Source organism: Conexibacter arvalis (assembly GCF_014199525.1).
Classification (GTDB): domain Bacteria; phylum Actinomycetota; class Thermoleophilia; order Solirubrobacterales; family Solirubrobacteraceae; genus Conexibacter; species Conexibacter arvalis.
The window spans coordinates 89350-145183 of record NZ_JACHNU010000009.1; the positions used below are offsets into that span (position 1 = coordinate 89350).

The 55834-nt window shown below is 75.4% G+C and carries 49 protein-coding genes and 1 tRNA gene (1 of these 50 cut by a window edge); 24 read left to right on the top strand and 26 right to left on the bottom strand.

From position 1 onward, the window contains the following. A partial coding sequence (locus BDZ31_RS22320) for an FAD-linked oxidase C-terminal domain-containing protein (RefSeq protein WP_221243268.1) occupies positions 1-370 on the top strand: 370 nt, incomplete at its 5' end. Beyond that, positions 370-1914: a (Fe-S)-binding protein gene (locus BDZ31_RS22325; protein ID WP_183345301.1), complete on the top strand. Its 1545-nt coding sequence runs from the start codon at positions 370-372 to the stop codon at positions 1912-1914. The genes BDZ31_RS22320 and BDZ31_RS22325, both read left to right, overlap by 1 nt. An 84-nt stretch (positions 1915-1998) precedes the next feature. On the opposite strand, the gene BDZ31_RS22330 is transcribed toward BDZ31_RS22325, so the two are convergent. From BDZ31_RS22330 to BDZ31_RS22340, 3 genes are all read right to left on the bottom strand, one after another. Next, positions 1999-3606 carry a purine-cytosine permease family protein gene (locus BDZ31_RS22330; RefSeq protein ID WP_183345303.1) on the bottom strand — a complete coding sequence of 536 codons (1608 nt, stop codon included), beginning with the start codon at positions 3604-3606 and terminating at the stop codon, positions 1999-2001. A 123-nt stretch (positions 3607-3729) separates the two neighbouring features. Then, positions 3730-5715, bottom strand: coding sequence for a hydantoinase B/oxoprolinase family protein (locus BDZ31_RS22335; protein WP_183345305.1), 1986 nt, complete (start codon positions 5713-5715; stop codon positions 3730-3732). Between the two features lie 2 nt (positions 5716-5717). Then, the gene (locus BDZ31_RS22340; protein ID WP_183345307.1) at positions 5718-7766 is read right to left on the bottom strand and encodes a hydantoinase/oxoprolinase family protein; all 2049 of its coding nucleotides are present in this window, start codon (positions 7764-7766) and stop codon (positions 5718-5720) included. 184 nt (positions 7767-7950) lie between these two features. Between BDZ31_RS22340 and BDZ31_RS22345 the strand changes: the two genes are divergently transcribed. Both BDZ31_RS22345 and BDZ31_RS22350 read left to right on the top strand, forming a co-directional pair. Beyond that, the gene (locus BDZ31_RS22345) at positions 7951-9012 is read left to right on the top strand and encodes a PucR family transcriptional regulator ligand-binding domain-containing protein (RefSeq protein WP_183345309.1); all 1062 of its coding nucleotides are present in this window, start codon (positions 7951-7953) and stop codon (positions 9010-9012) included. After that, positions 9009-9629 (top strand): PucR family transcriptional regulator, encoded by a 621-nt coding sequence (locus BDZ31_RS22350; protein ID WP_183345311.1) that lies wholly within the window; start codon positions 9009-9011, stop codon positions 9627-9629. The genes BDZ31_RS22345 and BDZ31_RS22350 overlap by 4 nt, the downstream gene beginning before the upstream one ends. On the opposite strand, the gene mnmA is transcribed toward BDZ31_RS22350, so the two are convergent. The 9 genes from mnmA to BDZ31_RS22395 form a co-directional block, all read right to left on the bottom strand. Continuing rightward, positions 9575-11098: a tRNA 2-thiouridine(34) synthase MnmA gene (gene mnmA, locus BDZ31_RS22355; RefSeq protein WP_183345313.1), complete on the bottom strand. Its 1524-nt coding sequence runs from the start codon at positions 11096-11098 to the stop codon at positions 9575-9577. The genes BDZ31_RS22350 and mnmA overlap by 55 nt on opposite strands. 105 nt (positions 11099-11203) lie before the next feature. Next, entirely contained in the window at positions 11204-12268 is a 1065-nt protein-coding gene (locus BDZ31_RS22360; RefSeq protein WP_221243270.1) for a hypothetical protein, read from the bottom strand. Between the two features lie 112 nt (positions 12269-12380). Further along, positions 12381-14198, bottom strand: a complete 1818-nt coding sequence (gene aspS, locus BDZ31_RS22365; protein ID WP_183345317.1) for an aspartate--tRNA ligase — start codon at positions 14196-14198, stop codon at positions 12381-12383. Beyond that, positions 14195-15448, bottom strand: coding sequence for a histidine--tRNA ligase (gene hisS / locus BDZ31_RS22370; protein ID WP_183345319.1), 1254 nt, complete (start codon positions 15446-15448; stop codon positions 14195-14197). Before hisS ends, aspS begins: the two co-directional genes overlap by 4 nt. A gap of 6 nt (positions 15449-15454) precedes the next feature. Next, complete coding sequence (locus BDZ31_RS22375; RefSeq protein ID WP_183345321.1) at positions 15455-16096, bottom strand: MBL fold metallo-hydrolase; 642 nt, start codon at positions 16094-16096, stop codon at positions 15455-15457. Next, complete coding sequence (locus tag BDZ31_RS22380) at positions 16093-16488, bottom strand: hypothetical protein (protein WP_183345323.1); 396 nt, start codon at positions 16486-16488, stop codon at positions 16093-16095. Before BDZ31_RS22380 ends, BDZ31_RS22375 begins: the two co-directional genes overlap by 4 nt. Before the next feature lie 53 nt (positions 16489-16541). Next, positions 16542-17054, bottom strand: coding sequence for a hypothetical protein (locus tag BDZ31_RS22385; RefSeq protein ID WP_183345325.1), 513 nt, complete (start codon positions 17052-17054; stop codon positions 16542-16544). 114 nt (positions 17055-17168) lie between these two features. After that, positions 17169-18125 (bottom strand): hypothetical protein, encoded by a 957-nt coding sequence (locus BDZ31_RS22390; RefSeq protein WP_183345326.1) that lies wholly within the window; start codon positions 18123-18125, stop codon positions 17169-17171. Then, positions 18113-19057, bottom strand: a complete 945-nt coding sequence (locus BDZ31_RS22395; protein WP_183345328.1) for an aminopeptidase — start codon at positions 19055-19057, stop codon at positions 18113-18115. The genes BDZ31_RS22390 and BDZ31_RS22395 overlap by 13 nt, the downstream gene beginning before the upstream one ends. 109 nt (positions 19058-19166) lie before the next feature. On the opposite strand from BDZ31_RS22395, the gene BDZ31_RS22400 reads away from it, so the two are divergent. Both BDZ31_RS22400 and BDZ31_RS22405 read left to right on the top strand, forming a co-directional pair. Beyond that, complete coding sequence (locus tag BDZ31_RS22400) at positions 19167-20024, top strand: aldo/keto reductase (protein WP_183345330.1); 858 nt, start codon at positions 19167-19169, stop codon at positions 20022-20024. 10 nt (positions 20025-20034) lie between these two features. After that, positions 20035-21321 carry a saccharopine dehydrogenase family protein gene (locus BDZ31_RS22405; protein ID WP_183345332.1) on the top strand — a complete coding sequence of 429 codons (1287 nt, stop codon included), beginning with the start codon at positions 20035-20037 and terminating at the stop codon, positions 21319-21321. 77 nt (positions 21322-21398) lie between these two features. Here BDZ31_RS22405 and BDZ31_RS22410 read toward each other — a convergent pair whose 3' ends face one another. Next, positions 21399-21992: a DNA-3-methyladenine glycosylase I gene (locus BDZ31_RS22410; RefSeq protein WP_183345334.1), complete on the bottom strand. Its 594-nt coding sequence runs from the start codon at positions 21990-21992 to the stop codon at positions 21399-21401. A gap of 68 nt (positions 21993-22060) precedes the next feature. Further along, positions 22061-22134, bottom strand: a tRNA-Met gene (locus BDZ31_RS22415). 221 nt (positions 22135-22355) lie between these two features. On the opposite strand from BDZ31_RS22415, the gene BDZ31_RS22420 reads away from it, so the two are divergent. Both BDZ31_RS22420 and BDZ31_RS22425 read left to right on the top strand, forming a co-directional pair. Continuing rightward, positions 22356-22727, top strand: a complete 372-nt coding sequence (locus tag BDZ31_RS22420; protein ID WP_183345336.1) for a VOC family protein — start codon at positions 22356-22358, stop codon at positions 22725-22727. 126 nt (positions 22728-22853) lie between these two features. After that, positions 22854-23225 carry a VOC family protein gene (locus BDZ31_RS22425; RefSeq protein WP_183345338.1) on the top strand — a complete coding sequence of 124 codons (372 nt, stop codon included), beginning with the start codon at positions 22854-22856 and terminating at the stop codon, positions 23223-23225. On the opposite strand, the gene BDZ31_RS22430 is transcribed toward BDZ31_RS22425, so the two are convergent. The 3 genes from BDZ31_RS22430 to BDZ31_RS22440 all read right to left on the bottom strand — a co-directional run bounded on the left by BDZ31_RS22430 (position 23222) and on the right by BDZ31_RS22440 (position 26431). Continuing rightward, the gene (locus BDZ31_RS22430; RefSeq protein ID WP_183345340.1) at positions 23222-23536 is read right to left on the bottom strand and encodes a hypothetical protein; all 315 of its coding nucleotides are present in this window, start codon (positions 23534-23536) and stop codon (positions 23222-23224) included. The two genes, BDZ31_RS22425 and BDZ31_RS22430, sit on opposite strands and share 4 nt — an antisense overlap. Continuing rightward, positions 23533-24414: a universal stress protein gene (locus tag BDZ31_RS22435; protein ID WP_183345342.1), complete on the bottom strand. Its 882-nt coding sequence runs from the start codon at positions 24412-24414 to the stop codon at positions 23533-23535. Before BDZ31_RS22435 ends, BDZ31_RS22430 begins: the two co-directional genes overlap by 4 nt. 64 nt (positions 24415-24478) lie before the next feature. Then, on the bottom strand, positions 24479-26431 hold the full coding sequence (locus BDZ31_RS22440) for a heavy metal translocating P-type ATPase (protein ID WP_183345344.1): 1953 nt from the start codon (positions 26429-26431) through the stop codon (positions 24479-24481). Between the two features lie 64 nt (positions 26432-26495). On the opposite strand from BDZ31_RS22440, the gene BDZ31_RS22445 reads away from it, so the two are divergent. Together BDZ31_RS22445 and BDZ31_RS22450 are read left to right on the top strand one after the other, a co-directional pair. Next, positions 26496-27683 (top strand): cation:proton antiporter, encoded by a 1188-nt coding sequence (locus tag BDZ31_RS22445; RefSeq protein ID WP_183345347.1) that lies wholly within the window; start codon positions 26496-26498, stop codon positions 27681-27683. Between the two features lie 46 nt (positions 27684-27729). Beyond that, positions 27730-29079: a cytochrome P450 gene (locus BDZ31_RS22450; protein WP_183345349.1), complete on the top strand. Its 1350-nt coding sequence runs from the start codon at positions 27730-27732 to the stop codon at positions 29077-29079. Positions 29080-29116: 37 nt separating this feature from the next. On the opposite strand, the gene BDZ31_RS22455 is transcribed toward BDZ31_RS22450, so the two are convergent. Together BDZ31_RS22455 and BDZ31_RS22460 are read right to left on the bottom strand one after the other, a co-directional pair. Then, complete coding sequence (locus BDZ31_RS22455; protein ID WP_183345351.1) at positions 29117-30058, bottom strand: alpha/beta fold hydrolase; 942 nt, start codon at positions 30056-30058, stop codon at positions 29117-29119. Between the two features lie 77 nt (positions 30059-30135). Continuing rightward, a complete protein-coding gene (locus tag BDZ31_RS22460) occupies positions 30136-31617 on the bottom strand; it encodes an amidase (RefSeq protein ID WP_183345353.1) in 1482 nt (493 codons plus the stop codon). 231 nt (positions 31618-31848) lie between these two features. Between BDZ31_RS22460 and rpsR the strand changes: the two genes are divergently transcribed. Both rpsR and BDZ31_RS22470 read left to right on the top strand, forming a co-directional pair. Beyond that, positions 31849-32139 (top strand): 30S ribosomal protein S18, encoded by a 291-nt coding sequence (gene rpsR, locus BDZ31_RS22465; RefSeq protein WP_183345354.1) that lies wholly within the window; start codon positions 31849-31851, stop codon positions 32137-32139. Positions 32140-32173: 34 nt separating this feature from the next. Continuing rightward, positions 32174-33064 (top strand): TrmH family RNA methyltransferase, encoded by an 891-nt coding sequence (locus tag BDZ31_RS22470; RefSeq protein WP_183345356.1) that lies wholly within the window; start codon positions 32174-32176, stop codon positions 33062-33064. Positions 33065-33130: 66 nt separating this feature from the next. On the opposite strand, the gene tmk is transcribed toward BDZ31_RS22470, so the two are convergent. Together tmk and BDZ31_RS22480 are read right to left on the bottom strand one after the other, a co-directional pair. Continuing rightward, the gene (tmk, locus tag BDZ31_RS22475; RefSeq protein ID WP_221243271.1) at positions 33131-33901 is read right to left on the bottom strand and encodes a dTMP kinase; all 771 of its coding nucleotides are present in this window, start codon (positions 33899-33901) and stop codon (positions 33131-33133) included. Then, complete coding sequence (locus BDZ31_RS22480; protein ID WP_183345358.1) at positions 33898-34548, bottom strand: DUF1707 SHOCT-like domain-containing protein; 651 nt, start codon at positions 34546-34548, stop codon at positions 33898-33900. The genes tmk and BDZ31_RS22480 overlap by 4 nt, the downstream gene beginning before the upstream one ends. A gap of 177 nt (positions 34549-34725) precedes the next feature. On the opposite strand from BDZ31_RS22480, the gene BDZ31_RS22485 reads away from it, so the two are divergent. Continuing rightward, on the top strand, positions 34726-35448 hold the full coding sequence (locus tag BDZ31_RS22485; RefSeq protein ID WP_183345360.1) for an acetoacetate decarboxylase family protein: 723 nt from the start codon (positions 34726-34728) through the stop codon (positions 35446-35448). A 14-nt stretch (positions 35449-35462) separates the two neighbouring features. Further along, on the top strand, positions 35463-36380 hold the full coding sequence (locus BDZ31_RS22490; protein ID WP_183345362.1) for an MBL fold metallo-hydrolase: 918 nt from the start codon (positions 35463-35465) through the stop codon (positions 36378-36380). Here BDZ31_RS22490 and BDZ31_RS22495 read toward each other — a convergent pair. Then, positions 36292-37554 carry an MFS transporter gene (locus BDZ31_RS22495; RefSeq protein WP_343075674.1) on the bottom strand — a complete coding sequence of 421 codons (1263 nt, stop codon included), beginning with the start codon at positions 37552-37554 and terminating at the stop codon, positions 36292-36294. The genes BDZ31_RS22490 and BDZ31_RS22495 overlap by 89 nt on opposite strands. Positions 37555-37843: 289 nt before the next feature. Between BDZ31_RS22495 and BDZ31_RS22500 the strand changes: the two genes are divergently transcribed. Beyond that, a complete protein-coding gene (locus tag BDZ31_RS22500) occupies positions 37844-40189 on the top strand; it encodes a hypothetical protein (protein ID WP_183345364.1) in 2346 nt (781 codons plus the stop codon). Between the two features lie 182 nt (positions 40190-40371). On the opposite strand, the gene BDZ31_RS22505 is transcribed toward BDZ31_RS22500, so the two are convergent. Further along, a complete protein-coding gene (locus BDZ31_RS22505; RefSeq protein WP_183345366.1) occupies positions 40372-40797 on the bottom strand; it encodes a cupin domain-containing protein in 426 nt (141 codons plus the stop codon). 167 nt (positions 40798-40964) lie between these two features. On the opposite strand from BDZ31_RS22505, the gene BDZ31_RS22510 reads away from it, so the two are divergent. The 4 genes from BDZ31_RS22510 (at position 40965) to BDZ31_RS22525 (ending at position 43880) form a co-directional block, all read left to right on the top strand. Then, on the top strand, positions 40965-41429 hold the full coding sequence (locus BDZ31_RS22510) for a metal-dependent transcriptional regulator (protein WP_183345368.1): 465 nt from the start codon (positions 40965-40967) through the stop codon (positions 41427-41429). Between the two features lie 79 nt (positions 41430-41508). Beyond that, positions 41509-42033, top strand: coding sequence for an RNase H family protein (locus tag BDZ31_RS22515; protein ID WP_183345370.1), 525 nt, complete (start codon positions 41509-41511; stop codon positions 42031-42033). A 42-nt stretch (positions 42034-42075) separates the two neighbouring features. Next, positions 42076-43182 (top strand): spermidine synthase, encoded by a 1107-nt coding sequence (locus tag BDZ31_RS22520; protein ID WP_183345372.1) that lies wholly within the window; start codon positions 42076-42078, stop codon positions 43180-43182. Continuing rightward, positions 43143-43880, top strand: coding sequence for an MBL fold metallo-hydrolase (locus BDZ31_RS22525; protein ID WP_183345374.1), 738 nt, complete (start codon positions 43143-43145; stop codon positions 43878-43880). The genes BDZ31_RS22520 and BDZ31_RS22525 overlap by 40 nt, the downstream gene beginning before the upstream one ends. 46 nt (positions 43881-43926) lie before the next feature. On the opposite strand, the gene BDZ31_RS22530 is transcribed toward BDZ31_RS22525, so the two are convergent. From BDZ31_RS22530 to BDZ31_RS22540, 3 genes are all read right to left on the bottom strand, one after another. Beyond that, positions 43927-46059: a phage holin family protein gene (locus tag BDZ31_RS22530; RefSeq protein WP_183345377.1), complete on the bottom strand. Its 2133-nt coding sequence runs from the start codon at positions 46057-46059 to the stop codon at positions 43927-43929. 91 nt (positions 46060-46150) lie between these two features. Then, positions 46151-46813, bottom strand: coding sequence for a response regulator (locus BDZ31_RS22535; RefSeq protein WP_183345379.1), 663 nt, complete (start codon positions 46811-46813; stop codon positions 46151-46153). Continuing rightward, the gene (locus tag BDZ31_RS22540; RefSeq protein ID WP_183345382.1) at positions 46810-47955 is read right to left on the bottom strand and encodes a histidine kinase; all 1146 of its coding nucleotides are present in this window, start codon (positions 47953-47955) and stop codon (positions 46810-46812) included. Before BDZ31_RS22540 ends, BDZ31_RS22535 begins: the two co-directional genes overlap by 4 nt. Positions 47956-48100: 145 nt before the next feature. Here BDZ31_RS22540 and BDZ31_RS22545 point away from each other — a divergent pair, with 145 nt between their 5' ends. The 5 genes from BDZ31_RS22545 to BDZ31_RS22565 all read left to right on the top strand — a co-directional run. Then, a complete protein-coding gene (locus BDZ31_RS22545; RefSeq protein WP_183345384.1) occupies positions 48101-50236 on the top strand; it encodes an MMPL family transporter in 2136 nt (711 codons plus the stop codon). 83 nt (positions 50237-50319) lie between these two features. Continuing rightward, positions 50320-50535 carry a hypothetical protein gene (locus BDZ31_RS22550; protein WP_221243273.1) on the top strand — a complete coding sequence of 72 codons (216 nt, stop codon included), beginning with the start codon at positions 50320-50322 and terminating at the stop codon, positions 50533-50535. A 157-nt stretch (positions 50536-50692) separates the two neighbouring features. Beyond that, positions 50693-52738 carry an outer membrane protein assembly factor BamB family protein gene (locus BDZ31_RS22555; RefSeq protein ID WP_183345388.1) on the top strand — a complete coding sequence of 682 codons (2046 nt, stop codon included), beginning with the start codon at positions 50693-50695 and terminating at the stop codon, positions 52736-52738. 106 nt (positions 52739-52844) lie between these two features. After that, positions 52845-53987: an exonuclease SbcCD subunit D gene (locus BDZ31_RS22560; protein WP_183345390.1), complete on the top strand. Its 1143-nt coding sequence runs from the start codon at positions 52845-52847 to the stop codon at positions 53985-53987. Positions 53988-54001: 14 nt separating this feature from the next. Further along, positions 54002-55834: the 5' portion of an AAA family ATPase gene (locus BDZ31_RS22565; protein WP_183345391.1), read on the top strand. 1788 nt of this gene lie beyond the right edge of the window; 1833 of the gene's 3621 nt are visible here — the first part of the coding sequence; the start codon lies at positions 54002-54004; its stop codon lies beyond the right edge, outside the window.

Genomic DNA, 55834 nt, shown 5'->3' on the forward strand with positions numbered 1-55834 from the left:
TAACGCGGGCGGCGCGAACGCGGGCGGCGCGAACGCGGGCGGCGCGAACGCGGGCGGCGCGAACGCGGGCGGCGCGAACGCGGGCGGCGCGAACGCGGGCGGCGCGAACGCGGGCGGCGCGAACGCCGACCGCACGAGCGCGGCGGGCGCGAACGTGGACGAGGCCGCGCTCGCGGCGCGCGTCGAGCGGGTGCGCGCGGCGCTCGCGCCCTCCCCCTGCGTGCTGGTCTCCGGGCCGGCGTCGCTGCGGGCGGCGGTCGATCCGTGGGGGACGGTCGCGGCGCCGCAGCTGGAGCTGATGCGGCGGGTGAAGGAGCGGTTCGACCCCGAGCGGCGCTGCAACCCCGGCCTCTTCGTCGGCGGTCTGTGATGGCCGGCTTCGATCTCGTCCGCCGCCCCGAGCCCGAGCTGATCGAGGCGTGCGTCCACTGCGGCTTCTGTCTCCCGACCTGCCCGACGTACGTCCTGTGGGGCGAGGAGGTCGACTCGCCGCGCGGCCGGATCCTGCTGATGCGCGCGGCCGAGGAGGAGGGCGGCGAGCTGACCGTCGCGCAGGTCGACGCCTGGGACAACTGCCTCGGCTGCATGGCCTGCGTGACTGCCTGCCCCTCGGGCGTCCAGTACGACAACCTGATCGAGGACGCGCGCGCCCAGGTCGAGCGCAACTGGGAGCGCTCCCGCGCCGACCGCCTGTGGCGACAGGCGCTGTTCGCCCTCTTCCCCCACCCCGGCCGCCTCCGCGCGCTCGCGCCGTTCGCGGCCGTCGCCCGACTCCGCCCGCCCGCGGCAGTCGTCGCCCGTCTGCGCGCCCTGCGGCCGCGCGCGGCCGCGGCCCGACTCCGCCAGCCGCCGCGGGTCGTCGCCCGTCTGCGCGCCCTGCGGCCGCCCGCCGCCGCCCGACTCCGCCCGCCGCCACAGCTCGTCGCCCGCCTGCGCGCCTTCCCGCCGCTCGCCGCCGCTGCCAGCGCCCGGCCGGTCGAGCGGTTCGCCGCCCGCCTCACGGCACCAGTCAAGCGGCTCGCCGCCCGCCTCACGGCGCCGCTCGAGCGGCTCGCCGCCTGCCTCGCGGCGTCGCTCGCCCGACCGCGTGCGCTGTTGCGGCTGGCGCCGCGCACGCCGCTGCGCGCGACCATTCGCCGCCTGCCCGAGCGGACGGCGCCGCGCACTCCCCGCCGCGGCCGCGTCGGCTTCGTGCAGGGCTGCGTCCAGCGCGTCTTCTTCGGCGAGGTCAACGCCGCGACCGTCGCCGTCCTCGCCGCCGAGGGGTACGAGGTCTTCGCCCCGCGGCTGCCCCGCTGCTGCGGCGCGCTCCAGCTCCACAGCGGCGACGCCGACCCGGCCCGCCGGCTCGCGCGCGAGACGATCGCGACCTTCGAGGGCTGCGACGCGGTCGTCGCCAACGCCGCCGGCTGCGGCTCGGCGATGAAGGAGTACGGCCACCTGCTGCGCGACGACCCGGCGTGGGCCGAGCGGGCGCGCGCCTTCTCGGCGAAGGTCCGCGACGCGACCGAGCTGCTCGCCGAGCAGGAGCCGCGCGCCGTCCGGCATCCGCTGGAGCTGACCGTCGCCTACCACGACGCCTGCCACCTCGCCCACGCTCAGGGCGTGCGCGAGGCGCCGCGCGCGCTGCTGCGCCAGATCCCGGGCCTCGAGCTGCGCGAGCCGGCCGGCTGGGAGATCTGCTGCGGCTCGGCCGGCCTCTACAACCTGCTCGAACCGGAGCCGGCCGCGGAGCTCGGCCGCCGCAAGGCCGAGCTGCTGCTGGCGACCGGCGCCGACGTCGTCGCCGCCGCCAACCCCGGCTGCGCGCTCCAGCTCGCCGCCCACGCGCGGTCGCTCGGCCGCGACCTGGAGGTCCGCCACCCGATCGAGCTGATCGCGGCCTCCATCTCCGGCACCCCGCTCCGCCCCTGAGCGGACCAGTGGCGCTTTGGGGGCGATATGCACCCCCAAGACGCCACTCCTCCCCGGACCCGGACCCGGACCCGAACCCGGGCGTCAGGCGACCGCGGTCCGCGCCTCGCCCCGCGCCGCGCGCTCGAAGGCGAGGTCGGTCGAGGCGCAGGCGGCGCAGATCGCTGCGTGGCCGGCCGCCGGGTCGCGGTCGATCTCGCGGGCGAGGTAGGAGCGCTCGCAGGCGTGGCAGGCGATCCGCTCCTCCCACGGGTCGTCGACCTCCTCGACCGGATCGAACGGCCGCTGCATGGCCAGCCAGCCGCTGCGGGCGAAGGTCGCGAACGCCGTGTAGGAGCCGAGCGCGATCGCGAAGGTCAGCGGCAGGCCCCACGCCTCCCAGAACTGCGACCCGGCCGAGTCGGTCAGCTTCAGGACCAGCCCGACCGCAGTCGCCAGCACCCACGCCGAGATGCCGCCGGGGTTGAACGCCGGCACGCGGCCGGGGCGGAACTCGACCGCGTCGAGCGCGCGGCGGGAGCGCGCCAGGTACCAGACGTGGGCGAGCGCGACGCCGACCCAGGCGACGATCGCGATCCCCTGGTAGGCGAGCGCGTCGACGACGTAGGAGAAGACGTTCGTCAGCATCAGCGCGTAGGCGATCGCGCAGCCGCCCAGCACCCAGAAGGTGCGCGGCAGCGACAGCCGCAGCACGCGCGCCGCGAACGACTGCAGGTTGGTCGAGGCGAGGTAGAGGTTGACCGTGTTGATCCGCATCTGCGTGATCACGATCAGCAGGAAGCCGAGCAGGCCGGTCAGCTGGACGATTCTCACCGGCAGCGCCGACTCCTGGCCGGCGAGCTGCTCGAAGGTGATGCCGAAGGTCGAGACGAGCAGGATCCCGAGCAGGCCGTTGAAGCCGAACGTCAGCGCGTAGAAGGCCCAGCCGAACGTGACCTTGCGGTGGTAGCCCTCGTCCTCGGGCTTGGCCAGCCGCGCGAAGTCCATCGTGAACAGCATCAGCACCCAGACGCCCATGTAGGCGGTGAAGGCCTGCAGCCACGGCAGCGTCGTGCCGGGCGCCGCTCTCGCCTCCGGCAGGAAGCCGTGGTAGCCCTCACTGGCGAGCGCCCACACGACGACCGCGACCAGCGCGACGACGTAGAACGGCAGCAGCGCGCCGTTGACGCGGTCCAGCAGCGCCCGCACGCCCTTCCACACCAGCGGCACCGTCGCGAAGACGACGATCGCGTACCACAGCTTGATCGGCCCGCCGATGTAGGTCTGGGCGGCGACGGCGACGACCGAGCCCTCGAAGACGACGTAGTAGATCGCCGTCGCGGCGAAGATCGCGGTCGCGACCGCCGCGCCGACGTTGCCGAACATCGAGCGCGAGAAGAGCGCGACCGTCAGGCCGCTGCGCGACGCCGCGCGCAGGATCACCGCGTTGATCGCCGTGTAGGCGACGATCGACAGGCCGATGCCGATCAGCGCGTTGACCGTCCCGTACGCGAGCGCGATGAACGCGGCCAGATACGGATAGAAGAACGCCGTCATCACGCCGTACCAGGCGAGCGTCAGCTTGCCGCGCTGCATCCGCCACGAGCGCGGTACGACGTGAAGGGAGTAGTCCTCCGTCGCGGCCTCCTCGACCACGCGCGGGTCGTCCCGCCGAGAGGTCGCGAGCTTCGGCAGCTCGATCGTCGACGCCATCTCTGTCTCCTTGTCGTCAGTGGTCGCCGGCCCCGGGCAGGGGCCGGCGCGCGCCGCCCCACACGAGCGGCGCCCGGCACTGCGAGCGGCCGGCCGCGCGCTCCTCCACGCGCGGCGGCCGGTTCAGGCCGCGTCGGCCCAGTGCGCGGCGCTGCGGCGGCGCAGCAGCGCGCGGTACTGCTCGGTCGTGCGCGGCAGCAGCTCGCCCGTCCCCCAGTCGAGGATCACGCCGTGGTGGCGGACGAGGTCGAGCACGTCCAGCTCGCCGTTGCGGTAGCGGGCGGCAACCTGCTCGGGGTCCTCGTCGAGCCAGCCGGGCCGCTCGGCCCGCTGGCGCTCGCGCAGCGCCGCGGTCGCCTGCTCGTCGACGCGGAAGTCGCAGATCTCCGCGTCGACCTCCTCGACGACGACGCCGTAGTCGCGCGCCGCGCGCGCGACCGTGACGTAGCCGTCGATCACGTCCTCCAGCACCTCGGCCGGGTCGCGCTCCAGCGGGTCGCCGTAGCCGCCGCCGCCCGCGGAGGGACGCTCGAAGCGATCGCCGGGGCCGACGGCGACGCCGGAGAAGTTCGCGCCGAGGAAGCGCTCTCTCGCCGTCCCCCGGTTGAGCCAGACGCCGTGCGGCAGCGACGGCAGGCCGCCGGCGATCCCCCACGCGACCGAGCGCGAGCGGTCGCAGCAGTACGACATCACGCTGCTCTCGACGGCCGTCAGCTCGCCGCCCTTGCGGACGCCGCAGCCGCCGCGGTGGAGGCCGGGGCCGCCGGAGTCGGGGATGATCTCGTGGACGGTCGTCAGCACCGGCGTCAGCCGCTCCTGACCCTCCAGCGGCTGGACGGCGAGCCCGACGCCGAAGACCGGCGAGGTCGCGTTCTGGCCGTCCTTGCCGTTGCGGCCGCCCCAGCCGCCGGCCATCCAGTCGTACCACATGAAGTACGGCCGCTCGTCGATCCGCCCGTCGCGGCCGCCGATCAGCAGGTACTCGAGGTTGAAGCAGCAGGCCATCGCCCGCTCGGGCAGCAGCTGCGACCACAGCTCGAAGCCGGCGTTCATGATCTTCTCGTAGGCGCCCGAGACGCAGCCGGTGACGGCGTTGGGCCAGCCGGCGTTGACGACCGTCCCCTCCGGACCGACGTCGACCTTGATCGCGCGGTAGAAGCCCGAGTTGAGCGGGATCTCCGGCAGGAACGTCTTCGCCGAGGCGATCGCGCCCGAGAAGGCGACGCCGGCGCCGGAGTTGAGGAACGAGGCGATCGCCGGGTCGCTGCCCGACAGGTCGTAGCGGATCTCGTCGCCGTCGATCGTCATCTTGACGCGGATCGCGACGAGCCCCTCCCCTCTCGCGGGGTCGGCGTCGACGTGGTCCTCGGTCTCCCAGACGCCGTCGGGCAGCTCGGCGATGCGGGCGCGCGTCAGCCGCTCGACGTAGTCCTGCACCTCCGCGAAGGCGGTCGTGACGGTCGCGGTGCCGTACTTGTCGATCAGGCGGAAGACCTCCTGCTCGGCGATCCGCGTCGCCTCGACCTGGGCGTGGCAGTCGCCGACGATGTCGCCCGGCGCGCGGGTGTTGTGGGCGACGAGCCCGATCACGTCGTGGCGCACGACGCCTCTGTCGACGATCCGCACCGGCGGGATGCGGACGCCCTCGCCGAAGTGGTCGGTCGCGGAGACGTCGAAGGAGCCGGGCGTCCCGCCGCCCATGTCGGCCCAGTGGCCGTTGGCCTGCGCCATCGCGATCAGCTCGCCGTCGACGAAGATCGGGCGGACGATCGAGACGTCGGAGAAGTGGGTGCCGCCGCGGTAGGGGTCGTTGACGGCGAAGACGTCGCCCTCGTGGATGTCGCCGGCGAAGTCCTCCAGCACCGCCTTCGCCTTCAGGTGGAGCGTGCCGACGTGGACGGCGATGTCCTGCGACCCCTGCATGATCGTGTTGCCCTCGGCGTCGCACAGCGCGCACGAGAAGTCGCGGGCGTAGATGACGAACGAGTGACAGGTGCGGAGGATCTGCTCGGCCATCTCGTCGACGAGCGTCACGAACGAGTTCTTCAGCACCTCGAAGGTGACCGGGTCGAGCGTGCCGCCCGCGGGCGTCTGCGTCTGCGAGGCCATCGTCAGCTCCCCTCCGTGATGTGCATGCGGATGTTCAGCCACTCGTCGATCTCGACCAGCACCCCGGGCGGGACGAAGGTCGTCGTGTCGAGCTGGTCGATCACCGCCGGGCCGACGAACTGGACGCCGGCCGGCAGCGCCGCGCGGTCGTAGACCGGCGTCTCCTGCGGCTCCTCCTCGCCGTCGAACCAGACCGGGCGGACGGCGGCCGGCGCCGGCAGCGACGCGCCCGCCGCGGCGTCGTTGCGCGGCAGGCGGACCTCCTCGGTGCGGCCGATCGCCGTCAGCTGGAGGCGGTACAGCTCGACCGGCGCGTCGTCGCGGCGGTAGGAGAACTCGCGCTCGTGCTCGGCGTGGAACCGCTCGACGGCCGCGGCGAGGTCGCCGCCGGACTCGACCGGGACGTCCATCGAGCGCCACTGGCCGAGGTAGCGCATCGCGATCGAGCGCTCCAGCGCGATCCGCTCGTCGCCGACGCCCTCGTCCCTCAGCAGCCTGCGGCCCTCGGTCTCCAGCCGGCCGAACGCCTCCTCGAGCGCGTCGGGATCGGCGGCGTCGGCGGGCGTCAGGAACATCTCGGAGAGGTCGTGGCGGATGTCGACCATCAGGCAGCCGAGCGCCGACCATGCGCCGGGCCGCGGCGGCACGACGACCGTCGGGACCGACAGCTCCCTCGCCAGCGCCGCGCCGTGCAGCGCGCCGGCGCCGCCGAAGACGACGAGCGCGAACTCGCGCGGGTCGTAGCCCCGCTGGAGCGAGATCAGGCGGACGGCGTCGGCCATGTTGGCGTTGGCGACCTCGATGATCGCCTTCGCCGCCTGCTCGACGCCGAGCCCGAGCGGCTCCGCGATCCGGCTGCGGATCGCCTCGCGGGCCTTGTCGGCGTCGAGCGTCATGCCGCCGCCGACCAGCTCCGAGCCAAGGCGGCCGAGCACGAGGTTGGCGTCGGTGTTGGTCGGCTCCTCGCCGCCGGCGCCGTAGCAGGCGGGACCGGGGAGCGAGCCGGCCGACTGGGGGCCGTTGCGGAGCGAGCCGGCGCTGTCGATCGTCGCCAGCGAGCCGCCGCCTGCGCCGATCGTCAGCACCTCGATCGACGGGAAGCAGATCGGGTAGCCGTACTCGACGAACCATTCGTTGGTGGTGCGCAGCTCGCCGTCGTGGACGAGCGAGATGTCGGTGCTCGTCCCGCCCATGTCGAGCCCGATCGCGTTCGGGTAGCCGCACAGCTCGGCGGTGTAGCGGCAGGCGACCGCGCCGGCGGCGATGCCCGACGCCGCGAGGCGGACGGAGAGCTTGTCGACCGCCTCCGGGGTCATCACGCCGCCGCCGGAGTGGAGGATCAGCAGGTCGCCGTCGTAGCCGTCGTCCTGCAGGCGGTCCTCAAGCTCGTTGACGTAGCCGGAGACCAGCGGGGAGAGGACTGCGTTGGCGACGGTCGTCGAGAAGCGCTCGTGCTCGAACAGCTCGGGCAGGACGCCGGAGGAGGTCGAGATCGCCGCGTCGGGCAGCGCCTCGCGCAGGATCTCGGCCATCCGCTCCTCGTGCGCGGGGTTGGCGTAGGCGTTGACGAAGCAGACGGCGACCGCCTGGACGCCGCGGCGGGCGAGGATCCGGGCGACGTCGCGCGCCGCCTCCTCGTCGAGCGGCTCGACGACCCTGCCGGTCTGGTCGACGCGCTCGCCGACCTCGAGCCGGTCGCGCCGCCTGATGTACGGCGCGGCGTTGTCCTTGTAGGCGTCCCACAGGTCGTCGCGCGTGCCGCGGCGGATCTCGATCACGTCGCGGAAGCCCTTCGTCGTGACCATCGCGGCCGGCGGCAGGCGCCGGGTGATGAGCGCGTTGGTCGCGACCGTCGTGCCGTGGCAGAAGAGCGCCACCTCGCTCAGCTCGACGCCCGCCTGCGCGACGCCTCTCAGCACGCCGTCGATCGGGTCGGGGGTCGAGGGCACCTTCGCGACGTCGAGCACCCCGCTGCCCTGGTCGAGCACGCAGACGTCGGTGAACGTCCCTCCGACGTCGACGGCGACGACCGTTCCGGTCACTCTCTCCATGCGCTGCTCACACGTCCTCTCGGTCGTGGGCGGGCGCCACCTCCAGGCGCCCGCTCCGGCGGTGTCCGAGAGCGTGCCCGCAAACGCGGTCGTGCTTCACACGAACCTTTCGTTCACCCTCCAGTCACCGTCAGCGGTGAACTGCGCGCCGGTGCGGCACACTTGTCCCGATGCGGAGCCGGCGGTGATCACGCTCGCGGAGCTGTTGGCGCGGCGGGAGCTGGGGCTGCGCGCGGTCGCGGCGGCCGGCGACGCCGACGGCGTGGTGCTGCGCGGCGCGGAGGTCTGCGAGCTGCCCGACCCGCGCCCGTGGCTCGACTCCGGCGAGCTGCTGCTGACGACCGGCGTCGCGCTCGGCCACGGCGCGCACGGGCAGCGGCTGCTGGTCGAGCGGGCGGTCGAGGCGCGCGCGGCCGGGATCGGCTTCTCGATCGGCCTCGTGCACGCCGAGGTCCCCGACCCGGTGCGCGAGTCGTGCGAGCAGCTCGGGCTGCCGCTGATCGCGATCCCCGCGGCGACGCCGTTCCGGATGGTCGTCGAGGCCGTCAGCGGCCGCGCCGCGCCCGGCGAGCACCAGGCGGCGCAGCGGACGCTCGCGATGCAGACCTACCTGATGGAGGCGCTCTCGGCGCCCGAGCCGGAGGCCGAGCTGCTGCGGCGGCTCGGCTCGCTGCTGAGCGGGACGGCGCTGCTCGCCGACGAGGCCGGCGCGGTCGAGGGAGCGCCGAACGCGGCGCTCCCGCAGGAGCTGTGGGGGCCGCTGCGCGGCGGCAAGGGCGTGCGGCTCCACCACGTGCGCGGTGTCCGCTACGTGAGCGCGCCGGTCGCCGACCGGATGGGCGCCCGCCGCTGGCTGGTCGTCGCCGGCCCGGCCGACGCGCTGCCCGACCGGCTCGCGCGCGGCGCGCTGCAGAGCGCCGAGAAGCTGGCGCGGCTGATCGACCGCGCCCGCCCGCCGCGGCCGGCCGAGGCGCGCGCGGTGCGCGCCGAGCTGGCCGCCGCGCTGCTCGGCTGGCGCGACGCCGGCGACCGCCGCCAGCTCGCCCACCGGGCGGCCGCGCTCGGCCTCGGCGTCGACGAGCCGCTGCACGTCGCGGTGCTGCGGCTGCGGGGGGGGCGGGTGCCGGCGCGCGTGTCGCGGGCGGTTCCACGGGCGGCGACCGACCGCGCGGCGTGCCGGCGCCCTCGGGCGAGGCGCGCTCGCAGCTGCTGGCGCGCGTGCGCGACGAGGTCGAAGGGCGGATGACGACCGCGCCGCTCCCGTTCCTGGCCGCGATCCACGACGGCGACCTCGCCGTCGTGGCGCCGTCGGCGGCCGAGGCGGTGCTGCGCGGGGCGCTGGACGAGCTGGCGGCGGGCGGCGTCGTCGCCGACATGGGCGTCGGCCGCGCCGCGCCGAGCCTCGACGGCCTCCCCCGCTCCTGGCTCGACGCCCGCTTCGCCGTCGTCCAGCTCGCCGCCGTGCCCGACGACGACGCGACGCCGCCCGGCGGCGAAGGCGCCAGACGCGCCCGCCGCGCGGCCGGCCCCGCCCCGCGCACGCTCAGCTACGACGACTTCGACCTCGCGACGACCGTCGTCTGCGACGCCGCCCCGCCCGCGCTCGCCGCACGCCGCGCGACGCTCAGAGACGACCAGCTCGACGGCGCCCTGCGCGAGACGCTCGACGCCTACCTGGCCCACCGCCTCGACGTCCCCCGCACCGCCGCGGCGCTCCACCTCCACCCCAACTCCGTCCGCTACCGCCTCCAGCGGATCGAGCGCGAGCTCGGCCGCTCGCTCGACGACCCCGTCACGATCGCCAACCTCTACCTGGCGACGCTCGTCGACCGCGCGGGCGGGGCGGGCGGCGGGGAGGGCTGAGCCGGCGCCGCCGCCCGGTCGATCGTCGCCCAGCCGATCACGAGGTCGCCGTCCATCAGGCAGGCGGTCTGGCCGGGGGCGGCGCCGTCGACCGGCTCCTCGAGCGCGATCTCCAGGCGGCGGTGACTGCCGGGGGCGGGGTCGCCGAGGAGGCGCGCCGGGAGCGGCTTGGCGCGGTAGCGGAGCTTGACGCGGTCGACGCGGGCGCCGTCGCGGTGGAGGCGGGCGCCGCGGACGGGGACGGTGCGGGTCTGCAGCTCGGCGCGGGTGCCGGCGACGACGCGGTTGGCCGCCGCGTCGGTCCGCAGCACGTACAGCGGCTCGGCGGCGGCGACGCCGAGGCCTCTGCGCTGGCCGACCGTGTACGCCTGGTGGCCGGCGTGGCGGCCGATCACCGTGCCGTCGCTGTCGACGATCTCGCCGGGCATCTGCTCGATCCCGGCGTGGCGGGCGAGGAACGCCTGACGGCTCGTGCCGGCGAGGAAGCAGAGGTCCTGCGAGTCGGCCTTGCTCGCGACCGGCAGCTCGGCCTCCCGCGCCAACGCGCGCACCTGCGGCTTCGTCAGCTCGCCGAGCGGGAAGCGCATCCGCGCCAGCGACGCCGGCGCCAGCGCGGAGAGCATGTAGGTCTGGTCCTTCCACGCGTCGACGGCGGCGCGCAGCAGCGGGCCGCGCTCGGCATCGTGCTCGACCCGCGCGTAGTGGCCGGTCGCGAGCGTCGCGGCGCCGACCCGGTCGGCCAGCTCCAGCATCGCGTCGAGCCGCACGTGGCCGTTGCAGCGGACGCACGGGTTGGGCGTGAGGCCGGCCCGGTGGTCCTCCAGGAACGGCGTCACGACGCCGGCGCGGAACTCGGCGCGCAGGTCGAGCGTCAGGTGCGGCAGCCCCATCCGGTGCGCGAGCCCGCGCGCGTGACGGACCGCCTGCGCCGAGCAGCACGAGCGCTCGTCGTCGTTCTCCTCGTCGGCCCACAGCTCGAGCGTGACGGCGACGGCGTCATGGGCGCTCGCGCACAGCAGCGCGGCGACGGCGCTGTCGACGCCGCCCGACATCGCGACGAGCGTCCGCTCCGAGCCGTCGGCCGGCGCAGGCAGCGCGCCGCGCTCGCGAACCGCGGCGCCGAGCGCCCGCGCGAGCGCGTCGGCGACCAGCTCGGCGGCGTGGAACTTGCCGGCAGACAGCCCGCCCAGCTCGGCCGCGACCTCGTGCGCGCCGATCCGCGCGGCGTCGAGCACGCCGATCCCCTCGACCAGCTCGGCGACGGCGCTCAGCGACGCGACCGTCGCGCCGCACGCCTCCGCCTCCCAGCCGATCGCGCCGACCCGCTCGCCGGCGTCGTCGAGCGCCAGCGTCAGCCGCACGACGTCGCCGCACAGCCTCGTCCCGGCGACGCCGAGCGCGCCGCCCTCAGGCGCCCGCCCGCGCCCGTGGCGGGAGGTCAGATGGTGCTCGAACAGCTCGGGATCCACGGCAGCCGAGTGTAGAAGGCGAGGCCGCGGTCGCCGCGGCCCCGTCACGCACGGGCGCCCCGCTCGCGCCAAGCGGCCGCGACTCGCGCGGCCGCTCGCCTCACGTCAGCCCCGGACCTGGAGGTTGCGCCAGGTCTCGCGCGGCTTGACGCAGTAGACGTTGTCGCCGGTGTGCCACACGTCGCGGCCGTAGCGGACGCAGTAGTTCCAGTACTCCGCGTTCGAGTAGCCGCCGACGAGGGCGTAGATCCGCCGCGTCGGCGTATGGGAGGTGCGGACGACGAAGCGGCCCTTGCGGAGCGTGCGCCCGACCGCGACGCCGCCGGCGGTCAACCGTCCCTGCGCGATTCTGAAGCTGTACTGGGTGATGCCGGTGCGGGCCGGGGTCAGCGGGATGAAGTGAAGCGTCCCGTCGTCGGCGCGCAGGCGCAACCCGGCACCTCTGCCACCGCGCTTCCAGCCCTCGCAGGGATCGCTCGAGCTGACGGTCGTCCAGCGCGCGGTCCCCTGGCGCCGCACCGAGAAGACGAACGGCTGCGCGCTGTAGCGGCGCGCGCAGCCGGACGGCCGCCGCATCCGCACCTGCGCGTCGGCCTGCTCGCCCCACGCCTCCTTGAAGGTCCAGATCGTCGGCTTCGGCTGCCGCACGCCCTCGATCACCGGGACGGTGGCGGTCACCGTCCGCCGGCAGGTCGTCGTCAGCCCGCCGTAGAACTCGACCCACCCCTCCTCGATCAGCTCGCGGATCTCCTGCTCCGACATGTCCCACGGCTCGCCGTCCTCGCCCCAATCGGTCACCTGGTGCTCGAGGTAGCTCAGCTCGACGTCGACCGGTCCGCTCCCGTAGTCGGCGACCAGCCAGAACGAGTCGTACTGGCCGGTGTCGAGCGTGTCGTCCCACTCGACCGCGCCGCGCTTGAAGCGCAGCGTCGCCTTCTGTCTCGGCGCCGACAGCGCCGTGCTCGAGCGCTTGCGCACCGGCACGTCATACCAGCGGTATCTGACGATCTGATCGGGCAGCCGCATCGACAGGAGCGACGCGGGCTCCGGGGCGCACTGCGGCTCCTGCGCGGCCGCGGAGGCCGGGACGATGAGCGCGGCCGCGACGGCGGCGGCGAGCGCCGCGCGGAGCGCGGCGGCACGGGGGAACATACGTTCGGGATGGCGCATGGGCGCTGGCACGCTACCACTCGGCCGACCGCGCCGCCATTAGTCGACCGGGACGTCGCCGGTCGACCGCCCCGCCGGCGGCGACGTCGGCCGTCGCCGCCGGCCGCTCCTGCTAGGAGGTGCTCGGCGCCGCGGCGCCGGCCGCCCGCGCCGCCTGCTGGGCCTTGACCTCGGGCGCGACGCCGAGGCCGACGTCGCGCAGCTGCGCCTCGTCGACCGGGGCCGGGGCGCCGGTCAGCGGGTCGGTGCCGCTGGCGGCCTTCGGGAAGGCCATCGCGTCGCGGATCGTCTCGCGGCCGGCGAGCAGCGCGACGATCCGGTCGATCCCCATCGCGATGCCGCCGTGCGGCGGGGCGCCGTACTTGAGCGCGTCGAGCAGGAAGCCGAAGCGGGCCTGCGCCTCGTCCGCGTCGATGCCGAGGATCGCCAGCACCTGCTGCTGCACCTCCGGCGTGCTGATGCGGATCGAGCCGCCGCCGATCTCGGAGCCGTCGAGCACGAGGTCGTAGGCGCGCGAGCGCAGCGAGCCGGGGTCCGACAGGTCGCCGGTCGGCGCGGTGAAGGGATGGTGGAGCGCGTTCCAGGCGCCGTCGTCGCCCTGCTCGAACATCGGGAAGTCGACGACCCAGAGGATGTCGTGGCGCCCTTCGGGCACCAGCCCGAAGCGGTCGGCGAGCTCGAGCCGCAGCGCCCCGAGCGCCTGGGCGGCGATCGCGGCCCGGTCGGCGACGATCAGCAGCAGGTCGCCCGGCTTCCCCTCCAGCGCGCCGGTCACCGCCGCGATCTCCTCCGCCGAGAGCGCCTTGGCGACCGGCGAGCGCCACGTGCCGTCCTCCTGCACGAACGCCCACACGAGGCCCTTCGCGCCGTGCTGTCTGGCCAGCTCGGTGAGCGCGTCGAGCTCTCTGCGCGGCAGCTCGCGGGCGCCCGCGTTCAACCCGCGGATCACCCCGCCGGAGGCCAGCGCCCCGGCGAAGACCTTGAACGCCGTCCCCTCGAACAGCGGGCCCAGCTCGCTGATCTCCAGCCCGAAGCGGGTGTCGGGGCGGTCGGAGCCGAACCGCAACATCGCCTCGTCGTAGCTCATCCGCGGCCACGGCGCCGGCGCGGCCTCGAGGCCGCCGGCGGCGAAGACGGCGCTCATCACCGCCTCCATCGTCTCGATCACGTCGTCCTCGTCGACGAACGACATCTCGAGGTCGAGCTGCGTGAACTCCGGCTGGCGGTCGGCGCGCGAGTCCTCGTCGCGGAAGCAGCGGGCGATCTGGAAGTAGCGCTCGAAGCCGCCGATCATCAGCAGCTGCTTGAACAGCTGCGGCGACTGCGGCAGCGCATAGAAGCTCCCGGGCTCGATCCGCGCCGGCACGAGGTAGTCGCGCGCGCCCTCGGGCGTCGAGCGGGTCAGGCTCGGCGTCTCGATCTCGAGGAAGTCGCGCTCGGTCAGCACCGCGCGCATCGTCTGGGTGACGACGTGGCGCAGCTTGATCGCCTCCTGCATCCCGGCGCGGCGCAGGTCGAGCGCGCGGTGGCGCAGGCGCAGCTCCTCGTTGACCGGGCCGTCCTCGTCGATCGGGAAGGGCGGCGTCTCGGCGGAGGCATGGACGATCAGCTCGTCGACGGTGACCTCGATCTCGCCGGTCGGGATGTTCGGGTTGACGTTCTCCGCGTCGCGGCGGGTGACCGTCCCGACCGCCGTCAGCACGTGCTCGGAGCGGAGCGAATGGGCCAGCCTGTGGGCCTCGGGCGCGCGGTCGGGATGGAAGGTCAGCTGGACGATGCCGGAGCGGTCGCGCAGGTCGATGAAGATCAGGCCGCCGTGATCGCGGCGCCGGTGGACCCAGCCGGCGACGCGGACCTGCTCGTCGGCGCGGGCGGCGGTCAGGTCGCCCGACCAGGCGTCGCGGTAGCGGTTGGGCCGCGGTGTCCTCATGCCAGCGTCTTCCCCTTCTTCAGCACGACCGGGATCACCCGGCCGGGTTCGAGCTCGTCCTGTTCTCCGGTCTCCATGTCCTTCAGCGTCGCGCCGTCGGGGCCGACGATCGCGACGAAGCGGGCGCCGCTGCGGTCGGCCTGCTTCAGCTGGCCCTTGAGCGAGCGGCCGGCCAGCTCGAACTGGGCCGAGAGACCGGCGCGCCGGGCCTCCCAGCAGAGCTCGAAGCCGGTCGCGCGCCCCTCCGGCGCCGCGTAGGCGACGTAGAGGTCGAGCAGCGGCGCCGGCACCGGCTCCTCGCCGGCCGCCAGCAGGATCCGCTCGATCCCGGCCGCCCAGCCGATGCCGGGCGTCGACGGGCCGCCGATCTGCTCGATCAGCCCGTCGTAGCGGCCGCCGCCGCCGACGCCCGACTGGGCGCCGAGCGCGTCGCTGGTGAACTCGAAGAGCGTGCGCGCGTAGTAGTCGAGGCCGCGCACGAGCGTCTTGTCTACCTCGTAGGCGAGGTCGGCGCCGTCGAGCAGCGCCCGCACCTCGGCGAAGTGGTCGAGGTCCTCGGCCGAGAGGTGGTCGAGCAGCCGCGGCGCCCCCTCCATCACGGCCTTCGTGCCGGGGTGGTCGGCGTCGAAGGCGCGCAGCGGGTTGAGGTCGATTCGCGCGCGGACCTCCTCGGAGAGCTGGTCCTCGTGGTCGCGCAGGTAGCGCTGCAGCAGCTCGCGGTAGGCGGCGCGCGTCTTGGGCGTGCCGAGCGAGCCGAGCCGCAGCCGCACGTCCCTCACGCCGAGCGACTCGAGCAGCTCGGCCAGCAGCAGGATCGACTCGGCGTCGACGGCCGGGTCGGCGGAGCCGATCGCCTCGGCGCCGACCTGCCAGAACTGGCGGTAGCGGCCGGCCTGCGCCCGCTCGTAGCGGTAGAAGCTCGACAGGTACCACAGCTTCACCGGCTGCGGCAGCTTCTGCATCCCGTGCTCGAGGTAGGCGCGCGCGACCGGCGCCGTCCCCTCCGGGCGCAGCGTCACGGAGCGGCCGCCGCCGTCCTCGAAGGTGTACATCTCCTTCTGGACGATGTCGGTCGAGGCGCCGACGCCGCGGGCGAACAGCTCGGTCGCCTCGAAGGTCGGGGTCTCGATCCGGCGGTAGCCGGCCGCGCCAAGGATCCGGCGGGCGGTCGCCTCGACGTGGTCGCGGCGGACCGCGTCGTCGGGCAGCACGTCGTAGGTGCCGCGCGGGGCTTGCAGCTTCTTGCCCATCGTCCGCTACGCGACGAGGTCTTGGAGGAAGGGGTTGGTCGCCCGCTCGGCGCCGAGCGTCGTCGGACCCATGTGTCCGGGGAAGACCTGCGCCCTGTCGTCGTATCTCTCCAGCAGCTCGGCGATCGATCGCAGCAGCCGCCCGTGGTCGCCGAACGGCAGGTCGGTGCGGCCGATCGAGCCCTGGAAGAGCACGTCGCCGGAGAACAGCGCGCTGCCGTCGGCCAGCGCCCAGGTGACGTGGCCGGGACTGTGGCCGGGCGTGAAGACGACGTCGAAGTCGAGGCCGGCGACCGACACCCGCTCGCCGCCGGAGATCGTGTGCTCGGGGTCGTGGTTCTCGAACGGGCCGAAGCCGGGCCACGGCACGTATCTGTTGACGTCGAGCAGCACGTCGCGCTCGATCTGCGGGCACCAGACCGGCGCGCCGGTCGCGCGCGCGACCGGCGCGACGGCGCCGACGTGGTCGAAGTGGGTGTGCGTGAGCAGGATCGCCTCCAGTCTCACGCCGAGCTCGTCGATCGCCCCCAGCAGCCGCTCGGCCTCGTCGCCCGGATCGAAGATGACGGCCGTCTCGGCGCCCTGCCGGCGGACCAGGTAGCTGTTCTCCTGGACCGGGCCGACGGTGAAGGGGACGACCTCGATCACGCGTCGCCTCTCCTGCCGCCCGCTGCGGCGCGCTCCTTCAGTCTCTTCGCCTGCCGGCGGCGGTAGACGAAGAGGTCGGTGTAGTAGCCCATCGGGACGTAGACGAGCAGCATGAAGAGCGCGATGAAGATCTTGCTCGCGAACGGCTGGTCTCTGAACAGCAGCACGAGCAGGACGAAGAAGAAGGCCGTCGCGATCGCGGCGCGGTTCAACGCGCCGCGCCACGTCGGCGGCTGGTCGAGCCGCTCCAAGCGCTTCGCGCGCGCCTCGTCGCGCGCAGACAGCTTGCGCTCTCTCTCGCTCGGCTTGCGTCCCGTGCGGCCGCGGGCCTCGATCTGACCGGCGGCGTTGCCACGGTGCTTCGTCTGGCGCTTCTTCTTCGTCTGTGCCATGGCTCCTTAGGAGATTAGTGGCTGCCCGCACGCGGGGCCGCGCGGCACGTCGGTCAGCCGCGCGCCGGCGGGAGCTGGCGCTCGACCTGGGCGCGCGCCGCTCTGATCGCGGCGCTGTCGCTGACGAGCCGCTGCGTCGCCTCGCGCGCCGCCTGCGGGTCGTGCTGGCGCGCGGCGGTCGCGACCGCTCGGAGGTCCTCGGCGCCGTCCGACAGCGCCTCGCGCAGGTCGTCGAACGCCGTGTCGAGGTCGGCCGGGACGTCGAGCGACTCCAGTCTCGCGACCGCCGACTCGGCGCGGACGGTCAGCGCCGAGAACTGGTCGGCCAGCTCCGCGTCGGCCGTCCCGGGCGCGTTCCTGACGGCCGTGCCGAGATCTCTGCCGATCGCGACGATCTCCGCTCTGATCGGCGCGTAGGCGGCCGCCGCCCCCGTGACCGAGAGCCGCGGTGCGGTCGTCGTCGTGACGGTCCCGCCGGTGTCGTCGTCGCCGCAGCCGGCGAGCGCCGCCGCGGCGAGCACGAGCGCCGTGCCTCCCACGGCCAGCGCTCGGGAGCTGCGTGCCATGAACATCGGCCTAGCCTACGCCGCGCGGCGGCGCGCTCGCGACGGGTTGTCATCCGGCTCTCGCGCCGCGGCGGCGCGCTGACCGCGCGCGTTTGGCCCGGCGGGGCGCGGCGGTCAGCCGCCGAGGCGCAGCAGCGCCCGCTCGATCAGGTGGCGGTCGGGGTCGAAGCCGGGGATCGGCAGGTCGGCCGGGAAGCCGTCGAAGGCCCGCTCGGGGGCGAGCGCGACCAGCTCCGCCGAGGCGATCGGCACATGGCGGGCGATCGCGGCGACGACGTCGCGCAGCGGCGTCCGCTCCGGAGCCTCGACGTTCATCGAGATCTGGATCGCGCCGGCGCGCTCGAGCCGAATGCCGATCGCGCGCAGCCCCGGCAGCCCCTCCTCGCCGCCCTCGCGCACCCGCGCCGCGACCTCGCGGGCCCGCTCCAGCGTCGCCGGCTCGGCCAGCACGACGTTGAAGGCGACCAGCGGCGGGCGCGCGGCGACGAGCGTCACGCCCGCGGTCGGGTGGGGCGCGCGCGGGCCGAAGTCGGTCGCCAGCTCGCCGGCCGCCAGCCGCTGCGCCAGCGCCGCCGGCCCGCCGCGGCGGATCTCCGCGCGCGTGCGCCCCCGCGCGAGCGCGCCGTAGGTCAGCACCGGCAGCTCCAGCCGCCGCGCGAGCAGGTCGGCGGCGAGCAGCGCCTCGGCGCAGGCGGCCCCGCGGTCGGCCTCGGTGCGGTGGACGACCGGCGCGACGTCGAGCGCGCCGACGTGCGGGTGGACGCCGTCGTTGCGGCGCAGGTCGATCCGCGCGACCGCCTCGCGCGCGCCGGCGACGAGCGCCGGCGCGAGCGCGCCGGGCGGGCCGGCGAGCGTCACGACGGTGCGGTTGTGGTCGGGGTCGCGGTGGACGTCGAGCAGCCGCACGCGGCTCGGCGCGCCGGGGCGCGGGCCGCCGTCCTCCGGCAGCCCGCCGCTCGCGAAGGCGGCGGCGATCGCGTCGACCGCCGCCGCGTCGCGCCCCTCCGAGACGTTCGGGACGGCGAGCAGCAGCGGACCGTCGGGGGGCCGGTGTGCGCTCAGAGCACCCATCTGCCGGCGTCGAGCACGCGCGTGCCGCCGATCTCCAGCGTCGGCTCCAGCACGACGACGTCGAGGTGGATCGGGACCGAGACGGTGCCGCCGATCCCCATGCTCGCGCCGAAGGCGACGTGGATCGTGCCAAGGATCTTCTCGTCCTCGAGGATGTTGCCGGTCAGCGTCGCGGCGTCGTTGGTGCCGACGCCCAGCTCGGCGACGTTGGTGCCGTTCGGGCCGTGCGCGCTCAGCCGCTCCCAGAACTCGGGGCCGAGCGGGCCGTTGGCGGCGGTCAGGTGGCCGTCCTGCACCGTCAGCAGGACCGGCTCCGGCGAGATCCCCATCGGCGCCAGCGACGAGGCGGCCAGCTCGCCCTCGCCCGACAGCGGCGCGATGAAGCCCTCGCCGGCCGGCAGGTTGCCGAAGGTCCCGCTTCTCGTCATCTCGCCGATGTCGGCCATCCCCCGGCGGCCGGTCAGGTCGAAGCGCATGTCCGAGCCGCGCGCGCACGTGACGCGCGCCTCCTCGGCGCCGGTGAGCAGCTCGGTGACGGCGAGCGTCTTCTCCTTCATCGCCGCGAAGTCGACCGACATCACCCGCGCGATCATCTCGGCGGTCGCGCCCGGCAGCGTCGCGCCGCGCGAGCCGAGGTCGTTGGAGGCCTTGCGCGCTCTCGTGTGCGACAGCGAGCGCGAGGTCGGGGCGAGGTAGACGTCGCAGGCGGTCAGCGCCGCGGCGATCGGCGGCGGCGGCTCGGTGCCGTCGTTCTCGCGCTCGTCCATCAGCGCCAGCACGGCGTCGGCGCCGTAGCGGGCGGCCATGTCGCGCATCGCCTCCGCCAGCTCGCGCGATCTCGGGTCGCCGATCACGAGCACGTTCTCGCCGGCTCTCAGGTCGAGGCAGCGCTCCATGACGGTCTGGAGCGCGCGGTCGAGGTCTTCGGACATGGCGTGGACGCTACACCGGATCCGCTCCCCTCCCCTTGCCGGCGCGCCCGCTCGCGGGACCGGCGCAGCCGCCCGCTGCCGCGCCCCGCACGCGGGTAGGTTGGACGGCATGACTGCGACTGCCACTGCTGCGGGGACGTTCAAGATCGGCGGCGACCTCGAGGTCACGCGCCTCGGCTTCGGCGCGATGCGGATCGTCGGCAAGGAGATCTGGGGCGAGCCCGAGGACCGTGACGAGGCGCTGCGCGTGCTGCGCCGGCTGCCGGAGCTCGGCGTCGACTTCATCGACACCGCCGACTCCTACGGGCCGTTCGTCTCCGAGGACCTGATCCGCGAGGCGCTCCACCCCTACGACGGGATCGTCGTCGCGACGAAGGCCGGGCTGACGCGGCAGGGCCCGGGCAGATGGGCGCCGCTCGGACGGCCCGAGTACCTGCGCATGTGCGTGCAGATGTCGCTGCGGCGGCTGGGCGTCGAGCGGATCGACCTCTACCAGCTGCACCGCATCGACGAGAAGGTCGACCGCGATGAGCAGTTCGCCGTCTTCAAGGCGTTCCAGGACGAGGGGCTCGTCCGCCACATCGGCCTCTCCGAGGTGACCGTCGAGGAGATCGAGGCGGCGCGCAGATGGTTCGAGGTGACGACGGTCCAGAACCGCTACAACCTCGTCGACCGCGGCTCCGAGGAGGTGCTCGACTACTGCGAGCGCGAGGGGATCGGCTTCATCCCCTGGTTCCCGCTCGCCGCCGGCGACCTCGCCAAGCCGGGCGGCGCCGCCGCCGAGATCGCCGCAGCGCACGGCGCGAGCACGGGACAGGTCGCGCTGGCGTGGCTGCTGCAGCGCTCGCCGGTGATGCTGCCGATCCCCGGGACCGGCTCGGTCGCCCACCTGGAGGAGAACGTCGCCGCCGCGCAGCTGACGCTGACCGCGGACGAAGCGGCGCGGCTCGACGCGGCGGGGGCGTAGTGTTGGCCGCATGGCCAGTCGCCCCGAGCGCGAGCACGACGTCGTCCTGATCGGCGCCACCGGCTTCACCGGCGGCCTCACCGCGGAATACCTGGCGCGGGCCGTCGGCGGAGCCGGCGGCGGCGCGGCCGCGGGCGCGGACGCGGCCGGCAGCGCGGCCGCGGGCGTGGACGCGGAGGGCGGCGACGTCGGCGCGCCCGGCGGCGACGCGCCGACGCGCTGGGCGCTCGCCGGCCGCGACCGCGACAAGCTGCGCGCGCTCGCCGAGCGGCTCGGCGTCGACGTGCCGCTGCTGCACGCCGACGTCGACGACCCGGCGTCGCTGCGGGCGCTGGCCGAGTCGACGCGCGTCGTCGCGACGACCGTCGGCCCCTACATCCGCTACGGCGAGCCGCTCGTCGCCGCATGCGCGGCGGCCGGCACCGACTACGTCGACCTGACCGGCGAGCCGGAGTTCGTCGACCTGACGTACGTCCGCCACCACGCCGCGGCGGTCGCCAGCGGCGCGCGGCTGGTCCACAGCTGCGGCTTCGACTCGATCCCGCACGACCTCGGCGCGCTGTTCACCGTCCAGCAACTGCCCGAGGACGTGCCGCTGAAGGTCGAGGGCTTCGTCCGCGCCGGCGCGAGATTCTCCGGCGGGACGCTCGACTCGGCGCTGACCGCCTTCTCGCGGATGCGCTCGACGCAGCGCGCGGCGGCCGCGCGGCGGGAGTCGGAGGCGCGCCCCGACGGCCGCCGCGTCCGCGGCGAGAAGCCGCTGCCGCGCCATGTCGGCGGCGAGATCGGCTGGGCGTTGCCGCTGCCGACGATCGACCCGCAGATCGTGCTGCGCTCGGCCCGCGCGCTCGAGCGCTACGGCCCCGACTTCACCTACGGCCACTATGCCTGGGTCAAGCGGCTGCCGACCGCCGTCTGCGCATCGATCGCCATGCCGGCGCTGGTCGCGGCGGCGCAGCTCGGCCCGGTCCGCAAGGCGCTGACGAGCCGCCTGGGCTCCGGCCAGGGCCCGAGCGAGGCGACGCGCGCGGCGTCGTGGTTCAAGGTCCGCTTCCACGGCCGCGAGGTCGCCGTGGGCGGCGAGCCGCTGCCCGGCGGCGCGCAGGTCGTCTGCGAGGTCTCCGGCGGCGATCCCGGCTACACCGAGACGGCGAAGATGCTCGCCGAGTCGGCGCTCTGCCTCGCCCACGACGAGCTGCCCGAGACGCGCGGCCAGACGACGACCGCCGCCGCGATGGGCGACGCCCTCCGCACCCGCCTCGAGCGCGCCGGCATGCGCTTCGCCGTCGTCGGCTAGGACGCCGCCGCTCACGCGCCGCGACGCGACCGCGTCGAGCCGCCGCGGTCACGCGGCCGCGCCGGGCGGCGCGCCGCTCACGCCGCCGCGCGGGCGGCGAGGACGGCCGCGCGGGCCGCCTCGACGCGGGCGCGCGAGGGGCAGGCGGCGAGGTGGTCGTTGACGACGCCGCAGGCCTGCATCGCCGCGTAGGCCGTCGTCGGGCCGACGAAGCGGAAGCCGAGCTGCTTGAGGCGCCTCGCGAGCGCTCTCGACTCGGCCGTCGTCGCCGGCAGGCCGCGCAGGTCGACCGCCGCCTCCCGCTCCGGCCCGTCGGGCGCGAACGACCACAGCAGCTCGCCGAGGTCGATCCCCTGCTCGCGCAGGCCCAGCACGGCGCGGGCGTTGGCGATCGTCGCCTCGATCTTCGCGCGGTTGCGGACGATCTCGGCGTCGGCCATCAGGCGCGCGACGTCGTCGTCGCCGAAGGCCGCGACCGCCTCCGGGTCGAAGCCGGCGAAGGCACGCCGGAAGCCCTCGCGCTTGCGCAGGATCGTGATCCACGCCAGGCCCGACTGGAACGCCTCCAGGCAGATCCGCTCGTAGACCTCCCGCTCGCCGGTGACCGGGACGCCCCACTCGTCGTCGTGGTAGGCCTCGTAGAGCGGGTCGCCGTCGCCGAAGCAGCGCATCGAATCGGGTCCTCCCGGGTCGAGAACGAGGAAGCGCCGGCTCGCTCGCGGGCCGGCGCTTCGGAAGGTACCTGGGGGGAGACTCGAACTCCCGACCTCAGCATTATGAGTGCTGCGCTCTAACCAGCTGAGCTACCCAGGCGCGGGGTCGCGAAGGATAGCGGAGCGGGCGGTGGCGCCGACGCGCGGGCGCGCGTGACGCGCAGGGCGCCTCGACCGGCCCGCCGTCGGCCGCCCGCGGAGCGGCGCGGCGCCAGCCGCATGCGCCCCGGCTCGATTGCGGACCGGAGCTGACCGCAAGCGGCCGTACGGTCGCCGTCGAGTCGGGCATACCGCCCGCAGCGACCGCGAAAGGAACCCGCCATGGACTTCAAGCTCGAGCTCGTCGCGATCCCGGTCTCCGACGTCGACCGCGCGAAGGAGTTCTACGTCCGCGCCGGCTTCAACGCCGACCACGACCACACCGTCTCCGACGAGCTGCGCTTCGTGCAGCTGACGCCGCCCGGCTCGGCCTGCTCGATCGCGCTCGGCAAGGGGATCACCGACGCCGCCCCGGGATCGGTCAGAGGGATGCAGGTCGTCGTCGCCGACGCCGACGCCGCCCGCGCCGAGCTGCTCGAGCGCGGGATCGAGGTGAGCGAGGTCTCCGAGTTCCCGTGGGGCCGCTTCGTCTTCTTCAGCGACCCGGACGGCAACGCCTGGGCGGTCCAGCAGCTCGTCCCGCAGGCGGCGTGAGCGTCGCCGCGCCGTGACGGTGTCGCGGCGCGCAGCCGACGGGCAGCACCTCGTTTGAAGAGGCGTATCCGGCAACGCGGCCGCACCCCGCGGCGCGGCCGCCCGCGACACACGAGGAGCGAGACCATGGGTGCACCGGTCGTCCACTTCGAGGTCATCGGCAGAGACGACGAGATGCTGCGCGGCTTCTTCTCCGAGCTGTTCGGCTGGAGGATCGACGCCGACAATCCGATGAGATACGGGACCATCGACCGCGAGGGCAACACGACCGCCGACGGGACCGGGATCGGCGGCGGCATCGGCAGAGGGCCGGAGGGCTACGACGGCCACGTCACCTTCTACGTCGGCGTCCCCGACGTCGATGCCGCGCTGGCGCGCGCGGCCGAGCTCGGCGGCACGCGGATGTTCGGTCCCGACACCGTGATGGAGGGCGTCGAGATCGGGATGTTCTCCGACCCCGAGGGCCACCCGATCGGGCTGTTCAAGCTGACGGGCTAGCCGGAGTCGCGCACCTCGCCGCTGTCGACGTGCCAGCGCCGCCAGTGGCGCGGGACCTCCGGGTGGTCGATGAACGCGACGTGGTCGTCGGCGCCGACGGCTGCGATCGCGTCGTAGACGACCCGGAGCGCATCGGCGCGGCTCGCGGCCGGCACTCTCGCGACGAAGACACCGAGCTGGTCGGGCTCGCCCGCCCGCGCGCCGCCGTCGGCGAGCAGCCGCCGCAGGTCGGCGAGGTGGTCGCGCGCCGCCGCGCCGCGGTCGACCGCCATCAGACCGATCGTGTGGACCCGCTCCTGCTCGGCGCTCATGCCGCCTCCAGCGGTCGGGGAACCATCACCAGCGAACAGGGCGCGTCGTGCAGCAGGTCCTCGGCCGCGCTGCCGATCGCGATCCGCGCGTCCCGTCCCAGCCTGCGCGAGCCGATCACGAGCAGGTCGGCGCCGGCCTCGACCGCGGCGCGCGCCAGCTCCGCGCCCGGGTCGCCGATGCGGACCTCGCTCGCGTCGCAGTCGCCGCGCTCGCGCGCCGCCGCGATCGCCTGCTCGACGCGACGGCGGCGCCGCTGGACCGTGTCGTCCCACTGCATCAGCTCCGCGTCGGCACCGACCGGGTCGGACCCCAGCGGCACCTTCTCGTCGACGACCGCGACGGCGACGAGCTCGGCGCCGAGGCTGCGGGCGAGCGGCGCCGCCCACGCGAGCGCCGCGTCGGACTCCTCGAAGCCGTCGACGCCGACGACGATCCGTCTGACCGGATGGGGATGCTCGTGGAGGTCTCTCTCCGCGATCGCGACCGCGCACGGCGCGGCGTCGAGCGTCTGCCGCGCGTCGCGCCCGACGCGGACGTGACCCACGTGCGCCTTCGCGGAGGCGCCCAGCACGAGCACGTCGGCATGCTCGTCGACGACGACGCGCCGCAGCGTGCGGGCGATCGACATGCCGCTGAGCGGGCGGGTGCGCGCGCGCGGCACGCAGTCGTGCCGGACGGCGAGCAGCATCTCCTCGGTCTCCTCCAACGGGCGGGCGTTCGGCGTCAGCAGCAGCGAGGCCGGCAGCACGAGCGACTCCTGCCAGACGCCGGTCAGCAGGACGTCGGCGTCGTCGCCCGAGGCGAGCGCCTGCGCGAGCACCGCCGCGTCGCGGCCCGAATGCCATCCGTCGACCCCGGTCACGAGCCTCTTGAGCATCGCTCCCTCCGCATCGTCGCGGTTCGCCTTCCTCCCCTGGTGGTGCCCGGAATCGGCCCCGCCGTCACGGCCGCAGCGCGCGCAGCGCGTTGAGGATCACCGCCACGTCGATCGCCTCCTGCAGCAGCGCGCCGGCGACCGGCGGCAGGTGGCCAAGGGCGGCGACGACCATCGCGGCGACGCTCATCGCCATCCCGGCGACGACGCTCTGGCGGGCGATCGCCATCGTCCGTCTGCCGATCCGCACCGCCGCGGCGACGCGGTCGACGCGATCGACGGTGATGACGGCGTCGGCGGCGTCGCTGGTGACCGTTCGGCTCTCCCCCGCGAGCGCGATCCCGACGTCGGCGAGCGCGAGCGCCGGCGCGTCGTTGACGCCGTCGCCGACCATCACGACCGGACGCAGCTCGGGCCGCTCGCGCGCGGCCCGCACGATCGCCAGCTTCCGCTCCGGCGACTGCTCGGCGAAGACGCGGTCGAGGCCGGCCTCCTCCGCGACGGCCTCGGCGACCTCGGCGCGGTCGCCGGTCACCATCGCGACGCGGCCGACGCCGGCGTCGTGGAGCGCCGCGACCAGTCTGGCGGCGTCGGGACGCAGTCTGTCGGCCATCACGAGCACGCCGGCGAGGCGGCCGTCGACGCCGACGTGGACGAGCGCCCGGCCCGGCGCGGCGCCGAGCTCGGCGACGGTCGCGGCGCCGTCGCCGGTGAAGCCCTGCCGCTCCAGCCACGCCTCCCCGCCGACGCCGACGCGGTGGCCGCCGACGTCGGCGACGATCCCGTCGCCGGGCGCCTCGCGCGGCGCGGTCGCCTCCTCGAGCGTGAGCCCGCGGCGGCGCGCGTCGCCGACGAGGCCCTCCGCCAGCACGTGCGCCGACAGCTGGTCGACCGACGCCGCGAGCTGCAGCAGGCGCAGCTCCCCCGCGCCGTCGCCGCCGGCCTCGCCGCCGCCCGCGGCGGTCCTGCCGCCCGGGCCGTCGGCGCCGCTCTCACCGCCGTCGCCCGCCCGGCCGTCGAACAGCACGATCCGCTCGACCGCCGGGCGGCCGCGGGTCAGCGTGCCCGTCTTGTCGAGCAGCACCGTGCGCGTCGCGCCGAGCCGCTCCAGCGCCGTCCCGCCCTTCATCACGATCCCGGCGCTCGACGCCCGCGAGAGGCCGGCGACCAGCGCGATCGGCGCCGCCAGGATCAGCGGGCACGGGGTCGCGACGACGAGCACGGCGAGCGCGCGGATCGCCTCGCCGCTGATCGCCCACGCCGCGCCGGCGAGCGCGAGTGTGACCGGCAGGAAGATGCCGGCGTAGCGGTCGGCCATGCGCGTGAACGGCGGCTTCTCCGCCTGCGCCTGCTCGACCAGCCTGACGAGCGCGGCGTAGGAGCTGCGGGCGGCGTCGCGGGTCGCCTTCAGCTCGAACGGCTCGCCGGCGTTGGCGGTGCCGCTGCGCAGCGCGTCGCCGCGGCGCTGGGCGACCGGGAGCGACTCGCCGGTCACGGCCGAGGCGTCGATCGCCGCGCGCTCGCTCAGCAGCGTCCCGTCGACCGGGACCAGCTCGCCGGTTCGGACGAGCACCACGTCGCCGGGGACGACGGCGTCGACCGCGACCTCCGCCCACCGGCCCGCGGCGTCGCGGCGGTGCGCGATCCGCGGCGCCCGCCGCAGCAGCGCGGTCAGCTCGCGGCGCGCGCGGCCGTCGGCGTACGCCTCCAGCGCGTTGCCGCCGGTCAGCATCACCGCGACGACCGAGCCGGCCAGCAGCTCGCCGCCGGCGAGCGCGCCGGCCATCGCCAGCAGCGCGATCACGTCGACGCCGAGGTCGCCGCGCGCGAGCGCGCGCACGACCGTCCAGGCGAGCGGGACGATCGTCGCGAGCAGCGTGACCGTCCAGATCGCGTCGCCCGCACGCGGCGCCCCGAGCAGGTGGCAGGCGCCGCCGGCGAGCGTGCCGAGCAGCACCGCGATCGCGGCCAGCAGCGTCCGGTTCGGCGCGATCCGCCGTCGCAGCTCACGCGGGTCCATGCTCCGGTTGTTCCCACCGCGCCCGCCGGCTCCAATACGATCGGCCGGCCGCACCGGGGCGCCCATGGTCAACGTCGACACCGAGTCATTCCTCACGATCGTCGTCGTCGCGGCGCTGGCGGCCTTCCTCGCCGGGCTGCTCTCCACGCGCCTGGTCGTGCCGGTCGTCGTGCTCGAGCTGGTGCTCGGGATCGTCGTCGGGCCGGAGGTGCTCGGCCTCGCGGAGTCCGACGACTTCATCGCCTTCTTCTCCAACCTCGGCCTCGGGATGCTGTTCTTCTTCGCCGGCTACGAGATCGACTTCGAGCGGATCAAGGGGCAGCCGCTGAAGCTGGCGCTGATCGGCTGGCTGCTGTCGCTCGCGCTCGCCTACGCGCTCGGCGGCCTGCTCGCGCTCGCCGGGGTGGTGCTGTCGCTCGTCTTCGTCGGCTCGGCGATGGCGACGACGGCGATCGGCACGCTGATGCCGATCCTGCGCGACGCCGGCGAGCTGAAGACCCGCTTCGGCACCTACCTGCTCGGCGTCGGCGCGATCGGGGAGTTCGGGCCGATCCTGCTGATCACGCTCGTCTTCTCGACCAAGGGCGCCGTCGAGAACGCGGCGATCCTGCTCGCCTTCGTCGCGCTCGCCGTCGTCGCGGGGGTCTTCGCCGTGCGCTGGGTCGGCAGGGGCTGGGAGCTGTTCGAGCGGACGCTTGAGGCGAGCAGCCAGGTCGCGATCCGCTTCACGGTCGTCGTGGTGTTCGCGCTCGTCGCGCTCGCCGCGACGCTCGGGCTCGAGCTGCTGCTCGGCGGCTTCGTCGCCGGCATCATCCTGCGGCTGGCGCTGCGCGGCCGGGAGGTCGAGGTGCTCGAGTCGAAGCTGACGGCGATCGGCTACGGCTTCCTGATCCCCTTCTTCTTCATCGTCTCGGGGATCAACGTCGACCTCGGGGCGCTGATCGACGACCCGATCCGCTTCCTGGAGGTGCCGCTGTTCCTCGGGCTCTTCCTCGTCGTCCGCGGCGTGCCGGCGCTGCTGCTCTACCGCGCCGTCCTGGCCGCCCGCGACCGGGCCGCGCTCGCCTTCTTCTCGGCGACCGAGCTGCCGCTCGTCGTCGCCGTCACGACGATCGCGGTCGAAGGCGGCCACATGCGCGCGTCGACCGCGGCGAGCCTGATCGTCGCGGCGATCCTGTCGACGGCGATCTTCCCGATCCTCGGCCTGCGGCTGCGCGGCGACCGCGCCCAGAGCGCCGCGGCCGTCGCCTGACGGCTGTCGCTTGCGCGGGCCGGTACGCCGGAGTACCGTTGGCGCCATGGCGCTTCCTCCCGGCCCGCATCGACTGCCGACGCCGATCCAGACGGCGCTCTTCCTCGGCCTCCAGACGCAGACGGCGCGGATCATGCGCCGCCGCTACGGCGAGGCCTTCACCGTCCGCATCAGCGGGATCGGCAACCTCGTCGTCGTCTCCGACCCGGTGCTGCTGAAGCAGGTCTTCACCGCCGACCCGAAGGTCCTCCACGCCGGCGACCGCAGCCCGCTCGGCGCCGTGCTGGGCCGCAACTCGCTGCTGGCGATCGACGAGCAGCGCCACCTCAGTCAGCGCAAGCTGCTGCTGCCGCCGTTCCACGGCGAGCGGATGCAGTCGTACGAGGCGATCATCGAGGAGGAGGCGCGGCGCGAGATCGCGACGTGGCCCGAGGACCGGCCGTTCGCGACGCTCGAGCCGATGATGCGGATCACGCTGGGCGCGATCCTGCGGGCGGTCTTCGGCGCCCGCGGCAGCGAGCTGGAGCAGCTGCGCGGCCTGCTGCCGCCGATGGTGTCGCTCGGCTCGCGGCTGGCGCTGCTGCGGTTCCTCCAGCGCGACCTCGGCGCGTGGAGCCCGTGGGGCCGCTTCACGCGGATGCGGGCGGCGTTCGACCGCCACGTCGACGAGCTGATCGCGACCGCGCGACGCGACCCCGAGCTGGAGCAGCGCTCCGACGTGCTGTCGCTGCTCGTCCGCGCCAGACACGAGGACGGCACGCCGATGTCGCGCGAGGAGATCGCCGACCAGCTGCTGACGCTGCTCGCGGCCGGCCACGAGACGACCGCCGCGACGCTCGCGTGGGCGGTCGAGCGGCTCCGCCGCCACCCCGACGTGCTGCGGCGGCTGGTCGCCGAGGTCGACGCCGGCGGCCGCGACTACCGCGACGCGACGATCCGCGAGGTGCAGCGGTCGCGCCCGGTGATCACCGCCGCCGGCCGCTTCGCGATGGTCGACTACCAGCTCGGCGAGTGGCTGCTCCCGGCCGGGACGCGGATCTTCGCCTCCGCCTACCTGACCCAGCGCGACGCGCGCCTCTACCCCGACCCGGAGCGGTTCGACCCCGACCGGTTCGTCGGCCGGATGCCGGAGACGTACAAGTGGGTCCCGTTCGGCGGCGGGATCCGGCGCTGCATCGGCGCCGCCTTCGCGCACATGGAGATGGACGTCGTGCTGCGGACGCTGCTCTCCGAGCTCGAGCTGGCGACGACAGGCGAGCCGGAGGAGCGCTGGAAGTCGCGCGGGATCGCCTTCGCCCCCAGCCGGGGCGGCCGCGCCGTCGTGCGGCGGCGGCGTGACCGGCCGGACGGGGCCGCGCCCGACGCGGTCGCGGCAGCGCTGGCCGGCGCCGCCTGACGCTGCGGCGGCCGCGCCCTTGGCGCCGCGCCCGCGCTCAGGCGGCCGCGGACGCGGCGTCCTCGCGGGCGCCGCTCGCGGCCTCGACGTGGCCGGCGATCAGCTCGACCAGCCGCGGCCACGCGCCGACGGGCAGGTCGTGGCCCATGCCGCGGATCGTCTCGTGGCGGGCGCCGGGGATCGCGTTCGCCGTCGCGCGGCCGCCGGAGGGGGCGACCATCATGTCGCGGTCGCCGTGGATCACCAGCGTCGGCGCGGCGATCGTCGCGACCTCGCGCGTGCGGTCGCCCGACTTCATGATCGCCGCCAGCTGGCGGGCGACGCCGGCCGGGTCGTGGCCGCGGTCGAAGGCGAGGCCGGCGTCGGCGCGGACCTGCTCCTCGTCGAACGGGAATCCGTGCGAGCCGATGTGGCGCCACAGCACGACCGCCTTCTCGATCGACTTCTCGCGCGTCTTCGCCGGCGGCGTCGTCATCAGCCGCCAGGTCGACAGCGCCGGCCGGCCGCTCCGCCGCGCGCCGGTCATCGACATGATCGACGTGAGGCTGCGGACGCGGTCGGGCTGGCGCGCGGCGAGCGTCTGCCCGATCATCCCGCCCATCGATCTGCCGGCGACGTGCGCCGATTCGAGGCCGAGCGCGTCGAGCAGGCCCGAGGTGTCGAGCGCCATCGCGCCGAGCGCGTACTGGCGGGCGGAGAAGCGGCGGGTCGCGAGCTGAAGCGGCGACGGCGGCTTCACGTCGCGCAGGTGGGTCGAGCGGCCGACGTCGCGGTTGTCGAAGCGGATCACGAACAGCCCGCGCGCGGCGAGCTGGCGGCACAGCTCCAGCGGCCACGCGTGCATCTGCTGGCTGAGGCCGGAGACGAGCAGCAGCGGCTCGGCCGACGGGTCGCCGATCGTCTCGACGCACAGCTCGATGCCGCGGCCGACCGCGACGATCCGCTCCGGCTCGTGCGGCAGCTCCTGCTCGCTGGTCATGGCGCCCCTCCTCCTCGTCGCGGTACGTGGACGTACCACGGTACCGAGCCGTACCGAGGCTGTCCACCGGCGGCCGCTCACAGCAACGGCGGCCGGCGGTCCTTCCACGGCTTCGCTTCCTCCAGCTGGGCGGCGAGGCGCAGCAGGGTCGCCTCGCCGCCGAGCGGGGCGACGAACTGGACGCCGAGCGGCAGGCCCTCGGCGGTCCAGTGGAGCGGGACGCTCGCCGCCGGGCGCCCGGTCAGGTTGGCGAGCTGCGTGTACGGGACCCAGCCAAGGTTGTCGTCGATCATTCTCTCGACGATCCCGAGCCGTCTCAGGACCGGGGCGGTTCTCGTCCGCAGCAGCGTCTCGGCGAGCGGTCTGAGCGCCTTCGGCGTGTCGAACTGGCCGATCCGCGGCGGCGGCGTCGCGAGCGTCGGCGTCAGCAGCAGGTCGAACCGGTCGTGGAAGTCGGCGAGCGCGCGCACGTGCTCGTGGCGCCGCTCGACCGCCGCGACGAACTCGACCGCCGTCGTGCGGCTGCCGAGCGCGGCCATGATCAGCGTGTCCTGCTCGAAGCCCTCGCGGCCGGCCCCGGTGAGCTGCCTGACGTGGCCGACCTCGTAGGCGACGTTCGCGAACCAGAGCGTGAGGAAGTCGCGCGCCAGCGCCGCGTCGTCGACCGGCGAGGCGACCGCCTCGACGTGATGGCCGAGCGACTCCAGCAGCGCCGCCGCCTCGGTGACGGCGGTGACGGCCTCGCGATCGACCGAGCTGTTGATCGCGGAGCTGGCGTGGAAGCCGATCCGCAGCCTCCCGGGATCCCTGCCGACCTCGTCGAGGTAGCTGCCGCCGTGCGTCGCGGGCGCGAACGGGACGGTCGGGTCGGGGCCGGCGAGCACGTCGAGCATCGCGGCGCTGTCGCGGACCGTGCGGGAGACGACGCCGTCGGTCGCGGCGCCGAGCAGCGGCTCGCCGGCGATCGGCCCGTGCGGGACGAGGCCGCGTCCGGCCTTCAGGCCGAAGAGGCCGCAGCAGGCCGACGGAATCCGGATCGAGCCGCCGCCGTCGCTGGCGCCGGCGACCGGGACGATCCCGGCGGCGACCGCCGCCGCCGAGCCGCCGGAGGAGCCGCCGGGCGTGCGGTCGGCGTCCCACGGGTTGCGGGCCGGGCCGAACAGCTCCGGTTCGGTGATCCCCTTGGCGCCGAACTCGGGCGTGTTGGTGCGGCCGAAGACGACGACGCCGGCGTCGAGCCAGCGCTGCACGACCGTCGCGTGCTCCATCGCCGGCAGCTGCGACAGCGCGCGGCAGCCGTAGCTCGACGGCACGCCGGCGTACTGCTGGCCGAGGTCCTTCAGCAGGAACGGCACGCCCGCGAACGGGCCGGTCAGCGGCTCGTCGAGCCGCGCCGCCGCCTGCGCCTCCAGCGGGCGCACGATCGCGTTGATCCGGCCGCCGACCGCCTGCGCCCGCCGCTGCGCCGCCTCCAGCGCCTCGGCCGCGGTCAGCTCGCCGCCGGCGATCGCCGCCGCCAGCCCGAGCCCGTCGAGCTCCGCGTAGTCTCTGTGCTCCATCGGCCCATCCTCTCCGATCGCGGTGGTCGCGGCGCCGCACCGCGTCGGCGCGGTGGCGGCGATCGGCCGGCGCGGCGGCGTCACACGACCCCGCGGAGCGCCGCGCGAGCGTCCGCGACGCTCCTGGATGGCGCTGCCGCGACGGGCCTCTGCGCGGGAGGGCGATCTCCTGCAAGCAGCTTCACCGGACGGCAACCGTCCCGATGTCGGTATCTCGCTTACAATGGACGGATGCCTGCACCCGACTCCCGCCGTCGTCGCAAGCCCGCGGCCGACGCCTCGCGCAAGCGTCGCACCGTCCACAAGGACGTCGCCGCCGCCATCGACTACCGCAACCCCGAGACGCTCCGCCCGTTCCTGACCGAGCGCGGGAAGATCAAGGCCCGCCGCACGACCGGCCTCAGCCGCGTCGACCAGGCGAAGCTCGCCAGACACGTCAAGCGCGCTCGCGAGCTTGCGCTCCTCCCCTACGTCGCCGCCTCCGGCAACGAGCGCCCCTCCCGCGGTCGCGGCCGCGGCTGAGGACGCCGACGCGACGACCCGTCGGCGGGAGCGGATGACGCACCGCCGGCCTCCTGCGCCCGCCGTCGAGCGGGCGCTTCTCGTTGCGCTCGCGCGCGCCTTCGACGGCGCGCGCGACGACCCGTCGCGCGTCGTGCTCGAGGGCTTCCACGCGCTCAAGCACGCGCTCCGCTTCGGCGCCGCGATCGACGCGGCGGCGGCGAGCGACCCCGATGGCCTCGCCGCGCTCGCGCGCGAGCTGGCGCCGGACGTCGCCGCGGAGCTGACCGCGCTCGCGGTCGCGGTGCCGCGCGAGGAGCTGCGACGGCTCGCGCCGCGCCTTCCCCACACCGAGGTCGTCGCCGTCGCGCGACGGCCCGCCTTCTCCCCCGCCGCCGCGCTCGCCGCGCGTCCCGAGCGGCCGGCCGTGCTGCTGGAGGATCCGCGCCACCTCGGCAACGTCGGCGCCGTCGTGCGCGTCGCCGCCGCCGCGGACGCCGCCGCCGTGGTGACCACCGGCCCGCGCGACCCGTGGGATCCCGCCGCCGTGCGCGGCGCCGCCGGCCTGCACTTCGCGCTGCCGGTCGGCTCGCTCGGCGCGGACGCGGCGGCCGCGCTGGCGGCGCTCGACGCGGCGAGCGGCGTCGCCGGTGCGGAGGCTGCGGGCGCCGGCGCGGCGGACGCGGGTGCGGCGGAGCGTGCGGGTTCGCCGAGCGCGCGGCGCTCCCGCCCGCTCGTCGCGCTCGACCCCGCCGGCGAGCCGCTCGGCGCCGCGCCGCTGCCGGCCGGCGCGCTGCTCGCGTTCGGGACCGAGCGCCACGGGTTGTCGGAGGCGCTGCTGGCGCGGGCCGATCGGCGACTGGCGCTGCCGATGCGCGCGGGCGTCTCCAGCCTCAACCTCGCGACCGCCGTCGCGGCGGTGCTGTACGGCGCACGGATCGGCTGAGCCGGTCCGGCGGCGCGCCGCGAGCCGGTGCGTGGCGGTGCAGGCGCGCCGCGCGCGTCCCGCGCTTCAGCCCTGCAGCCGCTCGACCGCGGTCCAGATCGCGGCCTCGACCTCGGCGATCGCGCCGCTGCCGTCGACCGTCGCCAGCGGGCCGCGGACGTGGCCCGCGTCGATCAGCTCGCGGTAGTTGCGATCGACCGCGACGAGCTGCTCGCGCGAGTGGAACAGCTCCTCGGCCGAGCTGCGGGCGCCGATGCGGCTGACGCAGACGTCGGGGTCGACGGCGACGAAGATCGTCAGGTCGGGCGCGATCGCGTGGCGGTTGAGCTCGGCGAGCCACTCGCGGCTCGTCGCGCCGCCGCGGTTGTACGCGAGCGAGGAGAGCACGTAGCGGTCCGAGACGACCCAGCGGCCGGCCTCCAGCGCCGCGACGACCCCGTTGACCGGGTTGAAGAGATGGTCGGCGCGGTCGGCGGCGAAGGCGAGCGCGAGCGACACCGGGTCGAGCGTCACGCGCCCCTCGATCGCCTGGCGCAGCACGGCGCCGACGGGGCCGTTGGTCGGCTCCTTCGTCAGCTCGACCGCCAGCCCCCGCCGCTCCCGCAGCGCTGCCGCGAGCCGCTCGGCCTGCGTCGTCGTGCCGGCGCCGTCGAGCCCCTCGATCACGACGAACCGCCCCCGCTCGGCGGCGCCGCCTGCCGCGCCGCGCTCGCGATGCGCCGCGTCGTCCGCGCCGCCGCCGGCCCCGCCGGCCGCTGCGCCGCCGCCCGCGCCGCGCTCGCGATGCGCCCCGTCTTTCGCGCCGCCGCCGGCCCCGCCGGCCGCCCGAGCGCTCACGCGGATGGCCCCAGCAGCCGCTCGACGAGCCGCTCGCGCAGCCGTCTCGCCTGCACGCGGACGTCGCCGAAGATCGTCCCGCCGGTCAGCACGATCCGCGGCGCGCCCGGCGGCGCGCTGCCGCCGGCGCGCTGCTTGACGTCGCCGAAGGTGGTGCGCGTGCGGATCTCGACGAGGACGCCCTCGGGGACGAGCAGCTCGACGTCGCCGAAGACGGTCGAGACGTCGACCTCGATCGCGCCGGCCGGCACGTGCGCCTCGCGCAGGTCGAGCTTCACGTCGCCGAAGACCGTCCGCCAGCGGCTGCGCTGCGGCAGCTGCCACAGCCCGCTGCGGCGGTGGTCGCCGAAGACGCTGGAGACGGCGACCGGCGCGACCGCGACGCCGGCGCCCGCCGGCAGCCCGCCGCCCGCCGCCGCGCCGGGGCCGAGCGCGCCCGCGGCGCCTCCGCCGGAGGGCGCCGCCTCGGGCGGCAGGTCGGCGGTCAGCCTCGTCAGCTCGCCGCGCGTCACTCTCGCGCCGGAGGCGCCCTCGATCCGGTCGGCCAGCTCCTCCAGCGTCAGCCGGCCCTCGCCGGCGGCGGCGCGCAAGCGCTCGATCGTCGCGTCGCGCTCGGCGTCGGAGGCGCGGATCTGCGGGTCGGACATGGCGGCCGATGCTAACCGGCGCGCCTGTCGGCCGTGGTGCGGGCAGCCAGCCGCCCCAGCGCCGGCGGGCGGCGGCGAGCGCGAGCGGCGACCGGGACGGCCGGCCGGCGCTCGACCGGCGCCGCCCACCGCGGCAACCCCGACTGGCCGGACGGCCAGTGTGCGAAGCTGGGCTGCATGGCGACGACGGCCTCCCATCCGCTCCAGCGCGTCGACGGGGCGCCCGAGTGCGTGATGAGCGACGCGCTCGCCGCCCGGCTGCCCGATCGCTCGGCCGCCGCGCCGTGGCAGACGCGCGTGCAGGCGGTGCTGTGGATCCACCCCGCCGCGCCGGGCGCCGCCGAGCTGCTGCCGGAGCGGCTGCGCGGCGAGCGGATCGTCCCGCTGACCGTCGGCGCATTCATCCGCTACCTCGACACGCCGGTCGGCGCCTACGGCGAGGTGCTCGCCTCGCCGGTGCTGCTCGCGCGCACGCCGCTGCCGGCCTCGGTCGTCCCCTTCATCGCGGTCGACTCGCTCGCGTCGATCCACGGCGGCCGCGCCAACTGGGCGCTGCCGAAGACGCTCGCGGCGTTCGGGTGGAGCGCGCCGCCGGAGCGGTTCGGCCGCGACCCCTTCACGGTCCGCGGCGAGGGTGCCGACGGCGCCGCCCCCTGGTCGGTGTCGGCCTCCGTGACGCCGCGCCGCCGGCGGCTGCCGGCCCGCTTCCCGCTGCGCGACGTGCAGCTGACGCCGGACGGGCGCGAGCTCGACATCCCGATCGCGGTCGCCGGCCGCGCGCAGCTGGCGGCCGTCACGGTCGAGAGCGACGGCCCGACGCTGCCGTCGTGGCTGGTCGCCGGACGCCATCGCGGCTTCGTGCTGCCGGAGGCGCGGATGACCTTCGGCGCGCCCCGCTGAGGGAGGGGCGGACGGTGGCCTCCTCACGTGCCGACGCCGACGCCGTCCGCGCGCTCGAGCACGTCCCGCTGGCGCTGCCGGAGGGGCTCGAGATCAGCTGGATCGGCGTCTCCGGTTACCGCATCTCCTACGCCGGCGTCGCGCTCTTCGTCGACCCCTACGTCTCGCGCGCACCGCTGCGCGACGTGCTGCTGCGGCGCCCGCTGCTGCCCGACCCGGTCATGGTCGACCGCTATCTCGACGCCGGCGGCGCCGAGGTCGCGGGCGTGCTCGTCGGCCACACCCACTTCGACCACGCGGTTGACGCGCCGGCGATCGCGCGCAGGCACCGCTGCGGCGCATACGGCTCGGCGTCGCTGAGACGGCTGATGGCGCTGCACGGCCTCGCCGAGCTCGCCGTCGAGGTCGAGCCGTACCGCCGCTACGAGCTGGGGCCGTTCGTCGTCTCCTTCACCCCCAGCCGCCATTCGAGACTGATCCTCGGCCGCAAGGTGCCGATGGCCGGCGAGCTGTGCTGCGAGCAGCTCGACGGGCTGCGGATGGGCGCCTACCGCTGCGGCCAGGTGTGGGGCATCCGGATCGAGGTCGCCGGGATCGCCCTCTACCACCAGGGCAGCGCCGACCTGATCGACGACGCGCTCAGAGCCGAGCCGGTCGACCTCTTCCTCGCCGGCGTCGCCGGCCGCGGCGTCACGCCGCGCTACTGGGAGCGGGTGCTGCGGCGGCTCGATCCGCGCGTCGTCGTGGCGACCCACTACGACGACTTCTTCAAGCCGCTCGGCGGTCCCGAGGGCTTCACGGCGCGCGTCAAGCTCGACGAGCTGCCCGACGAGATCGCGGCCGTCAGCCGCGACGCGACGGTCGCCGCGCTGCGACGGGTCGACCGGCTGCCGGCGCCGTCGGCTTCCGCGCCTCGACAGCCGCCGGCCTGACCGCCGCCGGCGCCCGCCGCTCCCATGCCCACAGCGCGAGCGCGATCAGCGCGGTCGCGACCCCGACCGCGCTGATCGCGTCCCAGCCGCCGACGCCCCACAGCGCCGACGCGAGCGCCGAGCCGATCGCCGCGGCGCAGAAGTTGCCGGTCATGTAGGCGGTCGTCAGCCGGCTGCGCGCCTCCGGCCGCAGCGCGTAGATCGTCGACTGGTTGGTGATGTGCTGGCCCTGCACGCCCGCGTCGAGGACGACCAGCCCGGCGATCAGCGCGGCGAGCGAGCCGGCGCCGAGGTCGCAGAGGATCCAGCCGACCAGCACGAGCGCCCAGAACGACGCGGTCGCGGCGCGGCCGAGGCCGCGATCCCACAGCCGGCCGGCGCCCTGCGCCGCGAGCGCGCCGACCAGTCCGGCGAGGCCGAAGAGGCCGATCGTCCCCTCCGAGTAGTCGTACGGCCGATCGCTGAGCAGGAAGGTCAGCGCCGTCCAGACGAGCGTGAACGACGTCATCCCCAGCATCCCGTACGCCATCCGCCGGCGCAGGACCGGCTCCTCGCGCACGAGCGTCCCGATCGAGCGCAGCAGCGCGCGGTACGGCGTCGTCGTGCGCGCGGCGATCACCGGCAGCGCCCGCCGCAGCGCGAGCGCGAGCGCGACCATCACCGCCGCGGCGAGCGCGTAGACGGCCCGCCAGCCGGCCAGCTCGGCGACGAAGCCGCTGAGCGTGCGGGCGGCGAGGATGCCGATCAGCAGCCCGCTCATGATCGTCCCGACGACGGTGCCGCGCTCGTCGTCGGCGGCGAGGTCGCCCGCGAACGGGACCAGCACCTGCGCGACGACCGAGGTCACGCCGACGACCGCGATCCCGAGCGCGAGCACGCCGAAGGCCGGGGCCGCCGCGCACAGCGCCAGCGCGGCGGCGCAGACGAGCAGCATCCGCACGACCAGCGATCGCCGCTCGACCAGGTCGCCGAGCGGGACGAGCAGCAGCAGGCCGGCGGCGTAGCCGATCTGCGACGCGGTCACGACCAGCCCGGCGAGGCCGGTGCTGGTGCCGAGCGCGTCGGCGATCGTGTCGAGCAGCGGCTGGGCGAAGTAGAGGTTCGCGACCGCAGCGCCGCTGGCGAGCGCGAGCAGCAGCACGAGGCGGCGGTCGAGACGGCGGGGCGGCGGCACCGGACCAACGTAGCGAGCGGCGCTCCGGCGGGCCGCGCGCGGGCGCGCCGTGCCGCGGCCGCCTTTCTCGCCCCGCGGCTGACGCACCGGTCGGCAGAATCGTGGCGAGGTTTAGCGTTTCTCCACGTCACCTAACCTGTGCGATTAAGAGATAATGCGCGATTAAGTGAGAGTCGGCGCACGAACGCTCCACTTCTCTTGAGTGAACTGCGATTCTCTGCGCATAGTTGTGGCGGGCGGCAGGAGGCCGCTCATGCAGGGGTACGGAACGATCACGGAGGAAGAGCCCATGTCAGGCAGGCATGCGGTGCACGCGACGCTGGCCGCGCTCGCGCTCGTCGCCGCGCACGCCGGGACGGCGAGCGCCGCGCAGGTGACCTTGGAACCCTCGCCGGCGGAGGCGCGCACGTTCGCGACCGGCGCCGGCGGCTGGAGCAGCGGCGTCGACTACGGCGGGCTGCTCTGCGTGCCGGGCGTGACCTGCCCGGCCGCGACGCCGACCCACGAGACGACGGGCGGAACGGCCGGCGGGGGCGACGGCCACCTGCGCAACGCCTTCGGGACGCTGCTCGGCGTGCTCTCCACGACGACGATCGGCTGGACCTCGCCGAGCTTCGTCGCGCCGGCGAACGTCGACGAGGCGACGCTCTCGGTCGCCGTGCGTCCGCAGATCGCCAGCCTGCTGACGATCGGCAGCCTGCGGCTCGGCATGCGCGTGATCGACGTCGCCGACGGTTCGAGATCGACCGTCGTGGCGGAGCTGCCGCTGACCGCGGCCTCGGCCGAGTTCGCGCCGGTCAGCGCGCCGGTCCCGACGAGCGCGCTCGTCGCCGGCCGCAGCTATCGCGTCGCGCTCGACGTCGCGCTCACGACGACCGTCTCGGCGGTCGCGGGCGGCAGCGTCGACCTCGACGACGTCGAGCTGAGGCTGACCGACCTCGAGCCGCCGGCCGGCCTGACCGGCAGCTTCCAGACGAGCGGCCCGCCGCGGGTCGAAGGCGCCGTCGACCCGCTCGGGCAGGAGACGACGGTCACGGTCGAATACGGCCCGACCGCCGCGTACGGCAGCACGACCGCGCCGGTCGTCGTCGACGGCAGCGGCGCGCAGCCGTTCGCGATCCCGCTCGCCGACCTGACGCCCGGCGCGACCTACCACTACCGCGTGGTGGCGCGCAACGCCGACGGCACGACCGCGACCGCCGATCAGGTCTTCGTCGCACCAACCCCGCCGACGGCCGCCCCGCCGGTCGTCGAGGGGGCGGGCAACCGCCGCGAGCGGACCGTCGTCTTCGACCGCGGCGCCGACGTCGTCGCCGCGACCGTCGAGGTCGTCGACGGCTCGGGGCATGTCGTCGCCGCCTTCCCCGACGACGACGGCGACGGTGTCGTCGCCGTCACGCTGCCCGACGGCGACGGCGTCTACGAGGTCCGCGTCGTGCGCGAGAACGCGGCTGAGCAGCGCACGACGAGCGACCCCGTCACGGTGGCGCTCGACCGCGCTGCGCCGGTCGCCGGCCCCGCGCCGACGGTCAGCGGGCCGCCCGACGCGCTGGTCGTCTCCTTCACCCGCGCCCCCGACGCGGAGCGCGCGGTCGTCGAGCTGCTCGACGCCGACGGCGCGGTGATCGCGACCGTCGCGGTCGCGGACGGCGCGGCGGAGGCGACCGTCGCCCTTCCCGCCAGACCCGGCACGTACGGCATCCGTGTCGTGCAGACCGATGCCGCCGGCAACAGCGCCGCGACCCCCGTCACCCCCGTCGAGCGCTCCGCCGGCGGCGGCGACGGCTCTAGCGGCGATGGGAGCGGCGGCGACGGGAGCGGCGGCGGCGCCGGTGGCGACGGCTCTGGCGGTGACGGGAGCGGCGGGACCGGTGGCGACGGCTCCGGCGGGACCGGTGGCGGCGGGAGCGGCGGCCCGGACGGGGACGGCTCCGGGGGCGGCAGGACCGGCGGTGCGCGCGGCGGCGTGGGCGGCGACGGCTCCGGCGCAGGCGGAACCGGCGGCGGCACGGGCGGCGACGGCTCGGGCGCCGGCGCGATCCCGCTCAGCGATCCGGGCCGCTTCGGGCTGCTGCTGCGGCAGTGCTTCGGCGGCGACCTCGTGCTGACCGACGTGACCGCCCGCGGCGCGCGGATCGCGGTGAGAGGCCTCTCCCGCCACGCGCCCGGGAGCACGGTGACGATCGTCGACCGCGGCGGCAGACGGGTCGGCCGCGCGCGGATCGGCACCAACGGCGCCTTCGCGACCGTCGTGCGGGCGCCGGCCTCGAAGCGGGCTCGGCTCGGCGCCGGCTACCGCGCGGTCGTCGCCGGCATGCGCTCGCCGCTCGTGCGGCTGCGGCGCGCGAACGTGCTGACCGCCGTCACGGTGCGCGGCGCGACGATCGCGATCCGCGGTCGCGTCGACCGCGCGCGGCTCGGCACGCTGAAGCGACTCCGCGTATTCGGCGGCGCCGGGGCGACCGCCTGCGCGCGGACCGGCCGGCTGGCGATCGTCGGCAAGGTCGCGATCGACCGCCGCACCGGCGCCTACCGCCTGCGCGTGCGCGCGCCGAAGGGCGCCGGCCGCGTGGTCGTGCGGACGCAGGCGTTCGGCACGAAGCTGACCAGCCGCAGCTCCTTCGCGGTGAAGTAGCCGGTCGCGCGCCCGGCGCCCCACCACGCCGGCCGCTCCGCCTCCCGCCCGGGAAGCGCGGAGCTGCCGGCCGGCGGGGCCTGCCGGTGCCGGCGGGCCGCTGCCGAGGCGGCCGGGCCGGAGCCGCCGCCGGCGGCACGGCCGGGCCGGAGCCCGCGGCCGGCTGGCGGTCGGCCGCGGGCTCAGCCGCCCAGCTCGGGCGGCAGCGCTCTCGGGCCGTCGGGATAGAGGTCGGCGAGCCGCTCGGGCGTCATCTCCTTCGTGTTCGCCGCCTCGGCCGGCGCGCCGGCGACCAGCCACAGCGCGTCGGCGTCGGTGTCGTTGAAGATCTGGCGCAGCGTGCGCGGCTCGACCAGCAGCGCCGACAGCGGCTCGAGCGTCAGCAGGTCGTCGCCGACGCGGATCCGGCCGGTCCCCTCCAGCACGACGTACAGCTCGTGCTGCTGGTCGTGGCGGTGGCGGGTCGACGCCTGGCCGGGCCGCAGCCGCCACAGGCGGGCGCCGAGCGTCGTCGCCCCGAGCTGGCCGGCGAGGTCGGTGTTGTCGACGCCCATCTGGTTCGACGGCCGCCAGAACGCGTCGGCCGCGGGCAGGACTCTGTAGCTCATGGCCGCGCAGGGTAGTGGTCGCCGCCATCGGCGTGGCGCGCCCGCGCTCGGCGGGCGGCCCCCGCGCATCCGCCCGTTCGCGTACGCTCCGAGCCCCGGCGCATCGGCGCCGCGAGCTGTGTTGAATGCCTGGCTATCTTTAGCTTTTTGCGTTATCATCCTCGCTGATGTCGGAGCAGCCCTCCCCCAGTCGCGCTGAGGCGCGGTACCTCGAGACGATCGCCCAGCTCGGCGGAGACCGCCATTCGGTCGCGGCCGCCGCGGTCGCGCGTGCGCTCGAGCTGTCGGCTCCGACCGTCCACGAGATGCTCCGCCGGCTCGCCCGCGACGGCTACATCGAGAGAGCGGAGCAGCGCGGCTGGAAGCTGACCGCCCAGGGCCGCCACGAGGCCGCCGCGATGCGCCGCCGCCGCAGCGTCGTCGAGCGCTTCCTGAGGACGCAGACGACGATCCCCGCCGAGGAGATCGCCGAGGAGGCCGACCATCTGCTGGCCGCGATCTCCCCGAAGCTCGAGCAGCACCTGCGGCTCGCCGGCTGGACCGGCGACTTCGCCTGCGACACCAGCCCGGTCGGCGACCGCATCAGGTCGACGCCGGCGCGCCCCGGCGCCGCCCGCCGCGGCGCCGCCTGATCGGCGCGGCGGAACCGCCGCGGCAGCCAGCCGGGCGGCAGGAGGCATCGCGCCGGCCGGCCGGCTACCCTTCCGCGCCGTGCCCCAGCCCCGTCGCCGCGTCAGACGCGCCAAGCCAGTTGAGAGACCGCTCGAGCAGCTGCCCGGTGAGGCGCTGGTCTGGACCGACGGAGCCTGCAAGGGCAACCCCGGTCCCGGCGGCTGGGCGGCGATCGTCGTGCCGGCCGACGGCGGCGCGCCGCTGGAGATCTCCGGCGGCGAGCCGGCGACGACCAACAACCGCATGGAGTACACGGCCGCGCTGGAGGGCCTGCGCGCCCTCCCGGCCGGCAGCCGCGCCTGCATCGTCACCGACTCGCAGCTGATGCTCAATTCGATGACGAGATGGATCGCCGGGTGGAAGCGCAAGGGCTGGAAGACGGCGAGCGGCGACCCGGTCAAGAACCAGGACCTCGTGATGGCGCTGGAGGCCGAGATCGGCCGCCACGAGGCCGTCCGCTGGCACTGGGTCCGCGGGCACGAGACCGGCGACGCCCACGCCCACAAGGCGCTCAACGACCGCGCCGACAGGCTCGCCGTCGCCGCGGCCGCCGCGGCCGCCTGAGCGACCTCCCGCCCGCGCCGGCGACCCGCCATCCTGTCAGCGATGGCTTCCCGCTCGCGCTCCCGTTCCCGCACCGGTCGCGGCGGCCGCCGCGACGACGCGGTCCGCTGGGCGGCGGCGCGCGTCGAGCTGACGACGCCGTTCGCGCACGCGGAGGTCGTGCCCGAGGAGGGGCGGCCGTGGCGGCGGCTGCTGCGGCTCGACAGCGAGGACTGCTCGCACGTCGACCTGCGCGACCCGGCGCGGATCGACTTCGCCTACGTCCGCCGGATCGCCGACCTCGCCGACGCGCTCGCGCCGCCGCGCGCCCCGCTGCGCGTCCTCCATCTCGGCGGCGGCGGCTTCACGCTGCCGCGCTACCTGGAGGCGACCCGCCCCGGGTCGCGCAGCGAGGTCGCCGAGATCGACCGCGGCCTCGTCGAGCTGGCGCGCGAGCAGCTCGGCCTCAGAACCGGCCCGCGGCTGCGCGTCCGCGTCGCCGACGCCCGCGAGGTGCTGCGGCGGCGGACGCCGGGCAGCGCCGACCTCGTCGTGCTCGACGCCTTCCACGGCACGTCGGTCCCCGAGCATCTGACGACCGCGGAGTGCGTCGCGGAGGCCGCCCGCGCGCTGGCCCCGGGCGGTGCCTTCGCCGCCAACGTGATCGACGTCCCGCCGCTGCCCGCCGCACGAGCGCTCACCGCCGCCGCGCGCGCCGTCTTCGGCGACGTCGCGATCGTCGCGACGCGCAAGGTCGTGCGCGGCCGCCAGGGCGGCAACGTCGTCGTGCTCGGCGCGCCGGGGCGGCTGCCGCTGCGCGAGCTGTCGCGCCGCGCGCTCGCCGGACCGGTCCCCGAGCTGGTCGTCGGCGGCGACGAGCTGACCGCATGGCTCGGAGGCGCGAAGCCCCTGCACGACCCGCCGGCGGACGCGATGGCTCCCGGCGGTCCCGCATCCGACCGTGTCGGCGACGACGCGACCGCCGCTCCCGCCGGTCCCGCGTCCGACCGTGTCGGCACCGCCCCGACCGTCGCTCCCGGCGGTCCCACATCCGACCGCGTCGGCGACGACGCGACCGCCGCATCCGGCGACCGGCCGCCCGACGATCCCGCGCCTGCGAAGCTGGGCCGATGCGGCGGATCACCTGGCTCGGGCACGCGACCGTCCTGATCGAGACCGGCGACGGGACGCGGCTGCTGACCGACCCGGTCCTGCGCGGCCGGGTCGCCCATCTGCGCCGCCACGCGCCGCCGGCCGCCCCGCCGGAGCCGGTCGACGCGGTGCTCGTCTCGCACGTCCACCACGACCATCTCGACCGCCCGACGCTGAAGCGGATCGCGGGCGCGCGGACGCGGGTCGTGCTGCCGCGCGGCGCCGCGGGGCTGGTGCGCGGGCTCGGCTTCGGCGCGGTCGCCGAGGTCGCCGCCGGCGATCGGCCGCGGATCGCGGGAGCCGAGGTCGCGGTCGTCCCCGCGTGGCATCCGGCGAGACGCTGGCCGCGCTCGCCCCAGCTCGACGCGCTCGGCTTCGTCGTCGACGGGATCTGGTTCGCCGGCGACACCGACCTCGACGAGCGGATGGCGCAGCTGCGCGGGACGGTCGAGGTCGCGCTCGTGCCGATCTGGGGCTGGGGGCCGTCGCTCGGGCCGGGACATCTCGACCCGGAGGGCGCGGCGCGCGCGCTCGCGCTCGTCGAGCCGGCCGTCGCCGTCCCGATCCACTGGGGGACCTACCTCCCCTACGGCCTCCACCGCCGGCACGGCGGCGTGCTGCGCGAGCCGGCCGACCGGTTCGCGCGCCATGCCGCCCGGCTCGCGCCCCGCACGCGGGTCGAGCTGCTGGAGCCGGGCGGGACGCTCGCGCTCTGACGCCGGAGCCGGCCGCGCGCGACATCGCGCGCGAGTCGGGCAGGCCTCACTCCGGCGCCGCGCCGCCCGATGCCGCCGGCTTGCCCTGCCCGTGCGGCGCGCCGTCGCCGCTCGCGAGCGCCCCGTCCGCCGGCCCGGCCACCAGCCCGGCGAACGGGTCGTAGCCGTCGTGCCCGAGCCGGTGCAGCCAGCCGCAGAAGATGCGGTGGACGGTACCGGAGCCGACGACCTCCTCCTCAGGCCACGGCAGCCCGACCGGGTGGAGCACGAACGGCAGCGCCTGCGCGCCGCCGAGGCCGCCGTGGGAGCCGACCAGCTCCTCGAAGGCGGCGACCTCGTCGACGTCGGTCCAGTACGCGCTGTTGACGACGACGTCCGGGCAGCGCGGGAAGCGGTCGGTGCGGCGGACGTGGTCGGCGGCGCGCGTGCCGAACGGCGCCAGCGGATCCTCTCCTTCGACGACGCCCCGGTCGAGCAGGTGGCGGCCGCGCCCCCCGAGCGCGACCGCGCCGTCGGCCTCGCTCCTGACCAGCACGAACCCGATCCCGGGATGGCTTCGCAGCCCGTCGAGCAGCCCCGGCCGCGTCCGCTCCAGCTGCTCGAGCGTCACCCGCCCCGGCTCGCGCGGGAAGGAGATCAGGCCGAGGTTGCCGGATGCCATCACCGCGATCTCCGGCAGCTCGGCGGCGGGCAGCGCGGGCTGCTCGCCGGCCTCGATCTCGTCGCGTCTGTCCGCGATCGCCTTCGCCGCGCGGCCGGTGACGGTCGGCCGCGTGCCGAGCTCGGCGAGGCCGGCGGTCAGCTGGCCGCGGCCCTCGTCGGAGGCGGCCGTCTCGGCGACGATCGCGTCGCCGTCGCCGACCAGCCGTCTGACGAGCTGCTCCAGCGACTCGTCGTAGCGCTGCAGGAAGGTCGCCCCCTGGCTCTGGCCGTGGTCGGCGAGCACGACCAGCTCGTACGGCCGCGGCGCGTGCTCGACGGCGGCGGCGATCCGCGCGATCGCACGGTCGACGCGGCGCAGGACGGCGAGCGTGTCGGGCCGCTCGACGCCGGAGTGGTGGGCGACCTCGTCGTAGGCGAGGAAGGTCGTGTAGACGACCGGCCGCCCGGCGAGCACGTCGGCGGTGACGGCGGCGACCTGCAGGTCGAGCTGGATCACCGTCGCGAAGGCGCGCACGAGCGGGTAGGAGCCGCCCCGGTGGATCCGCGGCCGCACGTCGCGGCGGCGCTGCTCGATCGCCGCGAAGCGCTCGACGACGATCTCGCCGAGGCAGCGCAGGAAGGTCAGCGCGACCCCGTAGGGGCTGGCGAAGTAGGCGAAGTAGTCCTGGCCGAGCCTCCCCTGCCGGCGCCGGTCGAGCACCGTCGACATCGTCAGCATCGAGTGGGGCGCGTCGCCGGAGAGGATGTTCGCGCGGCTGGCGCCGTCGGCGTGCAGCAGGCCGCGCCCGTCCGAGCGGCGCCGCTCGAGCTCCTCGGCGTCGCGCGGATGGTTGGTGACGATCGCCTTGCCGCGGTCCTTCTCCCACCAGCGGAAGGCCGGCATGTCGTGGTTGTCGCCGTGGAGGATGCCGGCCTGGCAGGCGCCGGTCTGCGACGACCAGTCGGTCTCCCACCGCTCCAGCCGGTGACTGCCGTCGCGCACCCACCTGGCCAGCGCCGGCGCGTTGCCGTCGCGCAGCGCCCGCTGGAGCACCTCGTGCGCGAGGCCGTCGATCTCGAGGAAGAGGATCCCGGGCACGTCGCTCTCGACCGCCAGCCTCGTGCGCCTCAGCTGCCGTCGCACGACCGTTCGGTACCAGAGGTCGCCGGAGTCGAGCGCGAGCAGGGCGCTGGAGGCGGAGCTGAGCGCCGTCAGCGCGAGCACCACGACGACCGCGCTCCAGAAGCCTCTGACGTGGACGCCGCGGTCGACGCCCGCGATCGCCAGCAGCACGAGCCCGTTGAGCGCGAGCGCGCCGAGGCCGAGCGTCGCGACGGTGAACGGCAGCGCGACGCGGATCAGCAGCGGCCAGACGAGCGCGTTGGCGAGGCCGAGCAGGACCGCCAGGCCGAGCGCCGCCCAGAAGCTGTCGGCGGAGAAGCCGGGCAGGATCGCCGCGAGCAGCAGCAGGAGCAGCGCGTCGACGACGAGCACCGTCACGATCCGTCCGAGTCGCTGCACCGATCCGTTGCGCATCGCGCAAGCATCGCGCATCGGGCGGCGGCCGTCACGCTCCGGCGCCTCTCGGGCGCGGCGCCGGCGCGGTCCCGGACGCGCGCCGACCGTGCTACGACCGCGGCATGCCCGGCGCGACGAGCCCGGTCTCGTAGGCGAAGATCACGGCCTGCACGCGGTTGGCGAGGCCGAGCTTGGCGAGCATCCGGCCGACGTGGCTCTTGACGGTGCTCTCCTCCAGATGCAGGTGGGCGGCGATCTCGGCGTTGCTGCGCCCGGCCGCGATCCCCAGCAGCACGTCGCGCTCGCGCGGGGTCAGCGCGGCGAGCGCGGGGTCGCCGGCGCGGGCGGGCGCGGCGGAGACGAACTGGTCGAGCAGGCGGCGCGTGACCTCGGGCGAGATCAGCGCGTCGCCGAGCGCGACGGCGCGGACGGCGTCGACGATGCGATCGGGCGGCGAGTCCTTGAGCAGGAAGCCGACGGCGCCTGCCCGCAGGGCCTCGAAGACGTACTCGTCGAGGTCGAAGGTCGTGATCGCGATCACCGCGACGCCGTCGACGTCGCGCAGCCGGCGCGCCGCCTCGAGCCCGTCCATGCGCGGCATCCGGATGTCGATCAGCAGGACGTCGGGCGCGCGCCGCTGGACCTGGCCGAGCGCGTCGAGGCCGTCCGCGGCCTCGCCCACGACCTCGATGTCGGGCTCGTTCTCGAGGATCATCCGCATCCCCTGGCGCGCGATCGGCTGGTCGTCGGCGACGACGACGCGGATGCTCACCGCGCCACCTCCGGACGGCCGGCGACCGGCGGCGCCCCGCGCAGGCCCGCCTCCGCGTCGAGGGGGAGCCGCGCCCGCACCGACCATCCGCGCGCTGCCGGCCCCGCCGCGAAGCTGCCGCCGACGATCGCGACGCGCTCGCGCATCCCCTCGATGCCGCCGCCGGGCCGCCCGGGGCCGCCGACGCCGTCGTCGTCGACCGCGACCTGCAGCTCCCGCTCGGCGTAGACGACACGCACCCGCACGGCGCTCGCTCCGGCGTGCCGGACGACGTTGGTGAGCGACTCCTGCACCACCCGGTAGGCGCACACCTCGACCTCGTCGCTGAGCGGGCGCTCGGCGCCCTCCACCCGCAGGTCGACGGCGAGGCCCGCCTCGCGCGCCGGCCGCAGCAGCCGGTCGACCTGCTCCAGCCGCGGCGTCGGCGTGCGGGCGGCCGGCCGGGCCGGTCCGGGCTCCCGCAGGACCCCGAGCGCCCGCCGCGTCTGCCCGAGCGCCTCGGAGGTGAGCCCGTGGATGCGTTCGAGCGCCGCGCGTGCGACCGGGTCCGACGTGGCGCGCCCCGCGCCCGCGGCATGGAGCGAGATCGCGCTCAGGTGGTGTCCGGTGATGTCGTGGACGTCGCGGGCGATCCGCAGCCGCTCCTCGACGATCGCGCGCTGCGCGAGCTCGCGCGCCTCGCGGGCCCGCTCGCGCTCGCTGCGGATCGCGTCGCCGATCAGGACGGCCGTGACGCCGATCGCGCCGCCGCCGATGATCCGCACCAGCAGGGGGCTGGCGTCGCCGGTGACCGCCACCGCCGCCGCGATCGCCGTCCCCGCGTAGACGGCGAGCGGGACCGTGATCCGGTGCGCGCACTCGACCGTCGCGGCGCCGCAGAGCGTCAGCGCGACCAGCACCGGCACGATCACCATGTAGCCGAGCGCCAGCGCGGCGCACGCGAACGGCAGCGCGACGAGGGCCGCGGCCAGCGGACGGGCCCGCCGCACGGCCACCGGCGCGCAGGCCGCGACCGCCAGCAGCGCGCCGAGCAGGTCGGGCGGGCGATCGACCTGCGCCGCGTCGGAGGCGTCGAACTGCAGCACCGCGAGCGCGACCGCGGTCGCCAGCGCGGCCAGGAGGACGTCGGCGCGTCGAGGCACGGCGGCCAGCATAGCCCGCGGTCGTTCCTCCGAAAGGCGGAATCGAATCGGTCCCGGCGGGCGAGGCGGAACGGGTCCTGCGGCCGTCGTCGCGGGGCTCCGCAGCCCCGATGGTGAGAGCGACCTCCACTGCAAAGGACTTCCGATGGCAACCGCACTCTTCAAACTGGGCCGCATCGCCTTTCGTCGCCGCAGGGCCGTCGTCGCCCTCTGGCTCGTCGTGCTCGCAGGCATGTTCGCGGCGGCGACGATCCTGAGCGGACCGACCACCGACGCCGCGACAATGCCCGGCACGGAGTCCCAGCAGGCGATCGACCTGCTCGAGGAGCGGCTGCCGCAGGCCAACGGCGCGTCGGGACGAATCGTCTTCGCCGCGCCCGCGGGCGAGCGGCTGACGACCGGCGAGCGCGCGACGGCCGTCGCAGGCGCGGTCGCCAAGGCGGCGAAGGCGCCCGGCGTGCGCTCGGTCGGCGCGCCGTTGGCCTCTGAGGACGGGCGCGTCGCGCTCGCCCAGGTCACGTGGGCGACGCCCGCGGAGGAAATCCCCGCCGGGTCGGTCGAGGCAGTGCAGTCGGCCGCCGAGACCGCGCGCGCGGCCGGCGTGCAGGTCGAGTTCGGCGGCGACGCGGCCGCCTCCGAGCCATCGCTCGGCGGGCTCGGCGAGATCGTCGGCTTCGCGGTGGCGGCACTCGTGCTGGCGATCACGTTCGGCTCGCTCGCGGCCGCCGGGCTGCCGCTGCTGACCGCGCTGATCGGCGTGGCCGTCGGGATCCTTGGGGTCACCGCCGCCACCGGGTTCATCGCCATCGATTCGACGGTTCCGACGGTCGCGCTGATGCTCGGCCTCGCGGTCGGCATCGACTACGCGCTGTTCATCATCTCGCGCCACCGCACCCAGGTGTTCGAGGGGATGGAGCTGGAGGAGTCCGCCGCGCGCGCGGTCGGCACCGCCGGCAGCGCGGTCGTCTTCGCCGGCGCGACGGTCGTGATCGCGCTGGCGTCGCTGGCCGTCGTCGGGATCCCGTTCCTGACCGCGATGGGGCTCGCCGCGGCCGGGACGGTCGCGGTCGCCGTGGCGATCTCGCTCACGCTCGTTCCGGCGCTGCTCGGGTTCGCGGGCATGCGGATCGCGAAGGGCAAGAACTTCGACACCGGGCCGCGCGCGGCCAAGCCGACGCTCGGAGCCCGCTGGGCCGCGCTGCTGACGCGCCGCCGCCTGCCCGCGGTCGTGCTGTCGGTCGTCGCGCTCGGCGCGCTGTCGATCCCGGTGCTGGACATGCGCCTCGGGCAGCCCGACGACTCGACCGCCGCGCCCCACGAGACCAACCGCAAGGCCTACGACCTGCTCGTCGCCGGCTTCGGCCCCGGCTTCAACGGACCGCTCACGCTCGTGGTCGACGCCGGCCCGGGCGGCGACGCGAAGGCCGCCGCCGACGCCGTCGCGGCGGAGTTCGGGCAGCTCGACGACGTCGCCGACGTCGGCAGGCCGGCCCTCAACGAGGCGGGCGACACGGCGATCGTCTCGCTGACCCCGCGCAGCGGCCCGTCGACCGAGGCGACGAAGGAGCTGGTCAAGCAGATCCGGGCGCGCACCGACACGCTCGACCGCGAGCTCGATGCGACGGTCCTCGTGACCGGGCCGACCGCGGCCAACATCGACTTCGCCGACCGCCTGTCGAGCGCGCTGGTCCCGTATCTGGCGGTGATCGTCGGCCTGGCGTTCCTGCTGCTGACGATCGCGTTCCGGTCGATCCTCGTCCCGCTCACGGCCGTCGGCGGGTTCCTGCTGACCATCGGCGCCGCGCTCGGCGCGCTCGTCGCGGTCTTCCAGCAGGGAGCGCTCGCCGGCCTGTTCGGCGTCGAGCAGGCGCCGATCGTCGCGGTGCTGCCGATCTTCATCGTCGGCATCCTCTTCGGGCTCGCGATGGACTACCAGGTGTTCCTCGTCTCGCGGATGCGCGAGGAGCACGTCCACGGCGCTGGGCCGACGCGCGCGATCGCCGAGGGCTTCCGACACGGTGCGCGCGTGGTCACCGGCGCGGCGCTGATCATGGCCGCGGTCTTCGCCGGCTTCGTCGTCGAGGAGGCCGCGATCATCAAGTCGATCGGCTTCGCGCTCGCGTTCGGCATCCTCGTCGACGCCTTCGCCGTGCGCATGACGCTGGTCCCGGCGCTGCTGGCCCTGCTGGGCGAGCGCGCGTGGTGGCTGCCGGCCTGGCTCGAGCGGCTCCTGCCGCAGGTCGAGCTCGAGGGTGAGCGGCTCGAGCGGCAACCGGCATAGCGGGACAGCTGCTCGATCCGCGGCGGGCCGCCGCAGGACGGTCAGCGCTAAAGCGCTCGCACCGATCGGCCGATGGATCTCCCATGTCGAACGATCGCGACATGCCCGCCAGCTGGCGCGAGAACGCCCGCAGGCACGAGACCGAGCTCGGCGCCGCCGTCGAGCGCGCCCGTGAGGCGCGTGCCGGCGCGCCGGCACGGCTCGACGAGCTGGCTCGCAAGCGCTCCGCGCGCCGCGCCGCCGAGGAGGCCCGCCGCAAGGCGACCACCCCTCCGCCGCCCGGCCCGCAGGCCTGCTGAGCCGGTCACGACGCAGCCCCGACCGCGCCCGCCCGCAGCGTGCGGGCGAGCGCCGGCGCGCCTACTCCGCCGCGCGCGGTCTCCGCCTTCCGCGCGAGCGGGTAGGGAGAGGTTCGCGTGCGGTCGCCCGATCGCCGTCGACGGAACGGAGCGTGAGATGGGCAGCGGAGATGGCGGCAGCGGCCTCTTCTGGGGCGTCGTCGTCGCCACCACGATCGCGATCGGCTTCGGCGTGTCGATCCTCGCCGGCTACCTGATCGGGCATTTCACCGGTCACGAGACGACCGTCACGGCGGTCGTCACGGCGGCCCAGAGACCGACCGACAGCAGCCCGGAGACGGCCGTCGACACCGCCGGCACGCCCGTCTCGATCAGACCATCTCCGGCCTTCACCAGAGCGGCGCTCGCCGCGCTGCCCCGCTCCGGCTGGATCACCAACGGCGGCTCGACCTACAACCAGCGCTACTCGCCGCTGACGCAGATCGACGACAGAAACGTCGAGCGGCTGAGAGGCGTCTGGGAGGCGCGGCTCGACCGGTCCGGCATAGCCGCCAAGTACTCCGGCGAGGCGACGCCGCTCGTCCACGACGGCGTCATCTACACCGTCACGGGCAACGACGACGTCTTCGCCAACTCCGTCGAGGACGGCAGACAGCTGTGGAAGTACGAGTCGGGGATCGCGCAGGAGATCGACACGATCTGCTGCGGATGGACCAGCCGCGGCGTCGCGATCGGCGACGGCCAGGTCTACGTCGGCCAGCTCGACGGCAACCTCGTCGCGCTCGACCAGACGACCGGCAGCGTCAACTGGGAGACGCAGATCGGGGACTGGAGAGACGGCGAGACGATCACGAGCGCGCCGCTGTACTACGACGGCCGCGTCTACAGCGGCCTCTCAGGCGGCGAGTACGGGATACGCGGCCGCCTGACCGCGGTCGACGCGAAGACCGGCAGATACAGATGGCACTTCCAGCAGGTCAGACATGACATCTGGGACTACGACTCGCCGAGCCCCGTCGTGCTGTGGGACGTCGAGATCGACGGGAGAGAGGTGAAGGGCCTGTCGCAGCCGAGCAAGACCGGCTGGCTCTACATGCTCGACCGCGAGACCGGCAGACCGATCCACGGCATCACCGACAGACCGGTGCCGCAGGACAAGGAGGCCCAGGCGACCGCCGACACGCAGCCGTTCCCGGACACGCCGCCGTTCGCGCCGCACGAGGCCAACGAGGGCGAGCGCCAGATCATCCAGGGGATCTACAACGCCCAGAACAGAGGCAGAAGAAGACAGAGAGTGCAGCTGGCGAGAGAGATGTTCGAGCCGTTCACGAACGTCCCGAAGGTGATCAAGCCCGGGCCGAGCGGTGCCGCGAACTGGCCGCCGTCGAGCTTCAACCGCACGACGAACATGATCTACATCTGCGGCGCGGACACCTTCGCCGGCTTCCTGACCGAAGGACCGACCAGACCGGAGCCGGGCAGACAGTACCTCTCCTCGACGTTCACGCTGCAGGGCTTCGGCACCTACCCGGGGCTGCTCGTCGCGCAGGACGTGACGACCGGCGAGATCGCCTGGACGAGAAGATTCGAGGGCAGAAACGACGCCTGCTACTCGGGCACGACCTCGACCGCCGGCAACCTCGTCTTCGTCGGCCGCAACGACGGCGAGCTGCAGGCGTTCAACGCCTCCACCGGCCAGCAGCTGTGGAGATTCCAGACGGGCGCCGGCGCCAACTCGACCCCCGCGATCTTCGAGCACAGAGGCAGACAGATGATCGCGTTCTACGCGGCCGGCAACTCGCTCGCGGGCAGCCCGCACGGCGACAGCCTCTGGCTCTTCTCGCTCGACGGCAGACTCGGGCCGGTCGCGCCCGGCGCCGCCGCCAGACCGCTCCAGCACGCCGGCGAGGCCGGGCCGAGCGAGGCCGAGGGCACCGAGAAGTCGCAGAGAGAGGTCACCGAGACGCCGGCGGCGGTCGACGGCAGACAGATCTACCTCGACAGCTGCTCGACCTGCCACGGCGCCGACGCCACCGGCGGCAACGGCGGCCCGGACCTGACGACGATCCCGTCGGCCGCCGACCTCCAGGCGGTCGAGCGGCAGGTCGAGAACGGCGGCGGCGGGATGCCGGCGTTCAGAGACCAGCTCGACGAGGCGCAGATCAGAGCGGTCTCCGAGTACGTCGTCAGATTGGCGAGATAGCCGCGTCCTTTCGCGCGCCTTCCACGCGGAAGGCGCGCGCGGCTCGCGCTCCGCCGCGCCGACGCGCCGGTTCCATCCGGTCCGGTCGGCATCGTGGGGCGGGCAGATGACCCGCCTCCTCCACACCGCAGACTGGCATCTCGGCCGCGCCTTCCATGGCGAGGACCTGCTGGACGCGCAGGCCGGCTTCGTCGACTTCGTCGTCGAGACCGCGCGCGCGGAGGCGGTCGACGGGATCGTGATCGCCGGCGACCTCTACGACCGCGCGCTGCCGCCGGTCGACGCGGTGCGGCTCGCCGACGAGGCGCTGTCGCGGCTGGCCGAGGTCGCGCCGGTCGTGCTGATCTCCGGCAACCACGACTCGGCGGCCCGGCTCGGCTTCGGCGGGCGGCTGCTCGCCAGAGCGGGCGTCCACGTCGCGACCGACCCCGCCCGGATCGGGAGGCCGGTCGAGCTGGCCGGCGCGCTCGTCTACCCGCTCCCCTACCTGGAGCCCGACCTCGTGCGCGAGACGCTCGCGGTCGACGAGCGCTCGCACGCGGCGGTGACCGCCGCGGCGATGGAGCGCGTGCGGGCGGACGTCGCGGCGCGCGGCGCCGGCGGGGCGCCGGTCGTCGTCGTCGCGCACGCCTTCGTCGCGGGCGCGGCCGGCTCCGACAGCGAGCGCGACCTCGCCGTCGGCGGCGCCGCCCACGTCCCCCCGTCGGTCTTCGGCGGCGCCGACTACGTCGCGCTCGGCCACCTCCACGGGCCGCAGGTCGTCGCCGGGATCGGCCGCTACGCCGGGTCGCCGCTCGCCTTCTCCTTCTCGGAGGCGAACCACCGCAAGTCGCTCGCGCTGGTGTCGCTCGGCGCGGCCGGCGCCGGCGCCGAGACCGAGCTGGTGCCGCTGCCGGTCCCGCGCCCGCTGGCGACGATCCGCGGGACGCTCGACGAGCTGCTCGCCGACCCGCGGCTGCGCGAGCACGAGGGCGCGTGGGTCCAGGCGACGCTGACCGACCCGGTGCGGCCGAGCGACGCGATGGAGCGGCTGCGCCGCCGCTTCCCGCACGCGGTCGTGCTGGCCTTCGACCCGCAGGGCGCGGCGAGCGCCGCCGGCGACTCGTACCAGCGGCTGCGCGGGCTCGACGACGACGAGCTGCTGCGGCGCTTCGTCGCCGACGTGCGCGGCAGCGACGCCGACGACGAGGAGCTGGAGCTGCTGCGCGACGCGCTGACCGCGCGCCGCGTGGCGGAGGCCGTCGCCTAGATTCCTCGGCGCCGATGCGCCTCCATCGCCTTCGCGTCACCGCCTTCCAGGCCTTCGCCGGCAGCGAGCAGGTCGACTTCGACGCGCTCGGGTCGGCCGGCCTGTTCCTGCTCCACGGCGACACCGGCGCCGGCAAGACGACGCTGCTCGACGCGGTCTGCTTCGCGCTCTACGGCGAGGTGCCGGGCGCCCGCGCGCGCGACGCCCGCCTGCGCTCCGACCACGCCGCCCCCGACGTGCGGACCGAGGTCGAGCTGGAGGTGACGCTGCGCGGCCGCCGCTTCAGAATCGTCCGCCGTCCCAAGCAGGAGCGTCCGAAGGTCCGCGGCGAGGGCGTCACCGAGGAGGGCCACTCCTGCACCGTCCAGGAGCTGCGCGACGGCGAGTGGACGTCGATCGCGTCGCGCCCCGACGAGGCGAGAAGCGAGCTGGCCGAGCCGCTCGGGATGACGGTCGACCAGTTCTGCCAGGTCGTGCTGCTCCCGCAGGGCGAGTTCGCGTCGTTCCTGCGCGCCGGCAGCGACGAGCGCTGGAAGCTGCTGGAGCGGCTGTTCGGGACCGAGCGCTTCGCCGCCGTCGAGCGCTGGCTGGTCGACCGCGCGAAGGAGGCGCGGCGCGACCTCCACGAGCAGCTGCGCGACGCCCGCGACGTCGTCTCGCGCCTCTCGCAGGCGGCCGAGGAGGATCCGCCGGAGGGCTGGGAGGACCAGCCTGAGCGGGCGCGCGACTGGGCCGGCGGGCTCGGCATGACGGCGCAGGCGAACGCGGTCACGGCGCAGGAGGCGGCGACCACCGCACGCGCCGCGCGCGCCGCGGCGGAGGCGGCGCTCGCCGCTGGACTGGAGCTGTCCGAGCGACGCGAGCGCCACGCGAAGGCGACGGCCGAGCTGAGACAGTGGGAGGCGAGCCGGCACGTCCGCGACGAGGCCGCCGAGCAGCTCCGCATCGCCCGCCGCGCCGCGCCGGTCGCGCCGCTGCTCGCCGCCGCCGACGCCCGCGCCGCCGAGGCCGCCGACGCCGACACCGCTGCGACCGCCGCCTGGGAGGCGCTCGACGACGACGCCCGCGCCGCCGCGACGGCGGCTGCGGCGCCGGACGGCGATGCCGCGGCGGCGGGCCGCCGTTCGATCGCGCCGGACGCCGACGGCGCCGCCTCGCCGGACGGCGACGCCGGTGCCGCCGGAGAAGGTGCCGCGTCCGTGGCGGAGCAGCCTGCTTCCGAAGCGGACGCCGATCCGAGCGCTGCCGCCCCGCTCGCAGCCGCGACGCCGTCGGCCTCGCCTGCCGACGACGCGATCCTGACCCTGTTCGACCTCCCCCCGCTCGACGACGGCGCTGCCGGCGGGGGGAGCGGCGCCGATGCCGGGTTGGGTGCGCCGGCCGGCGGGACCGGTTCGACGGACGGGCCGGGTGCGCCCGGCGACGGCGCCGGCGATGGTGACCGGCCGGGTGCGCCGGCCGCGGAGACGGGTGCGGGCGACGCGCCGGGGGCGCCGGCCGACGGAGCCGGGGCGGATGACACGCCGGCCGCGTCGGAGGCGCCGGCCGCGGAGCCGCTGCGGGCGCATGCGGCGCAGCTGCGGACGCGAGCCGGGGCGCTCGGCGCGCTGGTCGCGGTGGAGGAGCGGCTGGTCGCCGACGAGGCGGCGCTGGCCCAGCTCGACGAGCAGGCCAAGGCCGCCGACACGCGCGCCGCGGCGGCCAGGCAGGCGATCGAGGAGGGCGAGCGCGAGCGGCTGCGGCTCGACGAGATGGTCCAGAGCGCCCGCCGCGCCGCCGACCGGATCGCGGCGCTCTCGCAGGAGGCGACGACCGCCAAGGCGAGAGCGAAGGCCGCCGCCGAGCGC

Bases quoted from the DNA above. Each gene is read 5' to 3' on its own strand.
- BDZ31_RS22440 (WP_183345344.1), bottom strand. From the start codon at position 26,431: ATGGACCCGCGTGAGCTGCGACGGCGGATCGCGCCGAACCGGACGCTG.
- BDZ31_RS22530 (WP_183345377.1), bottom strand. From the start codon at position 46,059: ATGCGCAACGGATCGGTGCAGCGACTCGGACGGATCGTGACGGTGCTC.
- BDZ31_RS22425 (WP_183345338.1), top strand. From the start codon at position 22,854: ATGGGTGCACCGGTCGTCCACTTCGAGGTCATCGGCAGAGACGACGAG.
- hisS (WP_183345319.1), bottom strand. From the start codon at position 15,448: ATGGGCAAGAAGCTGCAAGCCCCGCGCGGCACCTACGACGTGCTGCCC.
- BDZ31_RS22550 (WP_221243273.1), top strand. From the start codon at position 50,320: ATGTCGAACGATCGCGACATGCCCGCCAGCTGGCGCGAGAACGCCCGC.
- BDZ31_RS22485 (WP_183345360.1), top strand. From the start codon at position 34,726: ATGGCGACGACGGCCTCCCATCCGCTCCAGCGCGTCGACGGGGCGCCC.
- BDZ31_RS22525 (WP_183345374.1), top strand. From the start codon at position 43,143: ATGCGGCGGATCACCTGGCTCGGGCACGCGACCGTCCTGATCGAGACC.
- BDZ31_RS22480 (WP_183345358.1), bottom strand. From the start codon at position 34,548: ATGTCCGACCCGCAGATCCGCGCCTCCGACGCCGAGCGCGACGCGACG.
- BDZ31_RS22460 (WP_183345353.1), bottom strand. From the start codon at position 31,617: ATGGAGCACAGAGACTACGCGGAGCTCGACGGGCTCGGGCTGGCGGCG.
- BDZ31_RS22350 (WP_183345311.1), top strand. From the start codon at position 9,009: ATGACGACCGCGCCGCTCCCGTTCCTGGCCGCGATCCACGACGGCGAC.
- BDZ31_RS22505 (WP_183345366.1), bottom strand. From the start codon at position 40,797: ATGAGCTACAGAGTCCTGCCCGCGGCCGACGCGTTCTGGCGGCCGTCG.
- BDZ31_RS22380 (WP_183345323.1), bottom strand. From the start codon at position 16,488: ATGGCACAGACGAAGAAGAAGCGCCAGACGAAGCACCGTGGCAACGCC.
- aspS (WP_183345317.1), bottom strand. From the start codon at position 14,198: ATGAGGACACCGCGGCCCAACCGCTACCGCGACGCCTGGTCGGGCGAC.
- BDZ31_RS22335 (WP_183345305.1), bottom strand. From the start codon at position 5,715: ATGGCCTCGCAGACGCAGACGCCCGCGGGCGGCACGCTCGACCCGGTC.
- BDZ31_RS22395 (WP_183345328.1), bottom strand. From the start codon at position 19,057: ATGTCCGAAGACCTCGACCGCGCGCTCCAGACCGTCATGGAGCGCTGC.
- BDZ31_RS22360 (WP_221243270.1), bottom strand. From the start codon at position 12,268: ATGCGCCATCCCGAACGTATGTTCCCCCGTGCCGCCGCGCTCCGCGCG.
- BDZ31_RS22385 (WP_183345325.1), bottom strand. From the start codon at position 17,054: ATGGCACGCAGCTCCCGAGCGCTGGCCGTGGGAGGCACGGCGCTCGTG.
- BDZ31_RS22390 (WP_183345326.1), bottom strand. From the start codon at position 18,125: ATGGGTGCTCTGAGCGCACACCGGCCCCCCGACGGTCCGCTGCTGCTC.
- BDZ31_RS22520 (WP_183345372.1), top strand. From the start codon at position 42,076: ATGGCTTCCCGCTCGCGCTCCCGTTCCCGCACCGGTCGCGGCGGCCGC.
- BDZ31_RS22510 (WP_183345368.1), top strand. From the start codon at position 40,965: ATGTCGGAGCAGCCCTCCCCCAGTCGCGCTGAGGCGCGGTACCTCGAG.
- BDZ31_RS22330 (WP_183345303.1), bottom strand. From the start codon at position 3,606: ATGGCGTCGACGATCGAGCTGCCGAAGCTCGCGACCTCTCGGCGGGAC.
- BDZ31_RS22445 (WP_183345347.1), top strand. From the start codon at position 26,496: ATGGTCAACGTCGACACCGAGTCATTCCTCACGATCGTCGTCGTCGCG.
- BDZ31_RS22420 (WP_183345336.1), top strand. From the start codon at position 22,356: ATGGACTTCAAGCTCGAGCTCGTCGCGATCCCGGTCTCCGACGTCGAC.
- BDZ31_RS22500 (WP_183345364.1), top strand. From the start codon at position 37,844: ATGTCAGGCAGGCATGCGGTGCACGCGACGCTGGCCGCGCTCGCGCTC.
- BDZ31_RS22555 (WP_183345388.1), top strand. From the start codon at position 50,693: ATGGGCAGCGGAGATGGCGGCAGCGGCCTCTTCTGGGGCGTCGTCGTC.
- BDZ31_RS22470 (WP_183345356.1), top strand. From the start codon at position 32,174: ATGACGCACCGCCGGCCTCCTGCGCCCGCCGTCGAGCGGGCGCTTCTC.
- BDZ31_RS22410 (WP_183345334.1), bottom strand. From the start codon at position 21,992: ATGCGCTGCTTCGGCGACGGCGACCCGCTCTACGAGGCCTACCACGAC.
- BDZ31_RS22325 (WP_183345301.1), top strand. From the start codon at position 370: ATGGCCGGCTTCGATCTCGTCCGCCGCCCCGAGCCCGAGCTGATCGAG.
- BDZ31_RS22560 (WP_183345390.1), top strand. From the start codon at position 52,845: ATGACCCGCCTCCTCCACACCGCAGACTGGCATCTCGGCCGCGCCTTC.
- BDZ31_RS22435 (WP_183345342.1), bottom strand. From the start codon at position 24,414: ATGCTCAAGAGGCTCGTGACCGGGGTCGACGGATGGCATTCGGGCCGC.
- BDZ31_RS22430 (WP_183345340.1), bottom strand. From the start codon at position 23,536: ATGAGCGCCGAGCAGGAGCGGGTCCACACGATCGGTCTGATGGCGGTC.
- rpsR (WP_183345354.1), top strand. From the start codon at position 31,849: ATGCCTGCACCCGACTCCCGCCGTCGTCGCAAGCCCGCGGCCGACGCC.
- BDZ31_RS22455 (WP_183345351.1), bottom strand. From the start codon at position 30,058: ATGACCAGCGAGCAGGAGCTGCCGCACGAGCCGGAGCGGATCGTCGCG.
- BDZ31_RS22405 (WP_183345332.1), top strand. From the start codon at position 20,035: ATGGCCAGTCGCCCCGAGCGCGAGCACGACGTCGTCCTGATCGGCGCC.
- BDZ31_RS22450 (WP_183345349.1), top strand. From the start codon at position 27,730: ATGGCGCTTCCTCCCGGCCCGCATCGACTGCCGACGCCGATCCAGACG.
- BDZ31_RS22545 (WP_183345384.1), top strand. From the start codon at position 48,101: ATGGCAACCGCACTCTTCAAACTGGGCCGCATCGCCTTTCGTCGCCGC.
- BDZ31_RS22340 (WP_183345307.1), bottom strand. From the start codon at position 7,766: ATGGAGAGAGTGACCGGAACGGTCGTCGCCGTCGACGTCGGAGGGACG.
- BDZ31_RS22400 (WP_183345330.1), top strand. From the start codon at position 19,167: ATGACTGCGACTGCCACTGCTGCGGGGACGTTCAAGATCGGCGGCGAC.